Raw genomic sequence first — 57,671 nt, 5'->3', positions numbered from 1 at the left:
ACTCATACATTAAAAAAACATCAAAAGACTTCTTAAACTTAAGAAGTCTTTTCTTTTTTATACATTGTAACAATAATTTGCATCAATCGTCAAATACATATAATCAACAAAAACCAAAATAGCTTGGAAACAATTTTATCAATTCAAAACCTCGATAAAAAATACGGAAAAGTTCATGCCGTAAATAATCTTTCTTTCGATATTCAAAAAGGAACTGTTTATGGAATTTTAGGACCTAACGGAAGTGGAAAATCTACCACTTTAGGTATTATTTTAAATGTAGTAAATAAAACCTCTGGTAACTTTAGTTGGTTCAATGGAAAATTATCCACCCACGAAGCGTTAAAAAAAGTAGGAGCAATTATAGAGCGTCCTAACTTCTACCCATACATGAGCGCTGTTCAAAACCTACAGTTAATTTGTAAAATTAAAGGAGTTTCATACGATAAAATTGAAGAGAAACTAAAAACCGTTAACCTTTATGAGCGTAGAAATAGCAAGTTTAAAACTTACTCTTTAGGAATGAAACAACGTTTGGCCATTGCTTCTGCTCTGCTAAATGATCCTGAAATTCTAATTTTAGATGAGCCTACAAACGGACTAGATCCTCAAGGAATACATGAAATTCGTCAAATAATTAAAGAAATTGCTAAAAATGGAACTACAATTTTATTAGCCTCTCACCTACTCGACGAGGTTGAAAAAGTATGTTCTCATGTAGTAGTAATAAGAAATGGAGTAAAGTTATACAGTGGTAGAGTTGATGAAATGACTGCTTCTAACGGTTTTTTTGAACTTCAAGCAGATAATCAAGAAACACTTAAACAGCTTTTAGAAAATCATTCAGCTATAGGTAGTATCAAAGAAGAAAATGGCGTTTTAATAGCTAGTCTAGCTTCAGAATTATCTGCGTCAGAAATCAATACGTTTTTATTTAATAAAGGAGTTTCTCTTTCTCATTTAGTAAAACGTAAACCTAGCTTAGAACAACAATTCTTAGACCTAACCAACAACCAATAAACTTACATCATGTTACGACTTTTAAATATAGAAATTCATAAATTAAAATATAACAGAGCTAGTAAAGTTCTCTCAATTATATACTTCGCTTTATTAACCTCTATTGCTTTAATTGCAGCAATAAAGTTTGATATTGGTCCCATTAAGTTTCATTTAGCTGAACAAGGAATTTTCAATTTCCCATATATATGGCACTTTAACACCTACATGGCAGCTATTTTTAAATTTTTCTTACTATTAGTTATCGTTTCTATGATGGCTAACGAGTATAGTTACAAAACTTTAAAACAAAACTTAATTGATGGTCTAAGTAAAAAAGAGTTTATCCTTTCAAAGTTTTATACAGTTATAGCTTTTGCTCTTATTTCTACAATTTTTGTTTTTATAGTATCATTAATTCTTGGAGCAATCTATTCTGATTTTAATGAAATTGCAATCATATTTTCTGACTTAGATTATTTATTTGCTTTTTTCATTAAGCTTTTAGGTTTTTTCTCTTTTGGATTATTCCTAGGAGTTTTAATTAAACGATCTGCCTTTGCTGTAGCTGCTATGATTGTTTGGTTAATTATTGAAAGTTTAATTAAAGGGTATTTATACTGGACATTTAGAAATGTAAAGACTGGTATTGATGAAGCTGTAAACTCAATCATGCAATTTTTCCCTCTAGAATCTATGGCTAATTTAATTAAAGAACCATTTACACGATTAGGAGCAGTAAAATCAGTTGCTAACCAAATAGGAGAAAACTTTACTAAAGATTATTCAGTTAGCCTCTTCAACATAGCAATCGTATTAATTTGGACAGCTATTTTTATTTATTCATCATATGCTTTGTTAAAAAAACGAGATTTGTAGAGGGTTTTATGTAGTTTAGTTGTTTTATTTGTATAAATAATTTCATTTGAATGAAGAAACTACTACTACTAACGTTTTTTATCATAGCTTCCTTATCTCTATATAGTCAAAAAGAAGCTAATTTTTGGTATTTTGGGAACAATGCAGGGTTAGACTTTAACTCAGGGAATCCAGTAGCTTTAAATGACGGTTTATTGAGAACCGATGAAGGCTGTTCTTCTATTTCTGACGAAAATGGTAATCTTTTGTTTTATTCAGACGGTATTAATGTTTGGACTAAAAACCATGAACTAATGCGTTACTCTAACGGTAGTTTAGCTAATAATCTAGAAGGGAACCCATCAAGTTCACAGTCTGGTTTAATCGTTCCTAACCCTGAAGACAAAAACCTTTACTATATTTTTACAGTAGGTACGGATTTTATAGGTAACCTTCCTTACCCTGATAACCCAGGATTTAAGTTTTACACCATCGACATCTCTAAAGGAAATGGAGGTGAAATTATTTCTGGACCTATTAACCTGTCTAATGGACGAGATAGAGAGTGGTCTGAAAAAGTAACAGCTGTTCAAGGAAAAGATTGTAAAGAAATATGGATTTTATCTATAGTACAAGATACTTTTTATGCTTATAAAATTGATATAAACGGAGTAGACTTTACTAACCCTGTCACATCATCTTCATCTTATTTTTTAAGAGATAAAAGAGGCTATTTAAAAGCATCTCCTGATGGGAGTAAAATAGCATTAGCTGACTTTACAAATGACGGAATAGGAAGATTAGTACTATATAATTTTGATAATGTTACAGGTAAAGTAGTTTCTAACGGACTAATTCTTACAGATGGTCCAACTGATGGTTCTCCATATGGTGTTGAATTCTCCCAAGAATCTACAAAACTGTATGCTTCTTTATATCATGAAAATAGTAACTCTTTCAGAATTTTTCAATATAACCTATTAGATGCTAACATTGCACAAACCAAAACTCAGGTTCATCAAGAACAAGGCTATAGAGGTGCTTTACAATTAGCTCCAAACGGAAAAATATATGCTTCTATTCCAGATAGACGTTATTTAGGAGCTATAGAGAATCCAGAAGACAACGCTGCTAATATTCAATTTACTTCAAATGCTATAGACTTAAAAGGAGCCTTATCTTCACAAGGACTACCACCTTTTATTCAATCTTTTTTTGCTCCTGTAAAGTTAATCGACTTAAGTTCTAACGAAGTCTTAAACAATACTAATCAAGTTTTTTGTATTGGGGAAACTTATAATATAGTACCAGAAAAGAACAACCCTAACGACACGTATACTTGGTTTAAAGATGGAAAAGTAATCGCAAATACTAGGGCTCTAACAGTTAATAATACTAATTATGGTAGTGGTTTATATGAGATACAAATAGAATCAAACTCCTATTGTAAAAAAACATTCACTGGTAAAGTCCAAATAACATTTGAACCAAAACCAACAATTAATACGATTCAACCATACATACAATGTGATTTTGATAGTACCCCTATTGATGGTTTTACAACTTTTAACCTTGAAATACTAGAAAATGCTTTAGTAAATAACCTTTCCGAAGTTACAATTGAATTTTTTGAAACATCTGACACTAATTTTTCTTCACCTATTAACAAAAATAACTACACAAATTTAGTGGCAATAAATCACTCTATAACAGTTAGAGTTACTAATAATACAACAAAATGTTATCAAACTGACGTAATTAATTTACAGGTAAACCCTACTGGTTTAACTACATATAATGATGAATATATCCATGAATTAGATCAAAACTCATCTAATTCTGATGCTAAATTTAGTATTGGTACAAACAACGGTTTTTTTGATTTTTCCTTAAAAACTCAACAAATAATTAATAGCTCAGGTGGAACTTTGTCTGAAACCACTCACGATTTTCAATACTACAGAACAGCAGAAGATGCTGCCTTACAAACAAACCAAATTCTACCCCCATACGAAGATGATTTATTTACCAATAATTCCGATGTATATGTTAGAATTTCAAATAAGGGAGCTGCATCTTGTGAATCTGTTGGTAACTTTAAAATTTTTGTGGAAAAAATTCCAGCTCCTCAAGGAAATCTTAATGACATTATTTTATGTGTTGACAACCCAAGGTTAAATCCTCAACCCCATACAGTTGCATTAAATGCTGATACAGGAAATGCTACGGACACATACAAATGGTATCTAAACGGAAGTATAATTTCAGGTAAAAACTCTTCAGTTCTAAATGCAAGCTCTACAGGTGAATATAAAGTTGAAGCCTATAGAACTCATCCAAACATCAGTTCCCCTTTTATGGGATATAATACATTTTTTGTTAAAGAATCTAACCAAGCGTTGATTGTAAATATTAAATCAGTAGACGATCAAGATAATCCAGACAGTAATAAGATTGAAATTACTGTTGATGGATTAGGAGACTATGAATACGCTTTAAACAGTACAAATATCAGTAATTTTAGTAAGGGTAATGAGAACCTTACATACACTTTTACTAATATTCCACCTGGACTAAACTCAATTTCTATTAGAGACAGAAATGGATGTGGAGTTACTACATCTAACAAAATTTCAACTATCTATTTTCAACGTCATTTTACCCCTAATGGAGATGGATATTTTGACACATGGAAAGTTTTAGGAGTTGATAATGACTATTATAATGTTGTTAAAGTCCAAATTTTTAATCGTTTTGGAAAACTTCTTAGTGAAATTACCGATAAAAATCATCCAGGATGGAATGGCGTATATAACGGAACTACATTACCTTCAAATGACTATTGGTATAATGCTGAATTAATTAATTCTAATGGAAAAATAAGGAAAAAGACAGGACATTTCTCTTTACTGAGAAAGTAACACTCTTTAAAATATAACAAAAGAATACGGATAGTTTACCTAAAAAACTATCCGTATTTTTGTTGAATGAACTTTGAATTACACTCAGAATTTAAACCTACAGGAGATCAACCACAGGCGATTAAACAATTAGCTAATGGAATTCTAGCCGACGAAAGATATCAAACACTTTTAGGTGTTACGGGGTCTGGTAAAACTTTTTCAGTAGCCAATGTTGTTGCTGAAGTCAATCGTCCAACATTAGTATTGGCTCATAACAAAACCTTAGCTGCCCAATTGTATTCTGAGTTCAAGCAGTTCTTTCCAAACAATGCTGTAGAGTATTTCGTTTCATATTATGACTACTACCAACCAGAAGCTTATATTCCTGTAACAGGAACCTATATTGAAAAAGACTTATCCATCAATGATGAAATAGAACGCTTACGAATTAGTACCTCTTCTTCCCTACTTTCAGGGCGTCGAGATGTGCTAGTAGTAGCCTCGGTATCTTGTTTGTATGGTATTGGAAATCCGACTGAATTCAAAAAGAATGTCATCACCATTGAAGTTGATCAACAAATTTCTCGCACCAAATTTTTACATCGCTTAGTAACAAGTTTATATGCACGTACTGAAGTTGAAGTAAAAAGCGGAACGTTTAAAGTAAAAGGTGACGTCGTTACAATTTATCCTTCCTATGGTGAAAACGGTTATCGAATTCACTTTTTTGGAGATGAAATAGAAGAAATAGAAACCTTCGATATTGAAACCAACGAAGTTCTTACGCGATTAGACAAGCTGAATATTTATCCTGCTAACCTATTCGTAACCTCTCCAGATATACTACAAAACGCCATTCATCAAATTCAGGAGGATATGGTAAAACAGGTAGATTATTTTAAAGAAATAGGAAAACATTTAGAAGCAAAACGTTTACAAGAGCGTACTGAGTTTGACTTAGAGATGATTCGTGAGTTAGGCTATTGTTCTGGAATTGAAAATTATTCTCGTTACTTAGACGGAAGAGAAGCGGGTACCCGTCCTTTCTGTTTGTTAGATTATTTTCCTGATGACTACTTGATGGTGATTGATGAAAGTCATGTTACCGTACCACAAGTTCACGCGATGTATGGCGGAGATAGAAGTCGAAAAGAAAACTTGGTAGAATACGGATTCCGTTTACCTGCTGCAATGGATAACCGTCCATTAAAGTTTGAAGAGTTCGAAGCTTTACAAAACCAAGTAATCTACGTTTCTGCAACACCAGCAGATTATGAATTACAAAAAACCGAAGGTTTATTTGTAGAACAAGTTATTAGACCAACAGGACTATTAGATCCTGAAATTGAAATCCGCCCGAGTTTAAATCAAATAGATGATTTAATTGAAGAAATTCAAGTGCGTGTAGAAAAAGACGAACGTACTTTGGTTACTACCTTAACAAAACGTATGGCTGAAGAATTAGCTAAATACTTAACTAGAATTCAAGTACGTTGCCGTTATATACATTCGGATGTAGATACCTTAGAACGCGTAGAAATTATGCAAGACTTACGTAAAGGCTTGTTTGATGTACTGATTGGAGTTAACCTACTTAGAGAAGGATTAGACCTTCCAGAAGTATCGTTAGTGGCTATTTTAGATGCTGACAAAGAAGGTTTTTTACGTTCACATCGTTCATTAACACAAACCGTAGGTCGTGCTGCACGTAACGTAAACGGTAAGGCAATTATGTATGCGGACAAAATTACCAATAGCATGCAACTCACTATTGATGAGACCAATCGCAGACGTGAAAAGCAAATTAATTACAATACGGCTCACGAAATTACTCCAACTCAAATCAATAAAAAGATAGACAATACTTTATCTAAAAATGCGATTACCTCATATCATTATGATAATGTGGCACAAAAAGCTGCTGAACAAGAGTTGGAATACCTGCCTAAACAAGAAATAGAAAAACGTATTCGCACTAAACGCAAGCAAATGGAAGAAGCTGCCAAAGCTTTAGACTTTTTAGTAGCAGCACAATTACGAGATGAAATTGAGGTTTTAAGAGAAAAACTGTAAGTAAATTTAGTTTGATTCTTAATTTTTAATAATTTGCCCTCACTATCGAACGATATCAATCCTTGAAACGAAATATATCTTAACCATTGACGATAATTAAACGAGACAATGTACTTACCATTAAAAAATACATTTGAAAAAATTCTAAAAATAACAGATGAAGATTGGGATATTTTTGAATCTATCCTAGAAACGAAAAAACTCAAAAAAAAAGAATATTTGTTAAAACAGGGGCAAATTTGTCGAGGGATTTACTTCTTATCAGAAGGAACAATTAGAACTTTTCACATTAATAATAATGGTAAGGAAATAAATACCGCATTCTACTTTCAAAATGATTTTCTCCGTGAAATTGAGAGTATGACTAATAAAATCCCTTCTCAAAAAAACATCCAAGCAATTAAAAACAGTACAGTTTTTTATATTGATAAAACTAAATTAATAACTCTTTATGAAAAATCTGAGTTCTACCAAAAGTTAGGACGAATGGTATTGGAAAAATTAACCATATGCGAACAAAAATATTCTTCATTTTTAACAGCATATTCACCTAAAGAAAGGTATTTATACATTCTCGAAAACCGTCCTGAATTAATTGAACAGATTCCCCTTCAATATTTAGCTTCATACTTGGGAATAAGTAGAGAGTCTTTAAGTAGAATTCGAAAAAGAATTTAATAATTGATTTTGTGACTTTCGTCAAAAGAAAGGAGTTAACTTCTCAATAGTTTTGAGCCTTAATAAATAAACACTCAAAATATGAAACAATTAATTCTAATAAATCTTTTAAGCACAATCAGCCTTTTGAACTGTAAGGCACAAAATCAAAACAATATGAAAAATCAAATTAAAGAGACAGTAATGTCAATTGAAAAAGCTGCAGCGAACAGAAATAATAAACAACTTAAGGAGTTCTTACACAAAGACTACCGAGTAATAGCAAATCGATTTAAAGGAAGTGAAAATACTGTAATCATTTCAAAAGAAACCTATTTACAAATGATGAAAGACGAAAAAATAGGAGGCACTAGTTATAATATCAATTTCAATGATGTAAAAACTTTAGGACACACAGCAATTGTAGATGTTCTGTATTCATCAGAAACAGCATCAGATATGCATAAATTCCTTGTCTTAATTCAAGATAAAAACAATAAATGGAAAATTGTAAGTGATATTCCTATTGTATTGTAATAAATATCTGTACAGAACCAACAACGTATATAAAACCGATAGCGAAACAATTAAAACACCTACAAAAAAAACCTCACTGTAACAGTGAGGTTTTTTTAAATATATTACTAAGAATTAATTAAAAAAAGTTTTAAGCGCTTAAAACTTCTCCTACTTTATCAGCAGCTTCTTGGAACTCAGTAGCTGAGATAATTTCCATTCCACTGTTGTCAATTAATTCTTTTGCTTCTTTAGCATTTGTTCCTTGTAAACGACAAATAATAGGCACATTAATTTTGTCTCCCATATTTTTATAAGCATCTACAACACCTTGAGCAACACGATCACAACGAACGATTCCTCCAAAAATGTTTACTAAGATAGCTTTTACATTAGGATCTTTTAAAATAATTCCGAAAGCAGTTTCAACACGTTGTGCATCTGCAGTACCACCAACATCTAAGAAGTTAGCTGGATCACCACCTGCTTGCTTAATTAAATCCATAGTTCCCATTGCTAAACCAGCTCCGTTTACCATACATCCAACGTTACCATCTAAATCTACATAGTTTAATCCTGCAGCTTTAGCTTCTACTTCAATTGGGTTTTCTTCACGTAAATCACGCATTGCAGCATAATCTTTATGACGGTATAATGCATTCTCATCTAACGACACTTTAGCATCTACTGCCATAATTTTATCATCAGATGTTTTTAATACTGGGTTAATTTCAAACATCGAAGAATCAGACTTGATGTATGCAGTATATAAAGCAGTAACAAACTTTACCATTTCTTTTAAAGCCCCACCGCTTAAACCTAAGTTAAAAGCAATTTTACGAGCTTGGAAAGGTAATAATCCTGTTCCTGGATCAATTTCTTCTGTAAAAATTAAGTGTGGAGTTTCTTCTGCCACAGTTTCAATATCCATACCTCCTTCAGTAGAATACATAATCATGTTTCTACCTGTGGCACGGTTTAACAAAACTGACATATAAAATTCATCTGGCTCACTATCACCAGGATAATATACATCCTCAGCAATTAACACTTGGTTAACTAACTTACCTTCTGCTGAAGTTTGAGGAGTTACTAACATCATTCCTAAAATGTCATCAGCAATACTTTTTACCTCATCTAAGTTTTTAGCTAACTTAACACCACCACCTTTTCCACGACCACCTGCGTGTACTTGAGCTTTGATTACATGCCAACCAGTACCTGTTTCTTCTGTTAATTTCTTCGCTGCTTCAACAGCTTCTTCTGGAGTATTTGCAACAATTCCACGTTGAATACGAACGCCAAAACTGCTTAATATTTCTTTACCTTGATATTCGTGTAAGTTCATTAGATATGAATTTTTAAAGTCGAACAAAAATACAAATTCAATTTATAATACCTTATAAATTGTACTTTAATTTATGATTAAAATCAATTTTATTTAATTTCCATTTTTACATTTTTTTAACATTTAAGCATGTAACATTCTTTTTTTTAACAGGTCTTTACTGTAATTAACATGATTTTGTGATTTATTTATCCTAATCATAATAATTTAGCCCAACAACTAATACTATATCTCAATCAACTATGCTTAAAGTTTTAGCATTTATTACAACCTGTTTCTTCTTTATAGGAGTTACAAATGCCCAAACCATTAACCAAAACAGAAAAAAACTAGACGTAATACGTGTAGATTCACCTCCAAAAATTGACGGAAAATTAGATGATGCTGCTTGGAAAAATGTTCCTGCCGCAAAAGACTTTGTAATGATGCGTCCCGATAACGGAAAAGCAGAACCTGACACCCATAAAACAGTAGTAAAATTAGTGTACGATGATAATGCTATTTACATCAGTGCTAAAATGTACGATCCTGAACCATCTAAAATACCTGCTGAGTTTACTAACAGAGACAATATTGGTAACAGTGATTTCTTTTTAATAACCATTAACCCTAACGATGATGGACAAAATCCTTTTGAATTTATTGTAACCAGTTCTGGTGCGCAAGCAGATTCAAAAGTATCAAACGGAAATGAAGATTTTAACTGGAGTGCTGTATGGGATAGCGATTTTAGTATTAATGAAGACTCTTGGGTTGTAGAAATGAAGATTCCTTATAGAGCTTTACGTTTTGCCAATGTTCCGGTTCAATCATGGGGAATTAACTTCCACAGAAAAGTATTGAATTTAAATGCTCAATTTACTTGGAATCATATTGATAACCAACAAGGAAACTGGACGCAATACGATGGTTTATATGAAAACTTCACCAACATAAAACCTCCTACTCGATTAAACTTTTATCCGTATGCATCGGCAACTACTACCACTAAAGATGGTAATACTGATTTTGACTGGAGTGTAGGTATGGATGTAAAATATGGAATTACAGAAAACTTTACTTTAGACGCTACTTTAATTCCTGATTTTAGCCAAGTAGGTTTTGATAATGTTACCTTAAACCTTGGTCCTTTTGAACAACAATTTACAGAACAACGTCAGTTTTTTACTGAAGGAACTGAACTATTTAGTAAAGGACGCTTATTTTATTCAAGAAGAATTGGAGGAAGACCAATAGATCAATTTTCTGGTGAACGAAGAGATGATGAAGAATTTACTGATGGGAAAAAAGTTAACGATGAAGTTATAGATGTTCCTGATAAAGTTCAAATGCTAAACGCCATAAAAATATCTGGAAGAACCAAAGGAGGTTTAGGTGTTGGTTTTTTTAACGCCATTACCGAAAAAACAGAAGCTACTGTTGAAAGAACTGAGCAAACAATTAATGGCTTAGATACTATTAGTAATATTAGTACCTATAAAACTACAGTAAACCCGTTTTCTAACTACAATATTATGGTATTGGATCAGCAGTTTAATCAAAACTCGTCAATTACCTTAATCAATACTAATGTAACTCGTGACGGGCGATTTAGAGATGCTAACGTTACTGGACTTCTATGGCATGTTGAAGACAAAGAAAGTAAGTATAATATAGATGGTAGCTTTAAAATGAGTAATATTTCTGATGATGCAGACAATCCTAATACTGGGTACGCTTTTGATACCAGTATAGGTAAACAATCAGGAAATTGGCGTGGAGAAATTGGGTATAACTTTGAAAACAAAGACTACAACCCTAATGATATGGGGATTCTTTTTAGCAATAATGAACAAACTATTTACGGTTTTGTTGGTTACCGTTTGTTAAAACCTAAAGGAATATTTAATAATTATGGAGCCAACATATACTATAACTTTAACTTTTTGCACAATCCAGGAACTTATATTGGTACTAATACCGGCTTATCTTTTTGGGCTGATACCAAAAAACGATTCAGCTTTGGAGGAAACTTAAATTATAGTACTGAACGAAAAGACTTTTTTGAACCAAGAGAAGGAACAACAAGTGGCATCTACTTTAACAGACCTGAAAGGCTGAATGTGAACCATTGGGGATCTACCGACTATAGAAAAAAGTTTGCAATAGATTATAATTGGTATTATACCTTTTATAACGACAACCCTAAAGAAGACTATGGCTTTAGATTTTCACCTAGATATCGCTTTACTAACAAATTTTCTTTAATTTACGGTTTTAGGTATGGAAAAACCAATAACGATCAAGGATATGTTACAAAAGTTGATGAGGATGATATAGAAGAAAAACCTTCATTGGCTCCTTTAAAAGATCATATTATTTTCGGACAACGCGATTGGACTACATACGACAATTCTTTAACAGGAAAATATACTTTCAGTACAAAATCGGCAGTATCATTATCATTTAGACATAACTGGAGTAAAGTTCCATATCAAGGAAAATATTTTAGCTTAAATGAACAAAATGGAGAACTTACAGAAAACAACTACCAAGGAGAGCACGACAGAAACTTTAATAGTTGGAACTTGGATGTAAACTATCAATGGCAGTTTGCTCCAGGGAGTCAATTAATATTTTTCTACAGAAACTCAATAAGGCCAGATCATGATTTTGCTCCTGCAAACATTGATTTTAAAAACAACATCTCAAAACTTTTTGATCAAAGCATGCAACACAGGTTTTCAGTTCGATTAGTTTATTTTATCGATTACAACAACATCAAAAACATAATTTAAATACACGTTTATGTATTGTTTGAAATCAGATAAGCATTAAAGCTTATCTGATTTCTTTTTTATACTTTCGTTACTTAGAAAATAATACTATGATTGTTGCTAAAAACATCCACAAACATTACGGAGAGGTAGAAATATTAAAAGGCGTTGATCTTCATATAAAAAAAGGAGAAATTGTAGCTATTGTTGGTCCTTCAGGAGCTGGAAAAACAACCTTACTGCAAATTTTAGGAACCTTAGATAAACCATTAAAAGATCAGAGCTACGAATTATTGGTAGATGGTGTTTCTATCAAAGATTTAAACGACACAAAAGTTTCTGCCTTCCGAAATAAACACATCGGATTCATTTTTCAATTTCATCAGTTATTACCAGAGTTTACTGCCTTAGAAAATGTTTGTATCCCTGCCTTTATAGGAGGAAAAGGAAAAGTAGAAACCGAAAAAAGAGCCAAAGAATTACTAGCCTTTTTAGGATTATCGCATAGAGAAAATCATAAACCTAACGAGCTTTCTGGAGGAGAACAACAACGTGTTGCTGTTGCCAGAGCTTTAATTAATGAACCTTCTGTTATTTTTGCTGACGAACCTTCAGGAAACCTTGATTCTACCTCAGCAAAAAACTTACATGAATTGTTTTTTAAATTACGTGATGAGTTTGGACAAACGTTTGTATTAGTTACACACAACAAAGAATTAGCAAAAATGGCTGATAGAACGCTTACAATGAAAGACGGAATTATTGTTGAATGATGTAACTATTTAAAGTTTCTTGCTACTAATTAATAAATCACTCCCATGAAAGAAACTTTTCAAGAACTTGTTACTTATTTAAAAAAACCTGTTTTAGAAGAAGATACCAACCAAGATATTTCGTATCGATTCCAAAAATTCTTTCACCTCCTTTTCATAAGCATTATTACAGGTGCAATATTATCGCCTCTTTTTCTTCTTGTTCAAGAATTAGGTTTGATAAACATGAATGAACATGCTATGGAGGAATTACTAAAAGCGCATACCAAATGGTTTATCGCTTTTCTTACAATCATTTTAGCTCCTTTGTTTGAAGAGTTATTTTTTAGAGCACCAATCACCTTATTTCATGGTAAAAAAACTTTTAAAATAGCCTTTTATGTATTTGCGCTACTTTTTGGTTTGGTACATTTAACTAACTTTAATATTACCACCAACGTACTTTTATTAGCACCAATACTAGTAGCTCCACAAACTATATTGGGTGGTTATTTAGGGTTTATCAGGGTTCGTTTTGGTTTACAATGGAGTATCTTATTACACGCTTGTTATAATGCTTTCTTTGTTTTGCTTAGTTTTGCAGGAGATTTAGCATAAAATGAACAAAAAGGAGCTCAAAGAATTTTTAGACGAAAAAGTAACACAATACAATAATCCAGATTTTATTGATAGTGACCCCATTCAAATTCCACACCAATTTTCGGTAAAAGAGGATATTGAAATTGCTGGTTTTTTAGCTGCAACTATTGCTTGGGGAAACCGTAAAATGATTATTAACAACTCCCATAAAATGATGGATTTAATGGGAAATTCTCCGTACGATTTTGTCCTCAATCATTCTGAAGAAGATTTAGCTGATTTTGACGGATTTGTACACCGAACGTTTAATGCTGATGATTTTAAGCTCTTTGTTCAATCGTTAAAAAACATCTACCAAAATCATGCTGGATTAGAAGCTGTGTTACAACCAAAAGATAATGCCGATAATTATCAGCATGCTATTCATAACTTTAAACAAGTATTTTTTGAAATTCCACACCAATCAAGAACTTTAAAACATATTTCTGACCCTTTAAAAGGTTCTGCATCCAAAAGAATTAACATGTTTTTACGTTGGATGGTTCGTGATAATACAACTGGAGTCGATTTAGGTATTTGGAAAACACATTCTCCAGCGCATTTACACTGTCCGCTAGATGTACATACAGGAAATATTGCTCGAAAATTAAAAATTCTTACTAGAAAACAAAACGATTGGAAAGCCATTCAAGAACTTGATGTAACTCTAAGAAAGTTTGATAAAAAAGATCCTGTTAAGTATGATTTTGCCTTATTTGGCCTAGGTGTTTTTGAAAAATTTTAGTTTTACTAAAAAAAGTAGTTATTTAGTAGGTATGAAAAATAGTTTTGATAAAATGATGTCTTTAGATATTTATGTATCAAATTTAGACAAAGAAGAATACGTTAAAATTGCTGATGACCTTAATCCTTCATCTAAAAAAAGTATAAACCTTTTAAGTTGGGGAATTCAAGACTTGTTTATTGAAAAAGAACTATACAGTGACTTAAAACTCATAAAAACATTTTCAAAAAGCTTCAACTGGAAAAATAACATTACATCTATAATAAAAGAAAACGATTATGAATCTTTAGTTCTTACCGATATACAAAAGAAAATAATTTGGGTAAGTGATGGTTTTACCAAAATGACGGGCTACGAAAAAGAATTTGCATTAAACAAAACCCCACTATTTTTACAAGGAGAAAAAACAAAGGAAACTACTAGAAAAAGAATTCAAACAAAACTTTTAAAAGGAAAACCATTTAAAGATGTAATCATTAATTACAGAAAAGATAAATCTACCTATAAATGTGAACTATACATAATTCCGCTACATAATAAAAACAACTCGGAAATCACACATTTTTTAGCTTTAGAAAAAGAAGTGGTTTAAGCTTTAAGCAAATGCAAACATTTATTCACTACTTTTTACATTTTGGTTTCCCTGTAATTATAGCCTATCTATTTTTTAAAAATAACTGGAAAAAAATTGCGCTATTACTACTTGCTACCATGTTGGTAGATGTAGATCACTTATTAGCAAGTCCTATATTTGATCCTAACCGATGTAGTTTTGGTTTTCACATATTCCATTCCTACTATGCAATAGGACTGTATGTTATCTTACTTTTTTTAAAAAGACCTTATAACATTATCGGTATAGGGTTACTACTACACATGCTAACCGATTTTATCGATTGTTTATTTATGTATAACGCCTGTAGCTCTTGCTTAGAAAATTCCCCAGCAAAAAATTTATTAGAACCAATAAGCAAATTACTTTTTTAACAGTAAATCACAGTACCAAAAACTTCTATCATAGTTTTTAGTGGTGCTTTCCTCTGTTTTCTTAGTTTTCTTTGAATCTTGATAACAATTGTCATCATCACTTTTATGCAAAGTATACGATTTCAACACCTTCTCTCCTATTTCAAACTCCACAGGTTTCTTAAAAATAGGTCCGTCATAACAAAAGGTATGAAACTCACCATTTTCTCCGCAAACATCTACTCCTTCAGGAAGCTCATTGATAAAGTCTTCATCAATAACTCTCCCTACAAACTCTTCTCCTAATAATTTTGCATTCACACAAACAGTTATTGTTTTAAAACCTAGGGCTAAAAACTCACGAAGTAACTCTTTTGTATCTTGTTTCCATAACGGATACACACCTGTAATTCCTACTTCTTGCAGTTTCGAATCACGATAAGCTCTTAAATCCTCTAAAAAAATATCTCCAAAAATACCATTTACAAGCCCTGCATCTTTTAACTCAGCCGTTTTCTCCTTCATTTTCTGATTGTACAAATCCATTGTAACTTCAGCAGGAAAATATATTTTTTCTAAAGGAATCCCTATACTTTCAGCCTGTGCATCTAACAAATCTTCATGCAACCCATGCATTGAAACACGTTGATAATCTTGATTTACATTCGTTATCAACTTTTGCACATCATATTCTTTTTGCTGTAATATTTTGTATAATGCTAATGAAGAGTCTTTTCCAGAGCTCCAGTTAAAATAGGCTTTTTTCATACAGCAAATATGCATAAAAAAAACTCTAAAAGTAAAATTCATTTATTTCATTATTATAATGTAACACTATTACAAACGGATGCTAAACCTTACAACTGTAACTCAAGACAAACGATAATCGAAGTAAAAAATGAAACAATCTCATGAATCAAAAACGGTCACTTCTAGTGAAATTCACGGAACGAAGTGAAGGGAATTTTGTATCGAGAAGTATTCGGTAATAACAAAGTTCTCGATACTATTTTGTTCCTCTTTGTTGCACAAAATCACTCGAACTGACATTTAAAAACGTTATTATGAATGGAACACTAATCTCTTGAATGAGAGTTACTCATAAACATATGCTTTCATTTTGTCTTGATACAATACGAAACAAAAAATCAAGACTTCTTTTTCTTTTTTTGAATTCTACGTTGTATTCCGTATTCGAATCCAGACCGTAAACTCTTTGGATTCTCTTCTACTCCATAACCTCGAATTCTACCAAAATAAAAATAGGTCGGCGTTTATCCATACTCTTCTCAACCTTCTCGCAATGACGATAGTCTAAAAACAGGTTACTCCCTCCCCACTCTTCACAACTACGAAAAAACACTTCGGAAATCCGCATTTTTTTCTGCATATATCACCTTTTAAATCTTTATTCAAATAGATAGTTTTGTATACATAAAATCATGAATTATGGAAGAAGTAGTTTTTAAAGCCTTATTATCTGATACTAAATTTAATAGAATAGACAATTTTATTCAAGAAGTAATTAACACTAACAAAAATAACGGAGCTACCTACGAGTCAGTAAGAGAGTCTCTTATAAAATTGGTTTTATACCGATTTATTAAAATAGACACTAATGCTTCTAACGATTGTATTCTACGAGAAAATAATTTTTATCAAGCACGCGAATTAGGTAGTGTGAGCTCTTGGTTAGAAAAACGACGTACTTACGAATACTCTTAATAAGATTTCTTACTCTTTAAAATAAAGACAATACCAAACTATCACTCCGAGTGAAATTTACAAAATTGTAGTGAAGGAAATTTTGTATCGAGAAGTACTCGGTAATAACAAGCTTCTCGATACTATTTTGTTCCACTACGTTGCACAAAATCACTCGAACTGACATTTAAAACGTTATTATAAATGGAACCTAGTGGAGTGATGTAATCTCATGAATAGGAGTTATTCATAAACGCATACTTTCATTTTGTCTTGTTACAAAACGAAACAAAAAATCAAGACTTATTTTTCTTTTTTTGAATTCTACGTTGTATTCCGTATTCGAATCCAGACCGTAAACTCTTTGGATTCTCTTCTACTCCATAACCTTGAATTCTACTAAAATAAAAATAGGTCGGTGTTTTTCCATACTCTTCTCTACTCCTCGCAATGACGGTAATAAAACGTCCTCAGAAAGCAAGCCGAAAATTACACCACAAGAAACGTTACAAATGAAAAGCTGTTTGAGCGACAGCGAGTTCTTTTCATTTAGTTTCGAGGATGTTAATTTTCGAGTGAAGATTTCGAAAGACTAGATTTTTTGATTCTTTTTCATCAATGGAAAAAGAATAATACTACAATAAACAAAACATCCTTATTAACAGAATACAGTGAGTAACATAATCTCATAAATTGGAGTTATTCATAAACGCATACTTTCATTTTGTCTTGATACAAAACAAAACAAAACAAAAAATCAAGACTTATTTTTCCTTTTTTGAATTCTACGTTGTATTCCGTATTCGAATCCAGACCGTAAACTCTTTGGATTCTCTTGTACTCCATAACCTTGAATTCTGGCAAAATAAAAATAGGTCGGCGTTTATCCATACTCTTCTCTACTCCTCGCAATGACGGTAATAAAACGTCCTCAGAAAGCAAGCCGAAAATTACACCACAAGAAACGTTACAAATGAAAAGCTGTTTGAGCGACAGCGAGTTCTTTTCATTTAGTTTCGAGGATGTTAATTTTCGAGTGAAGATTTCGAAAGACTAGATTTTTTGATTCTTTTTCATCAATGGAAAAAGAATAATACTACAATAAACAAAACATCCTTATTAGCAGAATACAGTGAGTAACGTAATCTCATAAATTGGAGTTACTCACAAACATATGCTTTCATTTTGTCTTGATACAAAACGAAACAAAAAGTCAAGACTTATTTTTCCTTTTTTGAATTCTACGTTGTATTCCGTATTCGAATCCAGACCGTAAACTCTTTGGATTCTCTTGTACTCCATAACCTTGAATTCTACTAAAATAAAAATAGGTCGGTGTTTTTCCATACTCTTCTCTACTCCTCGCAATTACGATAATAAAATGTCATTTCGAACCGAGCGCTAGCGAAGTGTAAGAAATCTAATTATTCAGAGTTACTCATAACTTTGAGACCTCTCACATCGGTTAGAGGTAACAGAAATAGACCTTCTTAGAAAACACAATTACATACTTTTCAACCTTTCAATTTCCTCTAACACCTTATCAAAAGTAGTTTGTAACCCCGCCACTTCACTTTGTAACTTAACCTCTTTTACATAATCATTTTCTAGTAATACCAACTCCAGATGTCTTTTTCGTTGAGTAATCCATTTTGTATCTTTTACTGTTAGGTTATTTTGATGTAACAACGTTGTACACGCATGTAACCCTCGTAATACTATTGCTCTTTTCTTTTGTAACTCTTGTAATGTTTCTTGTCTATTTCGTAAACTTTTAGCCACTTTTTTCTGTAATCGCTCTAATTCAGGTATGGCTTTTTGTTGTTCTTCCTCTATAAAGGCAGTAGCATGTGTTAATTCAGTAACAGATGTTTTTAATTCCAGTACTTTATATAGCGGAATCAGTTTATCTAACTGTTGTAAGTTATAATTTCTCCGTTTTAACGATAGTGACTTAACTGTATCGGTTGATACTTCTAAATAATTAGCTACTGCACTAATAGAACAATAAAAAAAGAGTCTTATTTTCTCTAACATAGCTTGTACACTTTTTAAAGTAACATCTTTTTGGGTGTACACCTCTTGTACACTTTTTTAGTTCGCAATTATTTTAGTGTACACCAGTTGTACACTTTTCAAAATCATAACTTTTTTGGTGTACAAAAAACACCCAAAAAAGTCCAATACTATGATTGGACTTAAAGAAGCTTAGGCAGCCAACGTTGTTTTGTGAGTTTCAATTTGTGCAATTGCATCTGTTAATACCGTTACTTGCGCCTCTAGTTGTTGATGATCTATTTGATCTTCTAACACATTTACAGAACTGTAATTGGCATTTCGATTTTCTAACGATTTTAATTTCGTTTCTTCACGCTCAATTTTTAGTTCCAAGCTACGCTTTTCTTTTTCGTCGGTAATAACACCTAATGCCGATTCAAAACCAGCAATAATAGCTTTTACACTCACAATCCCCTCTTTAACGGTGGTGGTTCTTTCTGCCTTGTCTTCTAACGATTCCCCTAAATTTCGAAGTCTTCTTTCTAATAAGGTTTTCTCTGCTGTAGTGATTTCAATAGCGGTATCACATTCTGCTTTTGTGGTTAATAATCCTAAATTCAATTCCATAATATATAAATTTTAAAGGTTACAATTTTTTTGGGGAGAATTTCTTTTGAATAGTAAATCGTAGATTTTTTAGACTTATTGTAGCGTTAACGTTTCGTTATGAGCTTTTTAACAAAAACCTTTGTTTTTTAACATAGCAACATCATTATAAACAATATACAGTAGAGATTTTTTCCAATTACCCCAACTATCACTTCGAGTGAAATTCATTAAACATAATAAAAGGAGTTTTGTATCGAGAAGTATTCGGTAATAACAAAGTTCTCGATACTATTTTGTTCCTCTACGTTGCACAAAATCACTCGAACTGACATTTAAAACGTTATTATGAATGAAACCTAGTGGAGTGATGTAATCTCATGAACATATGCTTTCATTTTGTCTTGATACAAAACGAAACAAAAGATCAAGACTTCTTTTTCTTCTTTTGAATTCTACGTTGTATTCCGTATTCGAATCCAGACCGTAAACTCTTTGGATTCTCTTGTACTCCATAACCTTGAATTCTAGCAAAATAAAAATAGGTCGGTGTTTTTCCATACTCTTCTCTACTCCTCGCAATGACGGTAATAAAACGTCCTCAGAAAGCAAGCCGAAAATTACACCGTAAGAAACGTTAAAAATGAAAAGCTGTTTGAGCAATAGCGAGTTCTTTTCATTTAGTTTCGAGGATGTTAATTTTCGAGTGAAGGTTTCGAAAGACTAGATTTTTTGGTTCTTTTTCATCAATGGAAAAAAGAATAATACTACAATAAACAAAACATCCTTATTAGCAGAATACAGTGAGTAACGTAATCTCATAAATTGGAGTTACTCACAAACATATACTTTCATTTTGTCTTGATACAAAACGAAACAAAAAATCAAGACTTATTTTTCTTTTTTTGAATTCTACGTTGTATTCCGTATTCGAATCCAGACCGTAAACTCTTTGGATTCTCTTGTACTCCATAACCTTGAATTCTAGTAAAATAAAAATAGGTCGGTTATTCATACTCTTCTCTGCCTCCTATAACGTCATTACGAACGAAACGCAGTGAAGTGACGTAATCTTATGAATGTGAGCTACTCATAACCTTAAGATTTAGCTCCGCTGAACCTTACGGTTTCTCACTCTGGTCGAAATGACAGTAACCGATAAACAGATTGCTTCGTCCTACCTCCTCGCAATGACGGCAATAATTAATTACTTACTATTCCTTTCTTTTTATTGTATTTATCAGCAATATCTGTCCAATCATTTCTACGGGTGTGTCCAAAAATAATTTCTACTTTGCTATAATCACTTTGTTGGTCTTGCCTCCATTCTTTCCATTCTTCCTCATCCCATTCGGTTCTTTCATCATCAATATAAAATCGATCATTTTTGTATTCTTCAATGAGGAAATCTACAAAATCATCAAAACTATCAGCAATAACCGAAACAGGTTCTGGCTCTGCACATGGCAAGTAAATAATTTGTCCGTAAGTCCCTTTTTCTGCCGGATCATAATCAATGCATAAGTATTGACCAGAGCCATCGGTAGCAAAGGGTAACCTTTTGGTACTATACAGAATATTTTTTACCAAGTCTTTTTGATAAACACTATCGGGATATGCTTGGTTTTCGTGTTCTTTAAAAAAATTATAGGTATCAATAATACGATTACAACTATATAAAAAATAGCTAAAAAATCCATGTGGGCTTTCACCCCACTTCTCGTCTCCATTGGTTATTTTTAATAAATCTTTTAACGATTGCGGTATAGGTAAGTTAGTTTCTTTTTCTATACGCGCTATTGCTGTATCACTAGCTCCTGGTGGTAATGTTTCTCTTATTTCTGAAAACTTTGTTGAAATTATCACTAACAATTCTTCTATCTTGTTTTTCATAGTATGTATGTTTTTATGTAAGCCGCAATCTACCAAAAATCTATATTTTTATATATACTTCAAAATCACACACAAAAACCTCTACTCTATTATTGCTTTTTCTAAACAATAAAGACTTTTTAAAACTAACAAAATCCTAAAAACAAACATTTTTCTATTACGGTTTGTATACTTTTAAAACACTTCCTTTTTTTTTACGCTTTCTTATGGTTTCTCACAGTGTAATTGTTCGGGTTTTGTTATTTTAGATTTCTTATTAAAAAGAAACCTCCAAATAAACAAAGAGTGAAATATAATAGAACAACTACGGCTTTATATAATAAATCATTTTATTACTTTTAATCCCTAGTATAATTACGCTATGATTATATCAAATAATACGCTTACTAATTACTATACATATTAATGCCTAAGAAACAACCAAAAGCAGATATTAACTTTGAAAAAGAGTTATGGAAAGCAGCAAATGAACTTAGAGGTGCTGTCGCTGAGAATCAATATAAAGACTATGTATTACCTTTAATATTTTTAAAACACATCTCTGAACGGTATGAGTTACGTAGAGATACCTTAAAAAACTTATTACAAGATAAAGCTTCAGACTATTATACTTTAGACGAAGAAGAACAAAAGTACGTTTTAGAAGACCCAGACGAATATCTATCGAAAAACACGTATATCATTCCAGAAAAAGCCACTTGGCAATTTCTACAAGACAATGCCGAGCAAGACAATATTAAGGTATTGGTAGATGATGCTTTTGATTTGCTAGACCAAACTTTAGCCACCTATAGACCTGATTTAAAAGGTATTTTACCGCGAATATTTGTTAAAAGTCAATTAACTGCAAAGCAAGTAGCAGGTTTAATTAATTTATTGGCAAACCCTAAATTATCAGAAAAAGAAAACCCTGACAGTGATATTTTAGGGCGTGTATATGAATATTACATTGGTAAGTTTGCCATTGCAGAAGGTTCTGGTGCAGGACAGTTCTTTACGCCTGGTAGTATTGTGCGTTTGTTAGTGGAAATGATAGAACCTTACGAAGGTAAAATCTTTGATGCAGCTTGTGGTTCTGGGGGTATGTTTGTACAATCTTTAAAGTTTTTACAAGCCCATGATGGAGACAAAAAAAACATTTCTATTTACGGTCAAGAGCGTTACGATGGTACCTTACGCTTATGTAAAATGAATTTAGCTTTACGCGATTTATCTTTTGATGTCCGTTTAGGTGATTCTTTATTACAAGATAAATTCCCTGACTTAAAAGCAGATTTCATTATTGTAAACCCGCCTTTTAATGTTAGCCAATGGCACCCTGAAGATTTACCAGAAAACGACCCTCGATTGTTTGGTCCTAAAGATGAATTTACGACCGATGGAAATGCCAATTACATGTGGATGCAAACCTTTTGGAGTCATTTAAGCGATACGGGTACGGCAAGTGTGGTGATGGCAAATGGGGCGATGACCTCTAATAATAAAGGAGAGAAAAATGTACGCCAATATATGGTTGATAATAGTATGGTAGATTGTATTGTACGTTTACCAGACAAACTGTTTTTAACTACAGGAATACCTGCTTGTATTTTTATACTGAGTAAAAATAGAGATGGTAAAGACGGAAAACATAGAGAACGTACGAATGAAATCCTGTTTATAGATACCTCTAAAATGGGAACTATGGAAAGTAGAAAATTACGTGTATTTAACGATGATGATATTAATAAAGTAACTGAAACCTATCATAATTGGCGAAACGTTATTGCGGGCGAAACGAAGCAATCTGCTCAATATGAAAACGAAGCTGGTTATTGTTACAGTGCAACCCTAGAAGAGGTACAAAAACAAGACTACAAACTAACCCCAGGTATTTATGTAGGTACCGAAGCAGTTGAAGACGATGGTATTCCTTTTGAAGAAAAAATGACTTCTTTAAAAGCACAATTACAAGCCCAGTTTATAAAAGGAAACGATTTGCAGCAACAGATTTTAGATAATTTTAATAAATTATGATTGATGAGAACTCAAACATAAGAGAATACATAAGCCTTGTAAAAAGAGGTTTAGAGGAAAAGTTTTTACTTAAACTTCAAATTGACTTAAAACTGGCTAATCAAAGTGATTTAATTTTTGATTTAGCTGATATTGAAAGACGATTTTTTGTTGAAGTTAAATCATTAATGAAATCTGTTGATCCAAATAACATCATTCAACAAATAAACTATCAAAAAAAAGTTTTAAACGATCTATATCCTAACGAAAAGATACATCACGTTCTAGTTTTTCAAAATTCAATAAATAACAAGGAAAGAGAAAATTTTTTAAGTCAATTGAATAATAATCTAGGAAGACAATATGTGTTTGATAGAGCTGATATTTTGAATATGATAGATAATGAATCTACTAAAAACAAAAATACTAGTTCTAGAAAAATAAACGGGCAACTTTATTTAGTTGGTTCTTCTTGGAGTGGTAAAGATCAAACACAGCGATTTATAGACGAATCTATTTGGGAAAATGGTTATGATAATAGATATTTAGATATTGTAAATATGGTTGAGCAAGGAGACCTTCTATTAATGAAATCTACATTTGCCCAAAATTCAAATAGTATACTAAGACTAAAAGCTTACGGTATTGTTCAAGAAAATTTAAAAGATGGAAGAAGAATCAAGATCAATTGGAAACCTTTTGATAATTTTATAGACATTGTGGGTCTTGGTTACTATAGAGATACAATAACTGGCCCTAGTAACCTCGACATCAATACTATTTTAGAGCAAATTCTGGCTATTAAACCCAATTTTATAAATATAATTGATAGCTTAAAACTTGTTAAAAAATCCAATGTAAATTTGGATAAAAAATTAGCTTCTGATAAAGAACAAGAAATAAAAACTACCACAACCACCATAGCTGGTTTATCAAGCGATGTAGATTCTGGGGATGATTATCTTGATATTTCAAAAGATGTAAACGCCTTTGCCAAAGTAATAGCTGCTAAAAGTTTTAAACCACCTTTAGCTATTGCGCTTTTAGGTAAATGGGGATCTGGGAAAAGTTTTTTTATGCGAAAATTAATGGAACGTATAGAAAATCTTTCAGAAAGCGAAAATCAAAATGCTTATTGTAGTGGCATTGCCCATGTTCGTTTTAATGCATGGTCATACATGGATTCTAATTTATGGGCTGGAATTATAGCTAAGATTTTTGAAGGATTACAAGAGTATATAAAAAATGATACTGCTGCCAGCCTTATTAAAGATGATGTTGAAAAAAAAATTACAGAAAAATTAAATATAGTAAAAGAAGAAATAGTTGATTTAGAACATCAAAGAGATAGTATTGATGGTCAAATTAGAACTTTAGAACTTCAAAAAGGACAGGCTGCAAAAACACTTCAAGGAAAAATTAATGAGATAAAAAACAAATCATTAAAGAAAGTATTAGACCAATTAGATGTATCTTTTAATATTTCTACAAAAATAAAAGACACTTTAGCTTTAAATAATTCTTTCAATAAGTCAACCGAACAATTTAGTAAAGTAGTACCTGAAGAGTATTGGCAAAACCCAACAGAATTATACAAAAAAGTAAAATCTAAATACACCTTTGTAAAAACCTTTTTCAAAGGTGCCAGCTGGAAGGATAATTTAGCTTGTTTTTTTCTAATACTAATATTAGTGATAATAATAAAAGGGGTTGTGTTTTTGGCTAACCATTTTTTAAACAAAGTAGATTTTACTATACCTACTAAAACATGGTACTTTATTACTGTTATTGGTGGTTTTATTATCAGAAACATTCAAACTTTTAAACGTTTACAACCATTAATATCATCTTTTTGGAAAATTAAAGAAGATTACGAGCTTCAAAAAAAGGATGCTATTTATAAAGTTAATCAAGCAGAAAAGGCATTAAAATTTGAAATTGAAAATTATAAAACCGAAATACAAAGGATTAACACACAAATTAATCAAGCAGAACAATCTAAGCTAGAAATTGAATACAGGCTAGAGAATACTGTAACTACGGAAGCTCTTTTTAATTTTATAGAAAAACGATCTATAAGTAACGACTATAAAAAACACCTAGGTCTTGTTTCTATAATTAGAAAAGATTTTGAAATATTAAGTGAGTTATTTCGTGGACATCATGATGAGGTAAATAATTCTGGAGACTCGGAGGAGTTTCAAAAACAGTTTGAAAAACCCTTAGAGCGTATTGTTTTATATATTGATGATTTAGATCGTTGTTCCGACGATCGTGTTGTACAAGTACTTGAAGCCGTTAACTTACTAATGGCGTACCCATTATTTGTGGTTGTGGTTGGTGTAGACCCACGTTGGGTAAAAAATGCGTTAATAAAAAAGCATGAATTACAATTTAGTAGTAAAAGTGAATTAGAGAGCTCTGAAGCTATTGAACCTTCTGGTTATTTAGAAAAAATATTTCAAGTACCTTTTCAACTCAAAGCTGCTACCGATAAAAGCGTAAAACACATGCTGAAAACGTTAGCCGAATCGAAACCAGAAATAGTAGTAGCTAAAGATGAATCTCCAGAAAAAGAAAAAGAAAAAGAAAAAGAAAAAGAAGAAGGTGAAACAAGAGATTCGTCTAATGGTGGAGAAGATAAAAAGATCCCAGAAAGCTACACAAAACCAGACTCAGAAACAGAAGAAGTAATAACAAAAGAAACTATTGAGTCTTTAAAATTTTCGGATAAGGAAATTGAGCTTTTACAAAGCATGTCTGATATTTTAGGGACAAACCCTAGAGCTTTAAAACGGTTTGTAAATATTTATAGGGTTATAAAAGCACATGAAGATTTTAAGTATACTAACGAAACAGAAGAAGGTGAATTATTAGCGGTTATGTTTTTAATTGCATTACCATTGGGTAAATATAAAAAACTGGTAAAACCATTTGAAAATTGCTTAAATATAATTAGTAACGAAGATACGAATTTGCATTCTTTTCTTAATATAAATGATAAAAATGGTAAATTAAAGGATAAACTTATGGAAATACTAAAGCTTAATAACACTGTTCTTATATATCAGAAGATACATGTATTTCAAAAACACTATTCTTTTATTAAACGTTTTACCTTTAACAATCTTTAATCAATGCCAAATAACTGGAACACATATAACCTTTTTGACTTCATAGATATAAACCCTAGAATGAAGTTTAATTCTAGTGAGGAATATCCTTTTGTGGAGATGAAAGACTTGAACCCCAATAGTAGAAAAGTTTTACCTTCAGCTACTAAAAAATTAAAAGGTGGTGCAAAGTTTCAAAATGGCGATACATTATTTGCTAGAATAACGCCTTGTTTACAAAATGGTAAAATATGCCAAGTTAAAGGATTAAAAAACAACAAAGGCTTTGGTTCAACAGAATTTCTTGTTTTTAGAGGTAAAGAAAATATTTCTGATAATGATTTTGTTTACTATCTATCAAGAGAACCTTTTGTTAGACAATTTGCGGAGTCGAATATGATTGGTACTTCTGGAAGACAAAGAATTGCAAAAGAAGCGTTTCAAAATTTAAAACTAGAATTACCCCCGCTCCCAGAACAAAAAGCTATAGCCAACATCCTATCAGTCATAGACGATAAAATAGAAAACAACCTAGCCATTAACAAAACCCTAGAAGACATGGCAATGGCATTGTACAAACATTGGTTTGTAGATTTTGGACCTTTTCAAGACGGTGAATTTGTAGAGAGTGAATTGGGGATGATTCCTAAAGATTGGGAAGTTAAGAGAATTAAAGATTTTGGAGATACGGTAACAGGAAAAACACCTTCTAAGAAATTTCCAGAGCATTTTGGAAAAGAAATGGCTTTTGTTACTCCAACAGACTTTAAAAATTATGGTAAACATATATTAAATGCTAATCGTTCTATTTCTATATTAGGAATAGAAAAACATAAAAAGAATATTATTCCTGTAAACTCTATAATTGTTACCTGTATTGGTTCTGATATGGGAAAAGTCGCAATTTCCAAAACTTCTTGTTTAACAAATCAACAAATAAATTCGCTTAAGTGTAAAAACTATCATTTCATGTATTGTTTTTTTGTTCATAATTACTCGCTTCTAAAACGATTGGCTGGTGATGGAACTACAATGCCTATAATTAATAAGTCTTCATTTGAAAATATAGAAATATTATACCCAAGAAAAGATATTTTGGATGATTTTGAAAAGAAAGTAATGCCTTTTGACGAACAAATATTAATTAATACGAAAGAAAACCAAACCCTAACAGAACTTCGCGACACCCTATTACCAAAATTAATTAGTGGAGAAGTACGTTTAAAAGAGTTTAGAGAGCAAGTAGAAAACGTTATTACAAACGAAGTGAAGTAATCTTATGAAGTAAAATACTATAAAAAGATTGCCACGCTCCGCTCTCAATGACAAATAAGAAACAGATTGCTTCGTACCTCTTAATGACGGTTTAAAAGCAATAACAAATAGTAAAAAATTTGTATTGAATAGAAAAAGTAACGATAAAATAAAGAAAGAGAAAGATTACCACGTCGTTTCTCCTCACAATAACATACTATGACAACAGAAGCAACCATAGAGCAAGCCACCATAGATTGGTTATCCGATTTAGGATATACACACCAATTAGGTACTACCCTACCCCAAAACCATACTAAAGAAGTTGTATTAAAAGAACAATTACTTCAGTTTATACAACAACAATATCCAGATATTCCAAAAGAAATTCAAAAGCTTTCGGTTGCAGAATTTACGAATAATGTTGGTGCAGATGTAGCACATCGCAACCGTACGTTTCATTTAAAACTCACCAAAGGCTTAGAGTTTTCTTATGAAGATGCTTCTGGCAAAGAAAAAGCCGTACATATTTATCCTATAGATTTTACCAAACCAGAAAACAACAACTTTTGGGCGGTGAATCAGTTTAGCATTACAGGAAAAAACAAACGTCGCCCAGATATTATTATTTACATTAACGGTTTACCTCTAATCGTATTTGAACTGAAAAATTGGTACGACCAAAACACCAATATAAAAGAGGCTCACAACCAAATACAACATTACATAAAAGATATTCCGTTGTTATTTGAATACAATGCCATAACCATTATTAGCGACGGTAACGAAGCGCAACATGGTATGTTTAGTTCGGGTATGGAGTGGTTTGCTGCTTGGAAAAGTATTAATGGTACAGATACCGTTCAAGAAGACGATTTTCAAATGCACACGCTGTTATTTGGTCTATTTCCAAAAGACAGAATCTTAAACTATATTAAAAACTTCATTTTTCATGAAGACCATAATGGTACACTCATAAAAAAGGGAGCTAAATACCATCAGTTTTTCGGTGTTAACTTTGCAGTAGCAGCGGCTAAAAAATCGGTACGCCCACTTGGTGATGGTCGTATTGGGGTTATTTGGCATACCCAAGGTTCTGGTAAAAGTATTTCTATGGCCATTTACACAGGTATTTTACGCAGTTTACCAGCCTTGAAAAATCCAACCATTGTAGTACAAGTAGATCGTAGTGATTTAGACAGACAATTGTATGAAAACTTTGTACTCGCCAAAGATTTGGTAGGCGATGTACAACATGCCGACACCACCAACGATTTAAGGAACTTGTTAAGTGCAGGCGCAGGAGGTGTTATTTTCACTACCATTGAAAAGTTCAGGTTAAAACAAACCACAGACGATGCTTTAGGAGAATTGGAACATCCTATTTTGTCGGAACGAGAAAACATTATAGTGATGGCAGACGAAGCCCACAGAACACAATATGGGTTATTAGATGGTTTTGCCTCCAACTTACGTAAAGCATTACCAAATGCATCATTTATTGGTTTTACAGGAACACCTATTGATAGCAAAGATGCCGATACACAAGAGGTGTTTGGAAATGTAATTCATACTTACGATATAAAACAAGCTGTTGCAGACAACGCTACCGTAAACATTTTTTACGAACCCCGTTTGGCTAAACTGCATTTATGGAATGAAAATATTGATGCCGAAGTTGATGCGATAACCGAAGATATTGAGGATAACAGCAACTTAAAATGGGCTGCTGTTGAAGATGCTGCGGGTAGTAAAGACCGTGTAGATAAAATAGCCAAAGACATACTAAATCATTATACCAATAGAACCTACACTTTAGCAGGAAAAGCCATGGTGGTTTGCATGAGCAGGCGTAACTGTGTAAAAATGTACAATGCTCTAACAGCTTTAGAAAATTGCCCAGAAGTAGCCGTGGTTATGACAGGGAATATTTCTAAAGACCCCGTAGCATGGAATCCACACATAAGAACTAAAGAAGCTACCGAAAGCATAAAAGCAAGATTTAAAAAGGAAGACGATCCTTTAAAAATTGTCATTGTTAGAGATATGTGGTTAACGGGTTTTGATGCTCCTTGTGTTCATACCATGTATATTGATAAAATTATGAAAGGTCATAATTTAATGCAGGCCATTACCCGAACCAACAGAGTTTTAAAAGATAAGAAAAACGGTGTTATTGTAGATTATATAGGTATTGGTGATAATTTAAAATCAGCCACTGGTAAATACACAGGAAACGGAGGAAAAGGGAAACCGACCATAGATATACAACAAGCTTTAGAGTTGTTTATGAATCAAGTTGAAATATGCAAAGCATTTATACCTGCGACCATTGATTATACTGATTGGAAACGTTTACGTGATGCTGATAAAGTTTTATTGGTGAAGAAGGCCGTAAATCATATAATTAAATACGATGAAGACGCTAACAATTATATGAAAGCAGAAAAAACGTTGTCTAGTTTATTGTCTATCGTAAAAAGTCAACCCGAAATACAAGAATATACAGCAGCTGTATTATTTGCGCAACACGTATCTAAAGCAATTCGCAACGCAAAATCAATACCAGGTAATAGAGGTGAACAAAAAGAAAAAATAAAAGAACTTATTAGCCAAAGTATCGATTCTGAGAATATTGTAGATGTGTTTGCCATGGCAGGAATTGAAAAACCTGATATTTCAATCTTGGATGAAACCTTTTTATTAGGTGCTAAACAAGAAAAAGACGGACATGCATTAAAAATAGAATTGATAAAAAATATTCTTAAAGATGAAATCAAACTTCGTCTTCATAAAAACATAAAAAAATACACTTCTTTAAAGGAAGAATTAGAAAAAGTTATAGATAAATACCATACCAATGCATTAGATAGTTACGCTACAATTGTAGAAATGATAGAGCGTGCTAAAGAGCTACAAAATGACGATAAAAGAATTAAAGAATTAGGTTTAAGTGAAGAAGAATTAGCATTTTATGACATACTTGCTGCCAAACAAGATATTATAAAAGAAGAAGGAATCATTCAAGATATCGTACATGCTGTTGTAAAAGCTGTAAAGGATAATCTTCAGTTTGATTGGACAAAAAAAGAAAATGCAAAAGCAGCCATACGGTTAGCCGTAAAGAAAGAATTGAGAAAGAAAGTAAGTTTATCGAAACTTAATGAAATTTTAGAAGAAATTATGCAACAAGCCGAAGGGCAGTTTAGCGAATGGACAGCTTAAAAGAATGTTTATAGCTAAGCCTTTTTTATTTATAGTCATTATGACTGACCTTTTGAACTTGTAAAAGAAAAAGAATAATTATGAATGAAAAATTACATCAATTAAAACAAGATTTTTTAAGCTATTGGCCTTTAGAAAAATTAGAAAAAATGACTCTAGAGGAATATACAGATACTAAAAGAGAAAACTCTTTTTGTTATTGGGTTGAGCATATTACCCGAGATTTAGGAAGTGTGGTTGGAGGTAGTTCATATAAGTTTGGGATATTCAAAAAAGGCTCTGATACACCAACAGAAAAAACAAGCTATCGTGATTCTGATGGAGAATATGCATGGTACACCAAATATGGAACAACACCCCAAGAAGCATTTGAAAAAATTAAACAAATCATTATTATCGTAGCAACTAGTGCCCAAGAAGACAATTTAAAAGCTATTGATACTATTGATTTAGGTACTGCTTATAAATGGAAGATTGCTTTTTTATATGGCGACTTTAATGTGTTGAATATTTTTAAATTAGAAGCTTTACGCTTTGTGGCTAAAAATTTACAAATTCCTTTTAAAAAGAAGACTCCTGTATCAGTATATCATAGAGAAATTTTAAAAAGAAAAGGTTGGGAAAACTTTTTTGATTTTTCACATCATTTATGGGATCAGTATTACAGGGGACTTATAGATGTGAAGAAAGAGTTTGCTAGTTGGTTAAATAATCAAACACATGATTCGTATAGAAATTATCTTGGGTATACTTTAAATAGTATTCAAGAAAGGTTAAATGAAATTGATACTTTTTTCGATGAAATTGATTTCTTCTTGGTAAACCCTGAAAATGTAGAGGAACATATAAATGCAATAGAACTCATACTAAGCAAAATAGAGCGAGAAAAAAAAGCGGATTTCGTTGAGTATGACCTTAAAAATAGTAACGGAATCCCCAAAGCATTATTAGGAAAAAACAATTATCTACAATTTCTTAATGAAAAGTTTTTTGATAAAAAGAACATAGACATTAGTTTTATAGATAAAATTGAAAAAATAGAGCAAGACCTGTTCAATTTATATGAAATCTATTTAAGAGAATATAGAAGTGAAGATTTAAAAGAAAGAACTATTGAAAGTTATGTTGAAACAGCCTCTTTTCAAATTCCTAAAAGATGGAACGAACTCTATTCGAATAGTTTTGATTCTTTTAAATTAAACTATGAAAATATTAAAAAGGTAGAAAACTTATTAGACAAAGGATTTTCAGGATACGCCTCATTCTATCCATTTATATCTAGTTTATTAAATAAGTACAAAAAAATTACGACTATGAATAAAATACTATTTGGTCCTCCTGGTACAGGAAAAACCTATGCTACCAAAAAATTAGCAGTAGAATCAATAGATAAAATAAAGTATACAGAAGAAAGTAGAGAGTTTATTATTCAAAGATATGATGAACTCTATGAAAAAAACCAAATTACGTTTACTACTTTTCATCAATCTATGAGCTACGAAGATTTTGTAGAAGGTATAAAACCTAAAACTGAAGATAATCAGGTTATATATGAGGTAGAAGATGGAATTTTTAAAAAGATAGCTAATAAAGCCAAAGGAATTAAAGGAGAAATTACTTCTAATAACTCCTCTGCTATTGATTTTAAAAAAGTAAACTACTTTAAGATGAGTGTTGGAGGAAAAACACGTAAAGATATTCACGATTGGTGTATTGAAAATAATTATATAGCTTTAGGATATGGAACAACGAATGATTTGAGTGATATTATTCATAACTCCGACCAAAGAAGTTTTAGAGAAGCTTATGAAAAAGAATATTTTGTAAAAGGTGAACATTCTTCATACAGTATTACTGCTATAGCTGCATTTAATTATTGGATGCAAAAAGAAGATATTGTATTAGTTTCTTTAGGAAATCATATTATAGATGCTATTGGTGTAGTAAAAGGAGATTATGAATACAAAAATATTGACGGAATTCCTTATCATCATTTTAGAAAAGTAGAATGGTTAGCTACTAATTTAGATGCCGACCCCAGTTTATTTGTAGATAAAAACATATCACAGCAAACTATTTATCAATTTGATAACAGTGATATTAAAGTTGATTACTTGGAACAAACTTTTTCTAAGCAAACAACAACAGAGGAAATTAAAAAAGATCATGTTTTAATTATTGATGAAATTAACAGAGGGAATGTATCTGCTATTTTTGGGGAATTAATTACGCTTTTAGAACCAGACAAACGATTAGGCCAACCTGAAGCCATTACTGTAAAACTCCCCTATTCTAAAACTGAATTTGGCGTACCTCATAATTTACATATTATAGGTACTATGAACACTGCTGATCGTTCTGTGGAAGCTTTAGACACTGCTTTGCGAAGGCGCTTTGAGTTTACGGAAGTGATGCCTAAACCTGAACTATTAGAGAAAATTATCTTTATTGAAGACGAATTAATTTTTAATCTAAAAGAGGTTCTAAAAACTATTAATAACCGTGTAGAGGTATTGATAGATAGAGATCATACCATAGGACATTCTTATTTTATCAATATAGAAAGTGGAGATACAGAAGCTCTCGCTAATACTTTTAACAATAAAGTTATTCCGTTATTGCAAGAGTATTTCTATGGTGATTATGGTAAAATAGGTCTCGTTTTAGGAAATGGTTTTGTTGAACAAAAAAATAATGGAAAAATAAAGTTTGCTAAGTTTTCTTATCAAAATCAAGAAGATTTAAAAGCACCTAGCTTTTTGCTTAAAAAAATTACTCCAGAGAATATTATAAAAGCCATATCAGAAACACTTGAGGTACCTAAAGAGAAAAAAGAAAACGAACAAAAAGAAGTGCTAACTGAAGCTATGGAAACCCTATAAGATGAAAGTATACGAACATCAACGTTTATATATTGGTCAACAAGGCTTTCAGCAAAAACATTTAGACGCTCTTTTAAAACTAAACGAATACCATGAGTGGAAATATTTTAAACCTATTGCCAAAGGTATTCAATTTAATCAATATGTAGGTATTATTCAGGTTAATGGCTTATCAATAGAAATTCACCCAAAAGCTGACAAGTATGATTCTGATACTAAATGGCAAAAAGTATTATTACAAATGTTACAAGCCTGTGGAAGGTTAAAAGCTGATACCGCAGGCGCTGCAAATGTTAAACGTACCAATTTGAATTTGTTAGAAGTATACTTTGATTTGTTTTTATCAGAAGTACAAAATTTACAAAGAAAGGGGCTCGTAAAACAATATAGAAAACAAACACAAAACACGAAAGCCCTAAAAGGTAAGCTTGAATTTGCTGGACATATACATAAAAACATTGTACGCAAAGAACAATTTTACACAACTCATCAAGTATATGACACCGATCATGTATTACATCAAGTTTTGCACGAAGCACTAAGCATAGTATCTCAATATACAAGAGGCACATACTTATATGATTCATACAAACGTGTTGCACTTAACTTTCCTGATATTAGTAAAAAACAAATAAACCAACAACTATTAAACTCTATAAAACTCAACAGAAAATCAAGAGATTATGAGTATGCTATAGAACTTGCAAGGTTGATTATTTTAAACTATTCCCCTAATATATCTGGGGGTCAAGAAAAAATGTTATCTCTTTTGTTTGATATGAATGTATTATGGGAAGAGTATGTATTAACAGAGTTATACAAAACAACTAGAGATAAAAATATAGAAGTAATAGGGCAAGATTCAAAACTTTTTTGGAACAATAATAATTTACGCCCTGATATTATACTAAGAAAAGGAAATGAAACATTTATAATAGATACCAAGTGGAAATGTCCTACTAATGATCGTGCTTCTGTGGAAGATTTAAGGCAAATGTATACCTATTGTCGTTTTTGGAATGCTAAAAGAGCACTATTACTGTATCCTGGAGAAAATAAGGATAATCAGTTTCTTAACTTTCATACAGAAGAATATTTAGTAAATGGTAACGCTATGAAACATCAATGTAAAATGGGTTTTATCTCTGTATTAGACAGTAACAACAATCTATCTAAAACTGTTGGAGAAGACATTATTAATCTGTTAGAAATAAATCACTAAAATTCTGTACACTTTTTTTTCTTACAACTTTTTTGGTATACAAGTATGGGAAGGTATTTTTAACATTAAGTTCAGTGGAGCTAAAAACTCATGAATGGGAGTTACTCATAACTTAAAGATTTAGCTTCGCTGAACCTTACGGTTTCTCCCGCTGGTCGAAATGACGGTAATCGAGAAAAAGATTGCTTCGTCATACCTCCTCGCAATGACTGTAATAAAACATCCTCAGAAAACAAACCGAAAATTACACCGCAAGAAACGTTATAAGTGAAAAGCTGTTTGAGCGACAGCGAGTTCTTTTCATTTAGTTTCGAGGATGATAATTTTCGAGTAAAGGTTTCGAAAGACTAGATTTTTTGGTTCTTTTTCATCAATGGAAAAAGAACAATACCATACAAACTAACACTCAACGAAATAGAAATGGAAAATGACGTAATCTCATAAACATATGCTTTCATTTTGTCTTGATACAAAACGAAACAAAAAATCAAGACTTCTTTTTCCTTTTTTGAATTCTACGTTGTATTCCGTATTCGAATCCAGACTGTAAACTCTTTGGATTCTCTTCTACTCCATAACCTCGAATGCTACCAAAATAAAAATAGGTCGGCGTTTATACATACTCATCTCAATCTCCTCGCAAAGAGGAAAACCAACAAATAATAACGTCATTTCGAACCGAGCGCTAGCGAAGTGTGAGAAATCTTATTATTCAGAATTACTCATAACATTAAGATTTAGCTTCGCTGAACCTTACGGTTTCTCGCTAGCGCTCGAAATGACGGTAGTAAAAGAACTTGGTTGCTCTCTCCTACTCTTTTAATAAAGTATGAGAACACCTTACTTTTTTTACGGTTTTTCAAAAGGTTAAAAAACGCTAACAAGCTATTTTTAAAGAACTTAAAACAACTAATTATGTTACAAAACATTTTAAACTTAGGATTAACATTAACAAAAAAAGAACAGAAACTTGTTAAAGGTGGTGCATTACCTACTTGTACTGTATGCTTTGACTTTTGTAGATCGCAAAATTTTCAGACTAAAGAAGAGTTTAGTGCTTGTTTTTATGATTGTAAACAAGAACTTTGTTAAACTCAAAAGCGGACTTTCGTCCGCTTTTTTTATCTGTTCTCTTTTAAAAACTATCTTATAAGTTATTTATGTTCTTATATGGTAGTACTAAGTTTGATAATTGTATTAGTGGTAAGTTAGCGCCTTCTACCTCAGAAAATACAGACAAATCAAATGAAAAATAAGCATCTGTTGTTGCTGGTTTTTTGTTTTCGTACCATTTTTCTAATGCTTTTGCTAACTGACATACAAAAGGTGTAGTAGAAGTAATTTCTCCAGAACATCCTTCATTTGGTATTGTATAATCTTTAGGAATATCAAAAGAGAAAGGTGTATATAATAATATTGGTAATTGAACCGGAGGTAAATCACTTCCTTCTTTTTCTTGTAAATAATAATTCCAATATCCTGTTATTTTAATTGTTTGTTGTTGTAACTCATCATACGTAAAGAACGTTTTAAAGAATGTTGCCAAATGCTCTGATAAGGATACGATGCTTCCTTTTTCATCTATTATTTTAGCAATATTAATTTCTGTATTATTACTAAGCAGCGGTATTAATTTATTAGAAAATCTAATTAAAGGAGTTCTATAAATAAACTCAGGGTTTGTAGGGTTATCTTCTACTAATCCTTCATTTCTAATTACCGCTATTCCTGCCCAAGTATTTTGGAACTGTAATACATTTAATCCGTTTACCTCAACCGTTCTATTTGGTATCTCAAAAGAACAAGGGTATCCTAAGTATTCCTTTGTTTTAGCTTTAGGGTCTTTTACGTACCAATACGAGTTTTCAATAGGCGTTCCAGATTCATCCGTTGCTTGTACTCTTGTATAATTTTTTATATTGATTAATGGTGCGTTAGGTATCTCAGCCAAACTAAATTTATTCAAAAATAACTGTTTGTCTATTTCAGACATATTTTCAGGCAGTACTATACTTACTACTAAACGCTTACACTCTTTTCCTCCTTGGCAATCGCAGGTAGTAGTAAAATACGAATCTTCATTTTGCTGTATAATAAAATTATATACACTTGTAGGCTCTTGAGACTCTTGAGTTTTTACTAGAGAAGAGTTATTAGAAGCTGCTATATTATTATTGTTATTATTATGTTCACTCCAAGCTACTGCCAAATTATTAGTTATCTGCACCATGGCTTTCATTGCAGAAAATGCTTTGTTAAGGTTTGAATCAGTTTCATCTGATGTAGGAGATATAAGAGTTAAATACTTAGTCATATCATTTAACACCGACGACCATACACTCACCATTTGTGCCATATCGTTAAATAGGTTTCGAGAACTAGCTTTGCGTAGGCTTTTATTGTTTTTACTATCAAAAGTATTAAACCTAATATCTGAATAAATTTGATCTTGAGCTGCCTGATCTTCAGAATAGGTATAGGTAAAATTCCATTCTGATGCTTTTTCAAGAGTTTCTTTCGTTGTATTACCTACTACTGACACTGCTTTACCTTCTTGAGTTGTTAGCGTTGGTGGTTTTGGGTAATTACGAAGAACTATAGGAATATCTACTATACCTAAAGATTGTTGTAACGGAGAATTATCAAAATTAGGCTCTACTGTTTCAGCTAAATTAACAGGTACTATAAACGTTAACCATTTTGAAGCTTGATAACCTTTTACATCTGGCACATCTGTAATATCAAATTCAACATGGGTAATTTGATAATCCATACCTAAAGCTACTGAGGTAAATTCTTTGGAATTTTTAGTAGAAAAGATGAAAGATATATCTGATGTTTTTTCTCCGTCTTCGTAATCTAACTGTATTTTAGCATTTGAAATTGAATATAGTTTACTATCTCCTTCTGCATTATTAACAATACTTGGAGTACCATACAAACGAGGAGCTATTTGATTTGCTTCTTCTCTTGCTATTCCAGACTCTGCTGTAACCTGCATTTGTACTACTGCATTAACAGAATAGGTGTTTCCTAACTGAATGAGTAATTGTTGTTTGAACTTTTCTTGAGCGTTTAATTTTCTTGCTTCATTTACTTCTGGTGCTGTAAGAATTGGCTCTACCTTAGTTGAAATGGTTTCTGCTAATAATGATTTAGCTTTGGTTATAGCTTCAAGGAAAGATGTAGCATCTGTATCTAAACCTTTTAAAACTTCTTCTTCTTCTTTCTGTTTTAATTGGTCTACCAAAAATGCTGGTACTGCATATTCTGAGCTTAAGAAAAGGTCAATTGCATCCAAACATTGTTTTCCCCAGATATCCATATCAACATCTGTAAAATTCTTTACTGTACCTTTTTCACAATCTAGTCCTTTACCTGTAACATAAGAGCATATTGGAACATCTTTTTTAGATACTAAACTGGTAGAAATTGGTAACGGTGCATAGAAAGATGCATTTAATAAACTATATGTATAGATTTTTATTTTATATGAGCTGAATTCCTCATTGGTCAAAACTCCCTGCAATGCTTCATCAAAACTAGCCTTACTCATATATATGGTTCCTACTAATGGAGTAAGTTTATCTACTACAGAATTAGGAACTCCTGATTTTGGCAGTTTCGAAATTGAATTGTTTGTAAGCTCATAAGATCCTGCTGGCTCAACATTCCAATAAATACCGTTACCAGGTTTTAGCCCCATTCTTACAATGTAAATAGATTCATTCTTCTGGCTTCCAACCAACTCTTTATCTATACCTGTAGTTACTTTAAGTACGTATTCATTTTCTTGATAAAAAGTCTTTTCAAAATTAACGGCAAATTCTGTTAGTGAATGATTTTGTGTTTTTTCTCCAGCACTATTTTCCTCTCCAAGAGTTGGAACATACGTATTAGGTTGAACCAAGGTACTAGTTGAAGTAACCGATGGGCTATCTTTAAAATCGTTGTTAACAAAAGAAAGGTCTCTTTCCATACGTAATGCTACTGTTAACTCAAAAATAGAAGCTGTTTCTAAATTTTCAATAGCTACTGGTTGTTTTATTGAACTCATTGTTGGAGCCGTAGGAACTGTTTTACAGTACGCTACTGCATATAAATAAGCGTAAATTTCTTTTACAAAATTATTAATTGGTTCTAAACTTACATCAGTTTCAACCCCTGGAAGTAGTGAAGTACTTAAGGTTAGGGTTACTGTATTCTGATCTTTTTTATAGGGATTAAATTGATTTATTTGATAATATATATTGGTATATACAGCTAAGTCATGTAATGCATTTTTTTGATAATCTGGTGCATCTGGATTATTAGGATCAGACACACAAGGTTTACCATCTGTATTTTGATATCTTGTAATATCAAAAGAGAAATTTAATAACAACTCTCTGTCTGTATCATTTTCTAATTTTACATCATAGGTAATAAACAAACTTGGCCACTGTGAGAAACCTTTTAATTCATCAAGGTATCCTACTTGCACTGGTGGATTATTAAGAGGTGATTTTGTGTTTAGCGCTGGATTGTTAAATGGTGTTATGGTTTCATTACCATAATAATCTACCCAATCAAAATGTATTTGTAATGTGTTTCCTATACCTCTATAAGGGTTATCTTCTTTTTGAGGGAATCCTTCTGGGTAAGAATTATTAGGGTTATCTATTGCATACTGCGCTATAGGAATTACTTGATTATAGTTCCAAACAGAGTTCGCATTTTCTTTATTTTCTTCATCGGTATTTGCAGGACCAGAAGGTAAACCTACAATACTTTTGTTAAAATATCTGTTAGCTACTATTTGATAGTTTAATAAATTATATAGATTATTTAAATAGGTTTCTGCATAGCCAGCACTACTTGGGTTATCTGGTGGAGTACCTGGGTTTGTACGACTTAACTCAAACCCTGCTGTACCTTGTTGAATTGATGATACTTTATGTACTACCTGATCAACTATTGTAAAGGTTGTGCTTACCGCAAAAACAGCAGCATCTTTAATTATAAAAGATAGTGTATCAACATCTATGAAGTAATAACTAGCAATGCTTTGTAATGTATTACCTGGAGTACCCTCGCCTGTTGTTATCTGGTAAGTAACTGTAGGGATTTCTATTAATTCCCATACAGCTAAATCATCCCAATTATCAATATCTGGATTAAGATTTTTTACATCATTTGAATCAACCTTAAAATACTCTGCTATGGCTGTTAAATTATTAGATGGTGTATCTGACGGAAGACCAACTTCATATTGTAACCCGTTTAAAATAATTGGTTTTGCTGATGTATTAAGTTTTACATCTGTTTCATTAAGTTTAGCTAACTCGCTAATTAATATATTATATTGAGAGGAAATGCTTTGTAGCGTTTCATTTGCTAAAGTTGTTGTATAACTTAAATCTCTTTGAGCTTTAGACTCTGCATAAACGATAGAAGATGAAGTATCTATTTTATCTCCTGTTATAGCACAGTTCATAAAATCTTTAAGAATATTATTGTATGAATTACTATAAGTAACCAGTAATGAAATTGTTCCGTTTCCTGAACTGTCAAAAATAGTATCAGGGAAACCTGTATTTCCTTCAATTTCATTGTATAATAAATAATATCCTCCAGATCTTGTAATACTACACTCCCATAATAGTTTTACAAAATCATATAATGAATTTAAAACTCCGTTAGGTTTTTCAGATTCTTCTACTTCAAGACCTTTCTGTAATGATTTTAATTGTACGGGATTTGTTTCTGTTGATAAATTAGATTGAACAATAAACGTTTTCATATTTAGGTTTCCAACAGAAAGTAATCCATCACTTCCTTCATATAACCACTGTATATCTTCAATTACCCCTTGATTATTATTAGAAGAATTAGGGTTTAAAACTCTTAATAATCTTTCTAAAATCTGTGTTCCTGACTCATTTGCTCCTATTAACTCATAAGTAAATGCACTTGTACCCGGAGCAGTATCATCTGCTTGTTTTTTAATATCTATTTCTAATAGTGTAGACCAACCATAATACTCAGAGTTTTTATAGTCCATAACTCCTGTTGCAGCATTATACGTTCCTATTTGAATATCCATTGCTGTACCAGCTCGTTTTGGCAACGCTATTTGCTGTAATAAACCTGATGGGAAATTCCATATTAAAGGAGATACTTCTGTTTGGCTTCCTAAATTACCATAAGGTAGATTTACCTCTCCTGAAGTACTCCATTGTGTTACGGTTTGGAATGTATATTGCACTGGAGTTAAATTATACGGTGTCATAGCTGCCAGTTTTAAAATATCTGGCTCAATACCTGTTTGCTGAGCATAATTAACCACTGTTGAGATTTGCGATATATCTTCTGCAGTTAATTTTATTGGTAATGTTGCTTTTTTAGGGTCTCCAGAAGGAACTTCTCCATTAAACTGTAACCAATTTAATGTAGTATTAATTAAGTTGATCGTAAATCCTTCTTTAACATCGCTTGGAACTTCAAACTGTTGTCCTGTTAATTGGTATAAAGCACAATCATCACCTGTACATGGAGAGTTTGCATTGAGTGTTAATCCTGGTAAGGTAGTTGGTAACCTCATTCCATGAAGTTGGTATCGAGATACCATACCCGATAATTGTGTATATGAATGGTTTGCTTTAAAATAATCTAATATACTTTGTACGTCTAAACATCTTAATTCTGGAATATTTACTGTACTGTAATTATCTGAATTATAGAATAAATCATTTAATTGTTGGTTATGATAGTTTGCTCCTAAAACTTCTGGAGTTGTACTATATTTTTGAGCTATTTTACCTAGCGTTTCTGCATCATCAGGATTGGTAAAAGTTATTGTTGTGTGTACAAAAGGTTGAACTAACAATACTCCTAGTGGCTGTACTTGTAATGATTGAATTTGTGTATCATTGGCAAGGTCATTTACCGTTACCTTATTAGTAGGAGTACTTAGTTTTTTTGCTATACCTGTTAGGGTATCTCCAGGCACAATAGTATAAGTAACACTATTATAAACAAATGAATTACCTACTATAAGCAGTCCTGGTACAGATTGATTTTGTAGTAATAAATCTGAAACTGAAATATTATTAAATACGGTACTAGCTATTCCTGCAAAAGTATCTTCACTTTTTGCTGTATAGTTTGTAGCTGCTACAGTTAAGTTTGCTTCAGTAGTTAGAAGTGTATTTTTTTGAAAGCTTGAATCATTGGCTAAATCTGCTACTGTAGTTTGTAACCCTGTAGCTACCTCATTAATAGTATCTGTAGGTTTTACTGTATAAGTCTTAGAGTCATACGTAATTTCTTGAACTTGTAATACTCCCGGAATGGTTGCATTTTGTGTAATCAGCAATGCTATTTCTAAGGCGTATTTAGCTCCAATAGAAACAAAATTATCACCATCAAGAATAGTGTACATTACTCCTGTAATATGAACATCAATTCCTCCATTTAAAGGGTGAGATTGGTTCGCTTTAGAAATATCACTTATCTTAACAGTATTTGTTACTCCATTAGAAGTACTAATATTATTTGCCCAGTTTGCCATGGCATTTAGGCTATTACCTTTAGATAATGGGTAAGTATAGTTTTTTAATGCGTCTTCTGCATATCCTATAAGTTGTTTTCCTATAAGTACAAAGTAGTCTTCAAAAACAAATGTTGATAATGAATGTTCTACTGCTGCACTTTTTCTCAAGGCTGTATTAGCATTTTCTTCAGATACTTTTACTGCGAGTTCATTAAACCATTTTTTAACTTCAGATAGATATTCATCCGTTGCCATATTATAGGTACTGAAATTCACATCAACTCCTGCGTCTGGAACAGATAGTTCTAAATCGAAAAACATCGGAAATACAGCTGCTGTTTCAGGTTTTGAGCTTTCTGTTACATTTTGAATGTTTACAGCCTCAAAAGTATCTTCAAGGAATGATAATAATTTATCTGTAGGAATTGGTAATGGCGTATTTTCGTTTGATAATAGTGCTAATAAGACCTGTAAATCGGTTTCTGATACTGCTAATCCGTCAGTTGTAGTTCTTGTACTTTCTGTTGCTCTTTCTTCTGCATAGTTTTGTATTAACCATCTAAAAAAATCTTGACTTAAATACTCAAACGAAGAAGTAACTGTGCTATCAGGGTTTTCAGCATCAGGGGCATCAATCCATAGTGTAGTAACATACTGAGCTTTCTGGTTTTTTAAATCGCCATTTTCCGATCCAGCTACTGTTAGGTGTGGAATTAAATAAATATTAAGTGTAGGTGCATTCTCTTCTGCACTTACTACTAATTTAGAGTTGTAATGTATTGGTTTTATAGGCAGCTCAATTAATCTACTTGATTTTTCTGCGTATACTAAATAGTTACCATCAACAGATTCTGAAAGTTGTCTGTTCCATGGAGCCATACTTGTTTGATCTGTACCGATTGTAAGATCTGTTCGTATTTCTGCTTTGAAACTAAAGTTAATTTTAATAGAGAATATTCCTAAATTTATTTTTGCTGAAACTCTTACATCTACTGAGGCTACAATAGCCAAAGGCATTTTGTTGTATGCTTCTAAAATTGCTTGTGCATATACTTTTACTGTAATATTTACAGATGCCGAAATAATTCCAAAATCTAAAGAGCCATACAATTTACCAATTAACCCAAGTGTACCTTGCAACCAATAGTAATAAGAAGTTTCTACTTCTGTTTTATTGTTTTCTTGAAGTGCTCCTTGATATGGATGGTATGTAGCAATAACTCCTTCTAAAATACCAAAAATTGTAATGCTAAATCCAGCTTTTAGTACCCCGTAGTTAACACTATATCCAACACCTAACTGTAAGCCTATTCCAAAAACAATTACTGGATTAAAATTACCATAATTTGTTTGTGGTACTTTTTTGGTTGTAGCACTACTTAATTTTCCAAAGTAAAAACCTCCTGACCCCATTGCTGGAATTCCTGGTGGTACAATAGCTTGTATAGTGAAGGATCTTGAAAAATCAAGTTTATACGGAAATCCTATATCTACCATAAAATCACCATTGGTATAAATGGCCAAGGCAATAGAAGGAAGTGTGATATTGACTGCACCAAACTGTAAGTATCTTAATGCATCTGGTAGTGTAAGCGCTATTTGATATACTCCTACTCCATCTGAGATTTTTTTATACATAATCTCAAAATCCAAGCCTGCAAAAATTTTGGCTTTATCACCTGCCATTGCAATTCGTAAACCGTATAAATTAGGATCGTTGAATACGGCTTGCATTTCTAATGTCCATACCGGTTTTTCTTTGGTACCAACATTAAGGATTCCAAAATCGGTTCCTATTAACCAATTTGAATTTTCATTAAATGAAAGTAAAGAGTTTCCTGAACCAGGACCAATAGGTACTTTGCCTTTTTCTGGAGTATCAAATGCTTTTTCCATAGCATCTGTAACTTCTTTAATAGATTGGTATTGAGCTGCATTATTTAGCTCAACATGTTGTCCCATTGCTAATAAGCGTAACTCAAAATACTGTGTTCCTTGACCAGGAACTTCTGGCATATCTTTTACATCTTGTCCTTTTTCTTTGTTAAAGACATTACTGTCGTTAATTGCTGGTACTACTGAACTACCATCAAATGCTATTTGAACACCTTGTGCATTTTTTGTTAGCTTAATACCGTTGATTGTAATGAATACTAAATCAAGACTTTTTGGTAATTTATAATCTACTACTACCTCTTTGGTATCTAAATTATAAGTAACCTTAAATCCGTCTAAACTTATTTTATTGAGTATATCCCAAGGAGCATCTAATTCAAAGTTAGGATCGAACAACATCTTCATAAATGAGGTAAGTAACGACCCTACACTCCAATTTTTAATCTCAAAAATGATAGTTCTACTTTCTCCTGCAACATTATATTTAGCAATGAACCCTTCCCATTCAATCATTAATAATTGGTCATCACCATCAAAATTATAACCAATCTTAACTTCTGCATTAAAGTATTCAAGTAAAACACTTCCCATTACACCACCAGAGTATTGCTTTCCTGCTGCTTTGGTTGCATCAAACTTTAAGGCTAACGCTGCAGCAATATCAATTCTCTGATTAATTATAGGAAAAGTGAACTTCCACTCTATGCTCGTTTTAACTTCATAAGAACCTTTTTCCTCTCCATTTGGAATATCTGCGGTTAAATCAAAACTAGTAATTGACAAATCTGCTGGTAAAAAACTAGTAGGTAACTCAAAGCCTACTTTTTTAAACAATCCATCCATCAATTGCCCTAAGTTTAACTTGTCACCTGCAGGCATGTTTATACTTAAATCCCACCCACCATCTTCTGTTGAAGAATTGTAATTTACTGCTGATTGCAATCTTAAATCTCCTATAGAGAAAAGACCACTAATAGCAGCTGTATATACATTTGAACCTGTTCCTGTTACTGGAGAAGTAGAGGTAAGTTGTAATGCTGCATCAGTTAATGATATATTGGTAATAAGGTTCATTTCAATATCTCCTGATGCAAAAAATGCATAGTATTTACTATTGATATCCATATCAATACCAAACCCTGTAAATACTACACTTACCAAACTTTCTGGTATTTTTATAAAACCGCCTGTTATGGCTGCTAATAAATCATTGATTGAAACGGTTCCATCAAAAGCTGCTGATAAAGTAAGATCAGAAGTAATTTCTACATCAAAACCTCCTTTGAATATGGTTGGAAAAAAATCTGCTCGAGCTGAGAAAAAAATACTTTGATCATTAATTGTTCCTGGCCCTGTAACTAACCAATTTACATCAAATTCTTGAATGGTAAAATTATCAAAAAGATTCCACGCTCCATTAGACCCTACTAATGTTGATACACTATTAATACTTAGACCATCTGTAAAATCGAGTGAAGTACTAAATCCTTTAAAAGCTATACTGTTTAAAAACTGTTGTAATGTTGGAGGCACAATTGTAAACCAATTGTTCCCAGCCATTAAAGAAAATAAATTTAAAGGTGTTACTGGTTTATTAGGGTCTGATGTTACATTAATATCAAAAGCAGAAGATTCTGTAATTATCCCTGCGCTAAAATCCATAGAAATATCATCTCCTAGGTGTAATGTGAGTTGAAAATATAGAACTGGAGTCTGTGTTTTTTCGGTTTCTTCTTCAGTAATACTTAAGATAGTATCCATATCTGAATCTTGACTTACAAACTCTTCTATTGTTTTAATTTGAAACCCTACTCCGGGGTTACTTACCTCTAAAAAACCTAAAGAAATTACAGTAGCATCTATAGCTACATAAAGATTCATTTCTGGGTAAATAATATCTTCATTATTAACAGCAGAAGGATCTAAACTTCCTACTAATGCTAATCGTGTACTTGACGACCAAAATGTAAAAAAATCCTCTACAGGTTTTAACCATTTGGTTAGTGTAATAAGAGATGCAAAGTTTTGCCCCATTACCAAAGGTACAGTTTGATTTTGCCATGAAAATTTTGCAATATCTTCTGTACTAAAAATAAAAGCTGGAGAACTATATGGAATATTATCAAATACTCCGCCCGTCATGTATTTCCAACTGGTTTCAAACTTCCAGTTATTTAAATCAATCGATATTGTAAATTGAGCATCGTTACTTTCATTAACAGTAATGATTAAAGTAACTTTGGTATTTGTTTTATCTACATTAAGTATTGTAGCCTTAGCATTTTGTATTGTTAAAATATTTCCTACTGGCTCTGGAATTGTGGTACTCGATGTATCAATTAATAAAAATTTCCCTTCAGGTAATTTATATCCTTTAGTTAACAATTTATCCAGGTCTTCAGGAGGTGTTAATTGAGAATTCGTAAAAGTAACTGCATTAATAGTGATATTACCATTATTGGTAGCTGCTTGTTCTCTAAAAGTGGTTGTAAGGTTAGAAAGACTCATAATACAAAATTGTGTGCTGTTATATATCAATAATTAATGCCATATGATCACTGGTACTTCGTATTCTCCGGAAGTTAGCCCATCCTTTGAATCTACTTAAAGCTCCTATATTTCCTGGAGCATATCCTCCTACACCATTAGGTCCATTGGGAGGTAACGGCAACGCTACTGGAGATCCTGCATTAGCCATACCAACAGGTATTTGAGCCATTCCTGTTGTATAAGCATAATGACCAGCTGGAACCCCCACAGGCGGATTAGGATCTAGGTTATAGGGAGTCCCAGTAACCCTATTAGCAATGGTAATATTAGCTGCAGGCCCCCCTGCGTTTACGCCATATCTAGTTAGTATGTTATCTACACTAGAAAAAGAATCTTGAATCACATATTTGTACCCAGAATATCCATTGGTATCCCATGGTCTCGCATTTCTGTGAGATTTTAACATAGTACATACATACCCTTTATCAGGCCATTGATTAGCTGTTGGGTTTATGGCACGAGTATATCCAGCAGCTCCAGTTAAATTATTATATGCTATAGGTTCAAAATGTGTATTGAACACATCTACATTAAAATCTCCTACAATAACACCTACTTCATTGGCAGCAAGATTTGCAGTCATTTCTTGAATATTAGATAATTGATTTGTACCATTAGCTGCCTGATTCTTTTTGGGCGAAGCATGAAAAGACATCAATTTAATAGTTCTGTTATTGGCATTATCCCAAAAGGTTGTGAGATAAGGAGTTCTATTAAAATTATTAGGAAATCCTAATACTGGTCCTGGAGCCATTCCTACTCCTGGACCTCTAAACTGCCATTGTCCTGCGAGTTGTCTAAAAGCACAATTAGCATTAATATTAGAATTTGCATTTACGTTTCCTAAAGGGAGAGTAGTATTCCAAGGATGTGCATAGTTCGCAAGGTTCATAGCACCTATATTGGCTACAGAATCAGAAGCATTGCCACCTCCTTGCCAACCCCAAGGCCCAGTAAATTCAAGATTTGCACTGTTATAATATACAGATATCCCTTCAGTAACTCCATTCAAACCTAACCTAACAGGAGGTACTAACATCCAATTAGCTCCCAGCCAATTACGTATAAGCCCCAAAAGATAACGAGATCCTGTAGACCCTCCTGCACTTATTAAAGTTCCAGGAGCTCCACTTCCTGTACTCGTTTCTACTACAACAAAGATATCAGGAGTATTTTGGGTTAATGTCGTTCTAATTACATCCCGTCTATACCCTGATTCTGGGGTTTGCAGACGATTGCCATTATGATCTCTTTTTCTACCTATTTGATTAATCTTATTAATCCCAAACTGCTGTATATTCCAATAAAGTACTCTTGCCATGACCTATGATTTAGTTTTGTTATAAGCAGCGTACCATCCTAAACTTTTGGCAGTAGCTCCTGGTTTTGGGTTTCCAAAAAGTAAAAAATTGGTGCTTCCTCCTGGTGGAAGTTTGAGAATTCCTAAAAACTTTAGTGCTATTTTACTCAATGTCATTAAATACGATTGTTGGGCTTCTACATATTCTAATTTTAAAGTATCGATAGATAATTTTAATACTCCTTGTAGACTAAGAAGTTTAGCATTACTACTGGTTCCTGGGAGTTTTATTCCCACAAATGCCTTATAGGCAGTATCGGTAGCTTTATTTCCTGGGCTCCATGCTATTAGCAAACTAGCATTAAAATCTAACGACGCTGCTAATTCACCAGGAGTACCCATATTTAAGGTCATTTCTAGTCCATACCAATTTTCTGAAAGCCCGGTAGTATTAATTCCAGGTAAACTTAAATTAAGATACCCTAAACTAGAAGGCTTAGTATCCTTATCTCCACTAACAAGGTTATTGATTTGTAGTGCAAAATTAGGGTATAAACTTAGTTGCCTAGTTGTACTAAGGCCTGAGTTAAATACTATTTTTGAAGCATCAAAAACATAATCTACCACAGTAGGTGTACTGATATCAAATGCCATATCAATAAATAAATTACTGTAACTCAACCCATCTATGATATCTGTATCTGTACCATCTCCATTTCCAAAAGAAAAAGCATCCATAACAATCGTTTTTTCTTCTGTTTCATTTGTTGCAGGAGTGGTTGTTTGCATTACTGCATAGTTTAAATACCCCCACATTGCGAAACTAGATTCTATATGGGTGGCTTTAGGGTTAGTTGTTAATGTATTAAACTGAATTTTGGTGATTTCTACATTTTTAAGAAGATTACTATCAAAGTAGAATAAATTATCATCAGTATTTTCAAATACATATACTGGTGTACCATCATGATCTTGATATGTGCCATCTAGCACTACCGTATTTAGAGTTTTAGAACCATATTTATTATTCGTACCTATTACAGTATCAGAAAATAAATTGTTCATTGTTAATTGTACTTTACTCTGAAAGAATTTAATAGCGGTATTTTCAAAAAGAACTTGTAATTGAAGTACTTTAAAATCGTAAGTAGCTCCTGCTAAAGGTGGTACAGGTTTATTAATATTTAGCCCTTGTAATAGTTGTTGTTGATAAGCTGTATCTAAATAGTTGATGAGTCCAAAAAGAGAACTATTTTTTTCCATTTGAACCTGACCTTCAGCATTTACCTTATTAACTTCTATTCCAAAATGATGTGCATTAAACCTAGTTAGATTAATACCAGATATTAACCCTTTTAATTGTTGAGGAAATTCTTGTAAATCAATATCTGCTTTGAGCACCAAAATTCCATTCCAATCTTTATTATTTACGATATTATGGAACTTTTCATAGAGAATTGCCTGATTACTTTCTGGGTGTTCTAAACCATATTGATAAGCTTTTTCTGCTTCTGCTATATAATCCTGTACCCATGAAGATATTGCAATTAACTGCTGATATGCATTCGCTGGATCCTCTACTCCTTCAGTATTAAAAGTGTTAGGTTGTGTCCAAGTCTTTGGGTCTTTAACTCTGTCTATTAACCTGCCTTTACAAAATTTAAAAATGACTACATTATTATAATCGGCATAAGTGTTTGTTGTTCCTACATTAATATCAAATGGCCAATCTTCAATTGACATTTTGTTATTAAATATAGCCTCTGCTGTAGTTTGCCCTCCTTGTTCTCCACTTTTAGAAAATAATGTTCCTAAATGGTTATTTTGAGTGACTACTAAAAATTGTTGATTAGTTAGAAAAGCACTTTGTAATTTAGTAGATAAATTAATAAAACTCATTTGATATTGAGCAGGATCAGACGGTTCTTGATTTTCTGGATATAAATACTCAGGTGTAGCGTTTTGATGAATATCATTTTGCCCTAAGTTAAGCATGCTCCAAGCTCCATTGTTCTTTACATGAGCTATTAATCCTTGTGGAGTTGTAGAACTTACATAATTACTATCTCCATCACTTAATAATTTTACTCTTTTGGTTGCACTTTTTGAGACTCTTTGTGCTGTTAATTGTCTTGTAATAAGAGTTTTTCGTTCTTTACTAAGTACTTCGGACTCGAAAGTTGTTAAGTTATCGTTTCCTGGTTTTTGAGAATCTGCTTCTACTGCTAGGTAAGGAACAATAGGTATATAAAAATCTTGTTGAGGCATATCTATACTAGGTTCATAAAACCCTAACAAATTAGATTTACCTACATTACCCTCACTTACTCCATGATCTTTGGCAAATAAGGAAGCTCCTTCAGGTTGAGAAACATATTGAACATTTTCTGCTACCTCTGATATAATATTATACCATCCTGTAAAGTATTTATTTTCTAAAGTTGGATTGTTTGTTCCTGGGTTTACCAGTGATAATTCTTGGGCAGGAAAATTTGGCGCATAAGCCGGTTGTTTACTTTTAAATCGTAATACATCTCCTGTAGGAATTTTATCTTTAACTGAGTATGGTGTAAAGGAAATAACTTCCGTTCCTGATAATCCTGGTAAAAAATCAAATTGGCCATTTTCATCTACTTGATCTGATTTTGGATCCATAAAAAAGTCTCCTTCAGGTTGTAAATAGAATCGTTCATTTTCATCAATATCTCTGGGAGAAATAAGTAATAAAGGACTATTAGGTAATGGAGTTAAATTATTAGAAGGATTTGTATTTTCAGTTAAATTGACTTTTGGCCATAAAGTAATAGGATGACCAGTATTTATTGAAAAAAAACTAGGTAAATAGCAAGGTGTTGATTTTCCTGAACTACTATTAAAAATACTTCCTGTAAACGCAAAATAAGTATTTAATCCTTTTTTATTTCCTATATCTAAAGGGTCTATCGATGCTTGAGTCATTGCATACTCTACATCTGATTGAGGTTTAAAAATAGGATAACTATATTTTACAAGGCTACTATCAGCTGGTTCTGTATGATAGTAACATGTTTCTAAGTAAAAGGCTTTAAAATCGCTTTCTAAATTAAAACCTAGCGGAAAACTAAATGCTCCGCAATTGTATTTGGTAAATGATATGGATATATCTTTATTAAGCAGCGTATCACTTCCAAATTCTTTACTGTTAAAAGATATATTAGGACTATTTAAATCGTAACTTAATTGTATTTGTGTAGCTGCACCTTCTGGAATGAAAGATACTTCTGTATTATTTCTAATTGATAATGTCGCAAAACCATTTCCCATGGTGTAATTAAAAGTTTGGCTAACCTTAATTACATTCTGAGAATTCACATAATAGTTAATTGCAACAACATTTTCATTAGTTGGTTTTGAATTTACATCTAACAACCAAGCAGTAGTAATATTATTTGAAAAGTTTTCTCTATACTTTTGTAAGTACTCCTTAACTTCATCTATGTAATTGATAATATTATTGTTATCAGGAGCATTTTCAGCAAAAAGAAAATAAACCGAAAGTGTTTTCGCTTTTGATAAAGTAAGTGTAGATTCTTTATAAGTCGAATCTTCTGGTAGCACTACAGCCGACCACTCATTTAACTCTGGAGTTATGTTAATATACAATAACGGATCTCCAGAATCCACATTACTAAATATAGTACCCTCAGTATCTTGTAGAGTTGAACCCATAGCATTAGAATAATATGTGTGTAAAATAACTTGGTAGTGCAATAAAGTATGAGTATCAAAACTAAGGAATGGAAAACACCCCTCAAAAAAGCATCGTGATACACTATAAACTAATCATCCTTAGGACATAAAATAGATACAATTACTATTACATCGTAAGGTGATAAATTGGATACAATCAGTTGACTCCCTTTAAAATCAGCGACAGCTATAAGCTGTTCTCTAATCTTTAAAATATGGATACCATTAAATGAAGTACTATCATTAAATTTTACATTATTAGTATCTCCTGTGTTAACAACAGTTGCTTGCTGAGCCTTACTTATATTATTAATATAACAAATACATTGAGACCCATTATTGGTATCTAATACAGCATATTCATTTTTTAAAAGCACAATTGTATCCAGCTTGGATTTTGTAATGCTTTGAGAAAATGCTGTGTTACTCGCAAATACAAAAAAAACAAGGATTGTATATAAAATATACAATCCTTTTTTTTTATTAACCTTGTGTAGTTTGCGCCTGAATTTCTGCAGTTGCATCATTCTGAGCGTTAGTAATATTAGAAACGGTTACTTGCGCACCTGCAAAATTCCCATTACACACCACACTATAAGAAGGTGAATTTGGTGGAATATTAAATAATCCATTAGCAGGTTTGGTAGCTCCATTATCATAACAATTAACACCTGCAGGCGCACCTGCAATTGTAAAAGTTAGTGTGTTAGCTCTACTAGAATTTGTAATAGTAAGAGTAGACTGTGAACCATTAGCTGTATTCCAAGTTGCAAATTGACCTGAATCTATAGCTGCTGAACCTTGTTGGTTAATTACTGGGTTTTGTGTTGCCGTCGTTGACATAATTTAAAAGTTTAATTAGTTAGTGGTAACGAAGTTAAACTCTTATATGACTCTTTTTATAAAAAAAACTATAAACGTAATAATAGAAAGTATTAATGACTTTAATTCTGACACGAGTGTTTTCTTATCAATTCACAAACAATAAAAAAGACATAATACCCTGAAATAAAACACATTACAACTCTTAACTCATAAAATAATTTTAATCTTATCTTCTTCAAGCTCATTTTATTATATAAAATAAGAGAATACCTTACTTTTTTTACGGTTATTTAAACAGTTTCCTATTATGACCTTTTTATTTTTAAACTCTAAAAACTAAAGTTATGATTAAAAACATTTTGAACTTAGGTTCTATCTTAAACAAAAATGAACAACAGCTTATTAATGGAGGTAGTAATGATCCTGTAACAGACTTATGTATTCCTATCCCTAGAGAAGTTGCTACTTGTCTTATGCCTATTAGTGGTGAATGTTGTGGTTTATGGGATTAAAACAAAAAACTATAAAAGCTGTTGAAAAACAGCTTTTATAGTTTTTATGATTTAGAAAAATCTCGGTTGTTTATAACTATCTTCCTCTGATTTAAAATCAAACAGTAGTAAAAATTCATGTGACCCTGAACTAAATTCTCCTAGATTAGATATTGTATGATCATACGCATAACCTAATCGCAAGTCTTTTCCAATTCTAAAATTAACTATTCCACTCCACGAGTCATCCAGACGATGAGATACTCCAAATTCCACTTTATTATTCCATAATAAATTTAACGATAAGTCTAATGACAAAGGTGCTGAATCGGCATACTTAACTAATGTTGAGGGTTTTAATTTAAATCTATTTTTTAAATCTATTACATACCCTGCTGTCAGAAATCCATGTATTTTTTCTGATGCTTTGGTTATTTTTCCGTTCGATCTTTCAAAATGTAATGTTTCTAATAAGTTTGGTATTGAAGCTCCTACATAAAAGTTTTCTTTGTAATAGAATGCTCCTACACCAAAATTTGGGTATGTTTTGTTACTATTCTGATTAAATTTTGAATCATTAGATTCTACTTGATTTAATGTTAACAAACCTATTTGTTGAAAAGTTGCTCCTGCCTTTAACCCAAAAGCTAGTTTAGCTTTTTCTGAAGTATTAATTGTAAAAGAAAAATCGGCATAGGCATGTGTTTCACTTACTGGACCTATTTTATCGTGAATTAAAGATAAACCTAACCCTACTTTTCTACTTACTGGACTATGTATAAATCCACTAAATGTTTTTGGCGCTCCGCTAACACCTACCCATTGTGATCGTGCTAATAAACCTAAACTTATACCTTCTTTACTACCTGCATAAGCTGGGTTCATAACCGTCATATTATAAATATACTGAGTGTATTGAGGATCTTGTTGGGCTAATATTTTACTACTTATACTTACTAGTAAAACTAGTAGTATTATATATATTTTCTTTTTCATATAGCTATTTATTTAAATATAACCAGCCTTGATATGGTTTTGTTATACCGTCGTTAAAGTCTACTACATACCAATAAGTGGCCGCTGGCATTGCTTTTTGGTCTCCTGTTAATGTTAATCTACCATGCGACTTCCCATCCCACCAAGTTGGATTCAACTCATTATTATTACTATAGTCATAGACTACATTACCATACCTATTGTATATTTTTATTTTAAATTTAGGATATGCTTCTGACAAACCTGGTATTACAAATTCATCATTAACACCATCACCATCTGGAGAAAAAGAATTTGAGGCAGAAAAGTCTATAACAGGATCAATAGTTCCTCTTTTTCTTTCACATGCTAATGTAAAAATACCATATCCTGAAACTTTTGCTGTTATACTTTTACTATGAGTGTCTATGTATACATTTTCTCTTTCTTTAACCCACTCTTCACCATTCCATCGTACTATCATTAGTTTACTTGGGTCTGAATAAAAAATTTCTGGTGTCGTTACACTACTCCATGTTAAAGTTAACTCCACCAATTCTTCATTAGATTTATTTTGAATTTCCCAGAACTCATTCATATTTATTAAACCAACATCTTCTTCTTTTTTATCAAAATCAATAGTTGCCTTTTCCCAATTAAAACATACATAAAAATTTGTGTTAGGATCTGAAGGAGATGATATAGTTACAGTCCTAGGAACAAAAGTTTGCGATTTATAGTCTCCAACAGGAAAAGTAAAACTTTCATTTCCTTTTTTTTGAGCTTTATTATTCACATAACTTTTATTACTAATACCAGTACTTGTAGCTCCATTTAAATAAGTTACGATACCCTTTTCTTCTGCTTTTAAAATTCCATTTTCAAAAAATGTAGTTCCTACAATCTCTATTTCCTTATCTAAACTAAAAGCTAAACTTGTTGACTCATTATCAAACTCAACAAACATAAAACTAGATGTTCCTTCACCTGTTATAGTCTGTTCATTATTACCTACAAAACTTGTATAACCTGTTACTTTATTATTAGAAAACTTGAATTTTCCATTATTTGTGAAGTTTTTAAATACATACAAGTCACCATCGTTTGTTATTGCTCCATATTCTTTTATTAATAAATCTTCATGAACGCTTACTAATGTGTTTTCAGAAATATAAAGGGGACCAATACTTGTTGTTTGGGCTTTAACAGCTATAACCAAACACATTATTATTGATGAGAATATCTTTTCTTTCATAATTATCAACTTATTATAAAGTGGTACCATCAATTTTATACCAATAATAGTCTGCTCCATCAAAACCACATTGTATTGTTATAGAAGAATTAGTTCCTAAAGTAGACAATCCTGTTATTAGCCCTGATCCTTTTATAGTGCCTCCACCTGTAATATTTAAGTTTAATGCTACCGAAAGACCAAGTAAAGTTCCGTTACCTGCTTTATTTACAATTACTAACTTATTTCCTAAATTACTACTATTAGGGGTTGGTATTGTTATATCAGCACCTAAGCCTAAACTTATCAATCCAGTTTGTTCAATTATTACTGTACCATCTGTATTGTCTATGGTTGTGCCTGAAGTTGGATTTTTAACAATTCTTATATTATTCAACCTAGTTAAAGTAGTATTAATTGTTGTAATATCTGTTTCGTTAGTCGTCGCTAAAACATTATTCCCAGCAACATTCCCCGCTAAGGTAGAAGCTCCTATATCAACAGACCCTCCATCTACTAAACTAATTGTATTGCCGCTTAAACTTAAATCTTGTGTATCTGAATCTACTACACTCCATGTTGTTCCATCACTAGTTTTATATAATATTCCTGAAGCTGTATCGGTATAAACTTGACCTGCAACGCCTGTAACAACTCCATTAGGATCTCCTGTTCCAGACAAAGTAGCATCTTGCCCCGCTGCTCCAGTGTCTCCTTTTAAAGAAGTGATAAAGTCTGCTTCGGTTCCGGTATTTCCAGCATCTAACCAAGTTTGATATGCTGATTTTCCGTCTACTCCATCTGCTCCGTTAGCTCCTGTCTCTCCAGTGTCTCCTTTTAAAGAAGTGATAAAATCGGCTTCGGTTCCAGTATTTCCAGCATCTAACCATGTTTGATATGCAGATTTTCCGTCTACTCCATCAGCTCCGTTAGCTCCTGTTGCTCCAGTGTCTCCTTTTAAAGAAGTGATAAAGTCTGCTTCGGTTCCGGTATTTCCAGCATCCAACCATGTTTGATATGCAGATTTTCCATCTACTCCATCTGCTCCGTTAGCTCCTGTTGCTCCGGTGTCTCCTTTTAAAGAAGTAATGAAATCGGCTTCGGTTCCGGTGTTTCCGGCATCTAACCATGTTTGATATGCTGATTTTCCATCAACTCCATCTGCCCCGTTAGCTCCTGTCGCTCCAGTGTCTCCTTTTAAAGAAGTGATAAAGTCTGCTTCGGTTCCTGTATTTCCAGCATCTAACCATGTTTGATACGCAGATTTTCCATCTACTCCATCAGCTCCATCTGCCCCGTTAGCCCCTGTTGCTCCAGTGTCTCCTTTTAAAGAAGTAATAAAATCGGCTTCGGTTCCGGTATTTCCAGCATCCAACCATGTTTGATACGCAGATTTTCCGTCTAGTCCATCAGCTCCGTTAGCTCCTGTCGCTCCGGTGTCTCCTTTTAAAGAAGTGATAAAGTCTGCTTCGGTTCCGGTATTTCCTGCATCCAACCATGTTTGATATGCAGATTTTCCATCTACTCCATCTGCTCCGTTAGCTCCTGTTGCTCCGGTGTCTCCTTTTAAAGAAGTGATAAAATCAGCTTCGGTTCCGGTGTTTCCTGCATCCAACCATGTTTGATATGCTGATTTTCCGTCTACTCCATCAACTCCATCTGCCCCGTTAGCTCCTGTTGCTCCAGTGTCTCCTTTTAAAGAAGTAATAAAGTCGGCTTCGGTTCCGGTATTTCCTGCATCTAACCATGTTTGATATGCTGATTTTCCGTCTACTCCATCTGCCCCGTTAGCTCCTGTCGCTCCGCTGTCGCCTTTTAAAGAAGTGATAAAATCGGCTTCGGTTCCGGTGTTTCCTGCATCCAACCATGTTTGATATGCTGATTTTCCGTCTACTCCATCTGCTCCATCTGCCCCGTTAGCTCCTGTCGCTCCAGTGTCTCCTTTTAAAGAAGTAATAAAGTCTGCTTCGGTTCCGGTATTTCCGGCATCTAACCATGTTTGATATGCAGACTTTCCGTCTACTCCATCTACC

Annotated in this window: 34 protein-coding genes; 21 read left to right on the top strand and 13 right to left on the bottom strand. The window is 32.4% G+C overall.

Features of this window, described 5'->3' with window-relative positions; translation table 11 throughout:
• Nucleotides 1-123 precede the first annotated feature (123 nt).
• The 6 genes from VBY68_RS10010 to VBY68_RS09985 all read left to right on the top strand — a co-directional run bounded on the left by VBY68_RS10010 (nt 124) and on the right by VBY68_RS09985 (nt 8,027).
• Complete coding sequence (locus VBY68_RS10010) at nt 124-1,020, top strand: ABC transporter ATP-binding protein (protein ID WP_273695143.1); 897 nt, start codon at nt 124-126, stop codon at nt 1,018-1,020.
• Nucleotides 1,021-1,029: 9 nt separating this feature from the next.
• Nucleotides 1,030-1,878 (top strand): ABC transporter permease, encoded by an 849-nt coding sequence (locus VBY68_RS10005; protein ID WP_099216522.1) that lies wholly within the window; start codon nt 1,030-1,032, stop codon nt 1,876-1,878.
• A gap of 50 nt (nt 1,879-1,928) precedes the next feature.
• Nucleotides 1,929-4,778: a T9SS type B sorting domain-containing protein gene (locus VBY68_RS10000; protein ID WP_415269635.1), complete on the top strand. Its 2,850-nt coding sequence runs from the start codon at nt 1,929-1,931 to the stop codon at nt 4,776-4,778.
• Nucleotides 4,779-4,844: 66 nt separating this feature from the next.
• Nucleotides 4,845-6,833: an excinuclease ABC subunit UvrB gene (uvrB, locus tag VBY68_RS09995; RefSeq protein WP_415269634.1), complete on the top strand. Its 1,989-nt coding sequence runs from the start codon at nt 4,845-4,847 to the stop codon at nt 6,831-6,833.
• Nucleotides 6,834-6,941: 108 nt separating this feature from the next.
• The gene (locus tag VBY68_RS09990) at nt 6,942-7,511 is read left to right on the top strand and encodes a Crp/Fnr family transcriptional regulator (protein WP_415269633.1); all 570 of its coding nucleotides are present in this window, start codon (nt 6,942-6,944) and stop codon (nt 7,509-7,511) included.
• Between the two features lie 156 nt (nt 7,512-7,667).
• A complete protein-coding gene (locus VBY68_RS09985) occupies nt 7,668-8,027 on the top strand; it encodes a nuclear transport factor 2 family protein (RefSeq protein ID WP_415269632.1) in 360 nt (119 codons plus the stop codon).
• 130 nt (nt 8,028-8,157) lie between these two features.
• On the opposite strand, the gene sucC is transcribed toward VBY68_RS09985, so the two are convergent.
• A complete protein-coding gene (gene sucC / locus VBY68_RS09980; protein WP_099216529.1) occupies nt 8,158-9,354 on the bottom strand; it encodes an ADP-forming succinate--CoA ligase subunit beta in 1,197 nt (398 codons plus the stop codon).
• Nucleotides 9,355-9,596: 242 nt separating this feature from the next.
• On the opposite strand from sucC, the gene VBY68_RS09975 reads away from it, so the two are divergent.
• From VBY68_RS09975 to VBY68_RS09950, 6 genes are all read left to right on the top strand, one after another.
• Nucleotides 9,597-12,131 (top strand): DUF5916 domain-containing protein, encoded by a 2,535-nt coding sequence (locus VBY68_RS09975; RefSeq protein ID WP_415269631.1) that lies wholly within the window; start codon nt 9,597-9,599, stop codon nt 12,129-12,131.
• An 89-nt stretch (nt 12,132-12,220) separates the two neighbouring features.
• A complete protein-coding gene (locus VBY68_RS09970) occupies nt 12,221-12,883 on the top strand; it encodes an ABC transporter ATP-binding protein (RefSeq protein WP_121147041.1) in 663 nt (220 codons plus the stop codon).
• Nucleotides 12,884-12,928: 45 nt separating this feature from the next.
• Complete coding sequence (locus VBY68_RS09965; RefSeq protein ID WP_121147040.1) at nt 12,929-13,480, top strand: CPBP family intramembrane glutamic endopeptidase; 552 nt, start codon at nt 12,929-12,931, stop codon at nt 13,478-13,480.
• A 1-nt stretch (nt 13,481) separates the two neighbouring features.
• The gene (locus VBY68_RS09960) at nt 13,482-14,246 is read left to right on the top strand and encodes a TIGR02757 family protein (RefSeq protein ID WP_415269630.1); all 765 of its coding nucleotides are present in this window, start codon (nt 13,482-13,484) and stop codon (nt 14,244-14,246) included.
• A 31-nt stretch (nt 14,247-14,277) separates the two neighbouring features.
• Complete coding sequence (locus VBY68_RS09955; RefSeq protein WP_415269629.1) at nt 14,278-14,838, top strand: PAS domain-containing protein; 561 nt, start codon at nt 14,278-14,280, stop codon at nt 14,836-14,838.
• 11 nt (nt 14,839-14,849) lie between these two features.
• Nucleotides 14,850-15,233: a DUF6122 family protein gene (locus VBY68_RS09950; protein WP_028893019.1), complete on the top strand. Its 384-nt coding sequence runs from the start codon at nt 14,850-14,852 to the stop codon at nt 15,231-15,233.
• Here the strand turns inward: VBY68_RS09950 and VBY68_RS09945 are convergent.
• Nucleotides 15,222-15,980: a Dph6-related ATP pyrophosphatase gene (locus tag VBY68_RS09945; RefSeq protein WP_415269628.1), complete on the bottom strand. Its 759-nt coding sequence runs from the start codon at nt 15,978-15,980 to the stop codon at nt 15,222-15,224. The two genes, VBY68_RS09950 and VBY68_RS09945, sit on opposite strands and share 12 nt — an antisense overlap.
• A gap of 681 nt (nt 15,981-16,661) precedes the next feature.
• Here VBY68_RS09945 and VBY68_RS09940 point away from each other — a divergent pair.
• Entirely contained in the window at nt 16,662-16,937 is a 276-nt protein-coding gene (locus VBY68_RS09940) for a hypothetical protein (RefSeq protein ID WP_415269627.1), read from the top strand.
• Nucleotides 16,938-18,419: 1,482 nt separating this feature from the next.
• Here VBY68_RS09940 and VBY68_RS09935 read toward each other — a convergent pair.
• From VBY68_RS09935 to VBY68_RS09925, 3 genes are all read right to left on the bottom strand, one after another.
• A complete protein-coding gene (locus VBY68_RS09935) occupies nt 18,420-18,953 on the bottom strand; it encodes a hypothetical protein (protein WP_415269626.1) in 534 nt (177 codons plus the stop codon).
• Nucleotides 18,954-19,124: 171 nt separating this feature from the next.
• On the bottom strand, nt 19,125-19,541 hold the full coding sequence (locus tag VBY68_RS09930; protein WP_124591322.1) for a hypothetical protein: 417 nt from the start codon (nt 19,539-19,541) through the stop codon (nt 19,125-19,127).
• Nucleotides 19,542-20,723: 1,182 nt separating this feature from the next.
• Nucleotides 20,724-21,413, bottom strand: coding sequence for an SMI1/KNR4 family protein (locus VBY68_RS09925; protein WP_415269625.1), 690 nt, complete (start codon nt 21,411-21,413; stop codon nt 20,724-20,726).
• 405 nt (nt 21,414-21,818) lie between these two features.
• Here VBY68_RS09925 and VBY68_RS09920 point away from each other — a divergent pair, with 405 nt between their 5' ends.
• The 7 genes from VBY68_RS09920 to VBY68_RS09890 all read left to right on the top strand — a co-directional run bounded on the left by VBY68_RS09920 (nt 21,819) and on the right by VBY68_RS09890 (nt 36,196).
• Nucleotides 21,819-23,429: a type I restriction-modification system subunit M gene (locus VBY68_RS09920; protein WP_415269624.1), complete on the top strand. Its 1,611-nt coding sequence runs from the start codon at nt 21,819-21,821 to the stop codon at nt 23,427-23,429.
• On the top strand, nt 23,426-26,542 hold the full coding sequence (locus VBY68_RS09915; RefSeq protein WP_415269623.1) for a P-loop NTPase fold protein: 3,117 nt from the start codon (nt 23,426-23,428) through the stop codon (nt 26,540-26,542). The genes VBY68_RS09920 and VBY68_RS09915 overlap by 4 nt, the downstream gene beginning before the upstream one ends.
• A gap of 3 nt (nt 26,543-26,545) precedes the next feature.
• Nucleotides 26,546-27,796 carry a restriction endonuclease subunit S gene (locus tag VBY68_RS09910; protein ID WP_415269622.1) on the top strand — a complete coding sequence of 417 codons (1,251 nt, stop codon included), beginning with the start codon at nt 26,546-26,548 and terminating at the stop codon, nt 27,794-27,796.
• A gap of 198 nt (nt 27,797-27,994) precedes the next feature.
• Nucleotides 27,995-31,000 carry a type I restriction endonuclease subunit R gene (locus VBY68_RS09905; protein ID WP_415269621.1) on the top strand — a complete coding sequence of 1,002 codons (3,006 nt, stop codon included), beginning with the start codon at nt 27,995-27,997 and terminating at the stop codon, nt 30,998-31,000.
• Between the two features lie 80 nt (nt 31,001-31,080).
• A complete protein-coding gene (locus VBY68_RS09900) occupies nt 31,081-33,882 on the top strand; it encodes an AAA family ATPase (RefSeq protein WP_415269620.1) in 2,802 nt (933 codons plus the stop codon).
• Between the two features lies 1 nt (nt 33,883).
• Nucleotides 33,884-35,104 carry an McrC family protein gene (locus VBY68_RS09895; RefSeq protein WP_415269619.1) on the top strand — a complete coding sequence of 407 codons (1,221 nt, stop codon included), beginning with the start codon at nt 33,884-33,886 and terminating at the stop codon, nt 35,102-35,104.
• Nucleotides 35,105-36,019: 915 nt separating this feature from the next.
• Nucleotides 36,020-36,196: a hypothetical protein gene (locus VBY68_RS09890; protein WP_273694721.1), complete on the top strand. Its 177-nt coding sequence runs from the start codon at nt 36,020-36,022 to the stop codon at nt 36,194-36,196.
• A 55-nt stretch (nt 36,197-36,251) separates the two neighbouring features.
• On the opposite strand, the gene VBY68_RS09885 is transcribed toward VBY68_RS09890, so the two are convergent.
• From VBY68_RS09885 to VBY68_RS09865, 5 genes are all read right to left on the bottom strand, one after another.
• Nucleotides 36,252-47,042 (bottom strand): LysM peptidoglycan-binding domain-containing protein, encoded by a 10,791-nt coding sequence (locus VBY68_RS09885; protein WP_415269618.1) that lies wholly within the window; start codon nt 47,040-47,042, stop codon nt 36,252-36,254.
• A gap of 19 nt (nt 47,043-47,061) precedes the next feature.
• The gene (locus VBY68_RS09880) at nt 47,062-48,405 is read right to left on the bottom strand and encodes an exonuclease/endonuclease/phosphatase family protein (RefSeq protein WP_099213888.1); all 1,344 of its coding nucleotides are present in this window, start codon (nt 48,403-48,405) and stop codon (nt 47,062-47,064) included.
• Between the two features lie 3 nt (nt 48,406-48,408).
• A complete protein-coding gene (locus VBY68_RS09875; protein ID WP_415269617.1) occupies nt 48,409-52,092 on the bottom strand; it encodes a hypothetical protein in 3,684 nt (1,227 codons plus the stop codon).
• A 110-nt stretch (nt 52,093-52,202) separates the two neighbouring features.
• On the bottom strand, nt 52,203-52,640 hold the full coding sequence (locus VBY68_RS09870) for a hypothetical protein (RefSeq protein WP_141554016.1): 438 nt from the start codon (nt 52,638-52,640) through the stop codon (nt 52,203-52,205).
• A complete protein-coding gene (locus tag VBY68_RS09865) occupies nt 52,597-52,956 on the bottom strand; it encodes a hypothetical protein (RefSeq protein ID WP_099213891.1) in 360 nt (119 codons plus the stop codon). Before VBY68_RS09865 ends, VBY68_RS09870 begins: the two co-directional genes overlap by 44 nt.
• Before the next feature lie 326 nt (nt 52,957-53,282).
• Here VBY68_RS09865 and VBY68_RS09860 point away from each other — a divergent pair, with 326 nt between their 5' ends.
• Nucleotides 53,283-53,450, top strand: coding sequence for a hypothetical protein (locus tag VBY68_RS09860; RefSeq protein ID WP_164723484.1), 168 nt, complete (start codon nt 53,283-53,285; stop codon nt 53,448-53,450).
• A 51-nt stretch (nt 53,451-53,501) separates the two neighbouring features.
• Here the strand turns inward: VBY68_RS09860 and VBY68_RS09855 are convergent, their stop codons facing one another.
• The 3 genes from VBY68_RS09855 to VBY68_RS09845 all read right to left on the bottom strand — a co-directional run.
• Complete coding sequence (locus VBY68_RS09855) at nt 53,502-54,425, bottom strand: PorP/SprF family type IX secretion system membrane protein (protein ID WP_415269616.1); 924 nt, start codon at nt 54,423-54,425, stop codon at nt 53,502-53,504.
• Between the two features lie 4 nt (nt 54,426-54,429).
• Entirely contained in the window at nt 54,430-55,659 is a 1,230-nt protein-coding gene (locus VBY68_RS09850; RefSeq protein WP_415269615.1) for a gliding motility-associated C-terminal domain-containing protein, read from the bottom strand.
• Nucleotides 55,660-55,672: 13 nt separating this feature from the next.
• Nucleotides 55,673-57,671, bottom strand: a 1,999-nt coding sequence (locus tag VBY68_RS09845) for a beta strand repeat-containing protein (protein WP_415269614.1), incomplete at its 5' end; no start/stop codon positions are given.

Source organism: Tenacibaculum ascidiaceicola (genome assembly GCF_047470925.1).
GTDB classification, from domain to species: domain Bacteria; phylum Bacteroidota; class Bacteroidia; order Flavobacteriales; family Flavobacteriaceae; genus Polaribacter; species Polaribacter discolor.
Note: the sequence above shows the minus strand (reverse complement) of the source record. Positions and strands in the feature narration are given on the sequence as shown.

Excerpts from the sequence above, each read along its gene's own strand:
- VBY68_RS10005 (WP_099216522.1), top strand. The coding sequence starts at position 1,030 with ATGTTACGACTTTTAAATATAGAAATTCATAAATTAAAATATAACAGA.
- VBY68_RS09960 (WP_415269630.1), top strand. The coding sequence starts at position 13,482 with ATGAACAAAAAGGAGCTCAAAGAATTTTTAGACGAAAAAGTAACACAA.
- VBY68_RS09885 (WP_415269618.1), bottom strand. The coding sequence starts at position 47,042 with ATGAGTCTTTCTAACCTTACAACCACTTTTAGAGAACAAGCAGCTACC.
- VBY68_RS10000 (WP_415269635.1), top strand. The coding sequence starts at position 1,929 with ATGAAGAAACTACTACTACTAACGTTTTTTATCATAGCTTCCTTATCT.
- VBY68_RS09965 (WP_121147040.1), top strand. The coding sequence starts at position 12,929 with ATGAAAGAAACTTTTCAAGAACTTGTTACTTATTTAAAAAAACCTGTT.
- sucC (WP_099216529.1), bottom strand. The coding sequence starts at position 9,354 with ATGAACTTACACGAATATCAAGGTAAAGAAATATTAAGCAGTTTTGGC.
- VBY68_RS09910 (WP_415269622.1), top strand. The coding sequence starts at position 26,546 with ATGCCAAATAACTGGAACACATATAACCTTTTTGACTTCATAGATATA.
- VBY68_RS09990 (WP_415269633.1), top strand. The coding sequence starts at position 6,942 with ATGTACTTACCATTAAAAAATACATTTGAAAAAATTCTAAAAATAACA.
- VBY68_RS09930 (WP_124591322.1), bottom strand. The coding sequence starts at position 19,541 with ATGGAATTGAATTTAGGATTATTAACCACAAAAGCAGAATGTGATACC.
- VBY68_RS09865 (WP_099213891.1), bottom strand. The coding sequence starts at position 52,956 with ATGTCAACGACGGCAACACAAAACCCAGTAATTAACCAACAAGGTTCA.
- VBY68_RS09925 (WP_415269625.1), bottom strand. The coding sequence starts at position 21,413 with ATGAAAAACAAGATAGAAGAATTGTTAGTGATAATTTCAACAAAGTTT.
- VBY68_RS09945 (WP_415269628.1), bottom strand. The coding sequence starts at position 15,980 with ATGAAAAAAGCCTATTTTAACTGGAGCTCTGGAAAAGACTCTTCATTA.
- VBY68_RS09855 (WP_415269616.1), bottom strand. The coding sequence starts at position 54,425 with ATGAAAAAGAAAATATATATAATACTACTAGTTTTACTAGTAAGTATA.
- VBY68_RS09875 (WP_415269617.1), bottom strand. The coding sequence starts at position 52,092 with ATGGGTTCAACTCTACAAGATACTGAGGGTACTATATTTAGTAATGTG.
- VBY68_RS09950 (WP_028893019.1), top strand. The coding sequence starts at position 14,850 with ATGCAAACATTTATTCACTACTTTTTACATTTTGGTTTCCCTGTAATT.
- uvrB (WP_415269634.1), top strand. The coding sequence starts at position 4,845 with ATGAACTTTGAATTACACTCAGAATTTAAACCTACAGGAGATCAACCA.
- VBY68_RS09850 (WP_415269615.1), bottom strand. The coding sequence starts at position 55,659 with ATGAAAGAAAAGATATTCTCATCAATAATAATGTGTTTGGTTATAGCT.
- VBY68_RS09890 (WP_273694721.1), top strand. The coding sequence starts at position 36,020 with ATGTTACAAAACATTTTAAACTTAGGATTAACATTAACAAAAAAAGAA.
- VBY68_RS09915 (WP_415269623.1), top strand. The coding sequence starts at position 23,426 with ATGATTGATGAGAACTCAAACATAAGAGAATACATAAGCCTTGTAAAA.
- VBY68_RS09985 (WP_415269632.1), top strand. The coding sequence starts at position 7,668 with ATGAAAAATCAAATTAAAGAGACAGTAATGTCAATTGAAAAAGCTGCA.
- VBY68_RS09860 (WP_164723484.1), top strand. The coding sequence starts at position 53,283 with ATGATTAAAAACATTTTGAACTTAGGTTCTATCTTAAACAAAAATGAA.
- VBY68_RS09895 (WP_415269619.1), top strand. The coding sequence starts at position 33,884 with ATGAAAGTATACGAACATCAACGTTTATATATTGGTCAACAAGGCTTT.
- VBY68_RS09880 (WP_099213888.1), bottom strand. The coding sequence starts at position 48,405 with ATGGCAAGAGTACTTTATTGGAATATACAGCAGTTTGGGATTAATAAG.
- VBY68_RS09920 (WP_415269624.1), top strand. The coding sequence starts at position 21,819 with ATGCCTAAGAAACAACCAAAAGCAGATATTAACTTTGAAAAAGAGTTA.
- VBY68_RS09935 (WP_415269626.1), bottom strand. The coding sequence starts at position 18,953 with ATGTTAGAGAAAATAAGACTCTTTTTTTATTGTTCTATTAGTGCAGTA.
- VBY68_RS09900 (WP_415269620.1), top strand. The coding sequence starts at position 31,081 with ATGAATGAAAAATTACATCAATTAAAACAAGATTTTTTAAGCTATTGG.
- VBY68_RS09970 (WP_121147041.1), top strand. The coding sequence starts at position 12,221 with ATGATTGTTGCTAAAAACATCCACAAACATTACGGAGAGGTAGAAATA.
- VBY68_RS09870 (WP_141554016.1), bottom strand. The coding sequence starts at position 52,640 with ATGATGCAACTGCAGAAATTCAGGCGCAAACTACACAAGGTTAATAAA.
- VBY68_RS09975 (WP_415269631.1), top strand. The coding sequence starts at position 9,597 with ATGCTTAAAGTTTTAGCATTTATTACAACCTGTTTCTTCTTTATAGGA.
- VBY68_RS09940 (WP_415269627.1), top strand. The coding sequence starts at position 16,662 with ATGGAAGAAGTAGTTTTTAAAGCCTTATTATCTGATACTAAATTTAAT.
- VBY68_RS09955 (WP_415269629.1), top strand. The coding sequence starts at position 14,278 with ATGAAAAATAGTTTTGATAAAATGATGTCTTTAGATATTTATGTATCA.
- VBY68_RS09905 (WP_415269621.1), top strand. The coding sequence starts at position 27,995 with ATGACAACAGAAGCAACCATAGAGCAAGCCACCATAGATTGGTTATCC.